65 protein-coding genes and 1 tRNA gene (2 of these 66 cut by a window edge) are annotated in these 55059 nt (G+C 54.1%); 31 read left to right on the top strand and 35 right to left on the bottom strand.

Features of this window, described 5'->3' with window-relative positions:
• Together petA and RGQ30_RS01820 are read right to left on the bottom strand one after the other, a co-directional pair.
• On the bottom strand, nucleotides 1–551 hold the 5' portion of the coding sequence (gene petA, locus RGQ30_RS01825; protein WP_130558600.1) for a ubiquinol-cytochrome c reductase iron-sulfur subunit. It extends 55 nt beyond the left edge of the window; only the first 551 of its 606 coding nucleotides appear in the window; the start codon lies at nucleotides 549–551; the stop codon falls past the left edge of the window.
• Nucleotides 552–805: 254 nt separating this feature from the next.
• Nucleotides 806–1558, bottom strand: coding sequence for a Nif3-like dinuclear metal center hexameric protein (locus tag RGQ30_RS01820; RefSeq protein ID WP_130558749.1), 753 nt, complete (start codon nucleotides 1556–1558; stop codon nucleotides 806–808).
• A 31-nt stretch (nucleotides 1559–1589) separates the two neighbouring features.
• On the opposite strand from RGQ30_RS01820, the gene RGQ30_RS01815 reads away from it, so the two are divergent.
• Nucleotides 1590–2741, top strand: a complete 1152-nt coding sequence (locus RGQ30_RS01815; RefSeq protein ID WP_130558601.1) for a Do family serine endopeptidase — start codon at nucleotides 1590–1592, stop codon at nucleotides 2739–2741.
• Nucleotides 2742–2809: 68 nt separating this feature from the next.
• Here the strand turns inward: RGQ30_RS01815 and tatC are convergent, their stop codons facing one another.
• The 23 genes from tatC to RGQ30_RS01700 all read right to left on the bottom strand — a co-directional run bounded on the left by tatC (nucleotide 2810) and on the right by RGQ30_RS01700 (nucleotide 18529).
• The gene (tatC, locus tag RGQ30_RS01810) at nucleotides 2810–3547 is read right to left on the bottom strand and encodes a twin-arginine translocase subunit TatC (RefSeq protein ID WP_130558602.1); all 738 of its coding nucleotides are present in this window, start codon (nucleotides 3545–3547) and stop codon (nucleotides 2810–2812) included.
• A gap of 19 nt (nucleotides 3548–3566) precedes the next feature.
• Nucleotides 3567–3992 (bottom strand): Sec-independent protein translocase protein TatB, encoded by a 426-nt coding sequence (gene tatB, locus RGQ30_RS01805; RefSeq protein WP_130558603.1) that lies wholly within the window; start codon nucleotides 3990–3992, stop codon nucleotides 3567–3569.
• Nucleotides 3993–4016: 24 nt separating this feature from the next.
• Nucleotides 4017–4253, bottom strand: a complete 237-nt coding sequence (gene tatA, locus RGQ30_RS01800) for a Sec-independent protein translocase subunit TatA (protein ID WP_130558604.1) — start codon at nucleotides 4251–4253, stop codon at nucleotides 4017–4019.
• A gap of 32 nt (nucleotides 4254–4285) precedes the next feature.
• Entirely contained in the window at nucleotides 4286–4633 is a 348-nt protein-coding gene (locus RGQ30_RS01795) for a histidine triad nucleotide-binding protein (protein ID WP_130558605.1), read from the bottom strand.
• Nucleotides 4634–4654: 21 nt separating this feature from the next.
• Entirely contained in the window at nucleotides 4655–4993 is a 339-nt protein-coding gene (locus RGQ30_RS01790) for a phosphoribosyl-ATP diphosphatase (protein WP_130558606.1), read from the bottom strand.
• 14 nt (nucleotides 4994–5007) lie between these two features.
• Nucleotides 5008–5433, bottom strand: coding sequence for a phosphoribosyl-AMP cyclohydrolase (gene hisI, locus RGQ30_RS01785; protein ID WP_130558607.1), 426 nt, complete (start codon nucleotides 5431–5433; stop codon nucleotides 5008–5010).
• Nucleotides 5434–5455: 22 nt separating this feature from the next.
• Nucleotides 5456–6220 (bottom strand): imidazole glycerol phosphate synthase subunit HisF, encoded by a 765-nt coding sequence (gene hisF / locus RGQ30_RS01780; protein ID WP_130558608.1) that lies wholly within the window; start codon nucleotides 6218–6220, stop codon nucleotides 5456–5458.
• Complete coding sequence (hisA, locus tag RGQ30_RS01775) at nucleotides 6220–6969, bottom strand: 1-(5-phosphoribosyl)-5-[(5-phosphoribosylamino)methylideneamino]imidazole-4-carboxamide isomerase (protein WP_130558609.1); 750 nt, start codon at nucleotides 6967–6969, stop codon at nucleotides 6220–6222. Before hisA ends, hisF begins: the two co-directional genes overlap by 1 nt.
• Before the next feature lie 52 nt (nucleotides 6970–7021).
• Nucleotides 7022–7654, bottom strand: coding sequence for an imidazole glycerol phosphate synthase subunit HisH (gene hisH / locus RGQ30_RS01770; protein ID WP_130558610.1), 633 nt, complete (start codon nucleotides 7652–7654; stop codon nucleotides 7022–7024).
• The gene (gene hisB / locus RGQ30_RS01765; RefSeq protein ID WP_130558611.1) at nucleotides 7651–8238 is read right to left on the bottom strand and encodes an imidazoleglycerol-phosphate dehydratase HisB; all 588 of its coding nucleotides are present in this window, start codon (nucleotides 8236–8238) and stop codon (nucleotides 7651–7653) included. Before hisB ends, hisH begins: the two co-directional genes overlap by 4 nt.
• Before the next feature lie 13 nt (nucleotides 8239–8251).
• Nucleotides 8252–9352, bottom strand: coding sequence for a histidinol-phosphate transaminase (hisC, locus tag RGQ30_RS01760; RefSeq protein ID WP_130558612.1), 1101 nt, complete (start codon nucleotides 9350–9352; stop codon nucleotides 8252–8254).
• A 7-nt stretch (nucleotides 9353–9359) separates the two neighbouring features.
• Nucleotides 9360–10682, bottom strand: coding sequence for a histidinol dehydrogenase (hisD, locus tag RGQ30_RS01755; protein WP_130558613.1), 1323 nt, complete (start codon nucleotides 10680–10682; stop codon nucleotides 9360–9362).
• Between the two features lie 44 nt (nucleotides 10683–10726).
• Nucleotides 10727–11380, bottom strand: coding sequence for an ATP phosphoribosyltransferase (hisG, locus tag RGQ30_RS01750; protein ID WP_130558614.1), 654 nt, complete (start codon nucleotides 11378–11380; stop codon nucleotides 10727–10729).
• A gap of 6 nt (nucleotides 11381–11386) precedes the next feature.
• Nucleotides 11387–12643: a UDP-N-acetylglucosamine 1-carboxyvinyltransferase gene (gene murA / locus RGQ30_RS01745; protein WP_130558615.1), complete on the bottom strand. Its 1257-nt coding sequence runs from the start codon at nucleotides 12641–12643 to the stop codon at nucleotides 11387–11389.
• Nucleotides 12644–12658: 15 nt separating this feature from the next.
• Nucleotides 12659–12901: a BolA family protein gene (locus RGQ30_RS01740; protein ID WP_420915153.1), complete on the bottom strand. Its 243-nt coding sequence runs from the start codon at nucleotides 12899–12901 to the stop codon at nucleotides 12659–12661.
• Nucleotides 12902–12934: 33 nt separating this feature from the next.
• Nucleotides 12935–13690 (bottom strand): ABC transporter permease, encoded by a 756-nt coding sequence (locus RGQ30_RS01735; protein ID WP_130558617.1) that lies wholly within the window; start codon nucleotides 13688–13690, stop codon nucleotides 12935–12937.
• Nucleotides 13687–14598, bottom strand: a complete 912-nt coding sequence (locus tag RGQ30_RS01730; protein ID WP_130558618.1) for an ABC transporter ATP-binding protein — start codon at nucleotides 14596–14598, stop codon at nucleotides 13687–13689. The genes RGQ30_RS01735 and RGQ30_RS01730 overlap by 4 nt, the downstream gene beginning before the upstream one ends.
• A gap of 33 nt (nucleotides 14599–14631) precedes the next feature.
• Entirely contained in the window at nucleotides 14632–14883 is a 252-nt protein-coding gene (locus tag RGQ30_RS01725) for an STAS domain-containing protein (protein ID WP_130558619.1), read from the bottom strand.
• A gap of 1 nt (nucleotide 14884) precedes the next feature.
• Nucleotides 14885–15508: an MlaC/ttg2D family ABC transporter substrate-binding protein gene (locus RGQ30_RS01720; RefSeq protein ID WP_130558620.1), complete on the bottom strand. Its 624-nt coding sequence runs from the start codon at nucleotides 15506–15508 to the stop codon at nucleotides 14885–14887.
• A 71-nt stretch (nucleotides 15509–15579) separates the two neighbouring features.
• Nucleotides 15580–16458: an MlaA family lipoprotein gene (locus RGQ30_RS01715; protein ID WP_130558621.1), complete on the bottom strand. Its 879-nt coding sequence runs from the start codon at nucleotides 16456–16458 to the stop codon at nucleotides 15580–15582.
• Between the two features lie 14 nt (nucleotides 16459–16472).
• The gene (mlaD, locus tag RGQ30_RS01710; protein WP_130558622.1) at nucleotides 16473–16946 is read right to left on the bottom strand and encodes an outer membrane lipid asymmetry maintenance protein MlaD; all 474 of its coding nucleotides are present in this window, start codon (nucleotides 16944–16946) and stop codon (nucleotides 16473–16475) included.
• Between the two features lie 12 nt (nucleotides 16947–16958).
• Nucleotides 16959–17744: a lipid asymmetry maintenance ABC transporter permease subunit MlaE gene (mlaE, locus tag RGQ30_RS01705; RefSeq protein ID WP_130558623.1), complete on the bottom strand. Its 786-nt coding sequence runs from the start codon at nucleotides 17742–17744 to the stop codon at nucleotides 16959–16961.
• Nucleotides 17741–18529 (bottom strand): ABC transporter ATP-binding protein, encoded by a 789-nt coding sequence (locus tag RGQ30_RS01700; RefSeq protein WP_130558624.1) that lies wholly within the window; start codon nucleotides 18527–18529, stop codon nucleotides 17741–17743. The genes mlaE and RGQ30_RS01700 overlap by 4 nt, the downstream gene beginning before the upstream one ends.
• Nucleotides 18530–18724: 195 nt before the next feature.
• On the opposite strand from RGQ30_RS01700, the gene RGQ30_RS01695 reads away from it, so the two are divergent.
• Genes RGQ30_RS01695 through RGQ30_RS01660 form a run of 8 tightly spaced genes read left to right on the top strand, consistent with a single transcriptional unit; the run spans nucleotide 18725 to nucleotide 26693 of the window.
• On the top strand, nucleotides 18725–20719 hold the full coding sequence (locus RGQ30_RS01695; RefSeq protein ID WP_130558625.1) for a hypothetical protein: 1995 nt from the start codon (nucleotides 18725–18727) through the stop codon (nucleotides 20717–20719).
• A complete protein-coding gene (locus tag RGQ30_RS01690) occupies nucleotides 20716–21669 on the top strand; it encodes a GspE/PulE family protein (RefSeq protein WP_130558626.1) in 954 nt (317 codons plus the stop codon). The genes RGQ30_RS01695 and RGQ30_RS01690 overlap by 4 nt, the downstream gene beginning before the upstream one ends.
• Nucleotides 21666–22703 (top strand): type II secretion system F family protein, encoded by a 1038-nt coding sequence (locus RGQ30_RS01685; protein ID WP_130558627.1) that lies wholly within the window; start codon nucleotides 21666–21668, stop codon nucleotides 22701–22703. The genes RGQ30_RS01690 and RGQ30_RS01685 overlap by 4 nt, the downstream gene beginning before the upstream one ends.
• Nucleotides 22700–23581, top strand: coding sequence for a hypothetical protein (locus RGQ30_RS01680; protein WP_130558628.1), 882 nt, complete (start codon nucleotides 22700–22702; stop codon nucleotides 23579–23581). The genes RGQ30_RS01685 and RGQ30_RS01680 overlap by 4 nt, the downstream gene beginning before the upstream one ends.
• Complete coding sequence (locus tag RGQ30_RS01675; RefSeq protein WP_130558629.1) at nucleotides 23578–24153, top strand: hypothetical protein; 576 nt, start codon at nucleotides 23578–23580, stop codon at nucleotides 24151–24153. Before RGQ30_RS01680 ends, RGQ30_RS01675 begins: the two co-directional genes overlap by 4 nt.
• A complete protein-coding gene (locus tag RGQ30_RS01670; RefSeq protein WP_130558630.1) occupies nucleotides 24150–25289 on the top strand; it encodes a hypothetical protein in 1140 nt (379 codons plus the stop codon). Before RGQ30_RS01675 ends, RGQ30_RS01670 begins: the two co-directional genes overlap by 4 nt.
• The gene (locus tag RGQ30_RS01665; RefSeq protein ID WP_298219351.1) at nucleotides 25286–26053 is read left to right on the top strand and encodes a type II secretion system protein; all 768 of its coding nucleotides are present in this window, start codon (nucleotides 25286–25288) and stop codon (nucleotides 26051–26053) included. Before RGQ30_RS01670 ends, RGQ30_RS01665 begins: the two co-directional genes overlap by 4 nt.
• Nucleotide 26054: 1 nt before the next feature.
• A complete protein-coding gene (locus RGQ30_RS01660; RefSeq protein ID WP_298219354.1) occupies nucleotides 26055–26693 on the top strand; it encodes a type II secretion system protein in 639 nt (212 codons plus the stop codon).
• A 37-nt stretch (nucleotides 26694–26730) separates the two neighbouring features.
• On the opposite strand, the gene RGQ30_RS01655 is transcribed toward RGQ30_RS01660, so the two are convergent.
• On the bottom strand, nucleotides 26731–28731 hold the full coding sequence (locus RGQ30_RS01655; RefSeq protein WP_130558633.1) for a monovalent cation:proton antiporter family protein: 2001 nt from the start codon (nucleotides 28729–28731) through the stop codon (nucleotides 26731–26733).
• Nucleotides 28732–28835: 104 nt separating this feature from the next.
• Here RGQ30_RS01655 and RGQ30_RS01650 point away from each other — a divergent pair, with 104 nt between their 5' ends.
• The 10 genes from RGQ30_RS01650 to rapZ all read left to right on the top strand — a co-directional run bounded on the left by RGQ30_RS01650 (nucleotide 28836) and on the right by rapZ (nucleotide 36607).
• Complete coding sequence (locus RGQ30_RS01650; protein WP_130558634.1) at nucleotides 28836–29828, top strand: KpsF/GutQ family sugar-phosphate isomerase; 993 nt, start codon at nucleotides 28836–28838, stop codon at nucleotides 29826–29828.
• Nucleotides 29828–30367: a KdsC family phosphatase gene (locus RGQ30_RS01645; protein WP_130558635.1), complete on the top strand. Its 540-nt coding sequence runs from the start codon at nucleotides 29828–29830 to the stop codon at nucleotides 30365–30367. The genes RGQ30_RS01650 and RGQ30_RS01645 overlap by 1 nt, the downstream gene beginning before the upstream one ends.
• Entirely contained in the window at nucleotides 30364–30951 is a 588-nt protein-coding gene (gene lptC / locus RGQ30_RS01640; protein ID WP_298219359.1) for an LPS export ABC transporter periplasmic protein LptC, read from the top strand. The genes RGQ30_RS01645 and lptC overlap by 4 nt, the downstream gene beginning before the upstream one ends.
• Nucleotides 30948–31496, top strand: coding sequence for a lipopolysaccharide transport periplasmic protein LptA (gene lptA, locus RGQ30_RS01635; RefSeq protein ID WP_130558637.1), 549 nt, complete (start codon nucleotides 30948–30950; stop codon nucleotides 31494–31496). Before lptC ends, lptA begins: the two co-directional genes overlap by 4 nt.
• Nucleotides 31493–32272 carry an LPS export ABC transporter ATP-binding protein gene (gene lptB, locus RGQ30_RS01630; protein WP_420915152.1) on the top strand — a complete coding sequence of 260 codons (780 nt, stop codon included), beginning with the start codon at nucleotides 31493–31495 and terminating at the stop codon, nucleotides 32270–32272. The genes lptA and lptB overlap by 4 nt, the downstream gene beginning before the upstream one ends.
• A 12-nt stretch (nucleotides 32273–32284) precedes the next feature.
• The gene (locus tag RGQ30_RS01625; RefSeq protein ID WP_130558638.1) at nucleotides 32285–33805 is read left to right on the top strand and encodes an RNA polymerase factor sigma-54; all 1521 of its coding nucleotides are present in this window, start codon (nucleotides 32285–32287) and stop codon (nucleotides 33803–33805) included.
• Between the two features lie 41 nt (nucleotides 33806–33846).
• Complete coding sequence (gene hpf, locus RGQ30_RS01620) at nucleotides 33847–34176, top strand: ribosome hibernation-promoting factor, HPF/YfiA family (RefSeq protein ID WP_130558639.1); 330 nt, start codon at nucleotides 33847–33849, stop codon at nucleotides 34174–34176.
• A 110-nt stretch (nucleotides 34177–34286) separates the two neighbouring features.
• The gene (locus tag RGQ30_RS01615; protein ID WP_040512070.1) at nucleotides 34287–34757 is read left to right on the top strand and encodes a PTS sugar transporter subunit IIA; all 471 of its coding nucleotides are present in this window, start codon (nucleotides 34287–34289) and stop codon (nucleotides 34755–34757) included.
• Nucleotides 34758–34761: 4 nt separating this feature from the next.
• A complete protein-coding gene (hprK, locus tag RGQ30_RS01610) occupies nucleotides 34762–35745 on the top strand; it encodes an HPr(Ser) kinase/phosphatase (protein ID WP_130558640.1) in 984 nt (327 codons plus the stop codon).
• On the top strand, nucleotides 35738–36607 hold the full coding sequence (gene rapZ, locus RGQ30_RS01605; RefSeq protein ID WP_338284657.1) for an RNase adapter RapZ: 870 nt from the start codon (nucleotides 35738–35740) through the stop codon (nucleotides 36605–36607). Before hprK ends, rapZ begins: the two co-directional genes overlap by 8 nt.
• Here rapZ and mutY read toward each other — a convergent pair.
• Together mutY and mutM are read right to left on the bottom strand one after the other, a co-directional pair.
• Nucleotides 36563–37732, bottom strand: coding sequence for an A/G-specific adenine glycosylase (gene mutY, locus RGQ30_RS01600; RefSeq protein ID WP_338284656.1), 1170 nt, complete (start codon nucleotides 37730–37732; stop codon nucleotides 36563–36565). The two genes, rapZ and mutY, sit on opposite strands and share 45 nt — an antisense overlap.
• Nucleotides 37729–38547, bottom strand: coding sequence for a bifunctional DNA-formamidopyrimidine glycosylase/DNA-(apurinic or apyrimidinic site) lyase (gene mutM / locus RGQ30_RS01595; RefSeq protein ID WP_130558642.1), 819 nt, complete (start codon nucleotides 38545–38547; stop codon nucleotides 37729–37731). Before mutM ends, mutY begins: the two co-directional genes overlap by 4 nt.
• A 109-nt stretch (nucleotides 38548–38656) precedes the next feature.
• Here mutM and RGQ30_RS01590 point away from each other — a divergent pair, with 109 nt between their 5' ends.
• From RGQ30_RS01590 to RGQ30_RS01560, 7 genes are all read left to right on the top strand, one after another.
• The gene (locus tag RGQ30_RS01590) at nucleotides 38657–40402 is read left to right on the top strand and encodes a tetratricopeptide repeat protein (protein ID WP_338284655.1); all 1746 of its coding nucleotides are present in this window, start codon (nucleotides 38657–38659) and stop codon (nucleotides 40400–40402) included.
• Between the two features lie 4 nt (nucleotides 40403–40406).
• Nucleotides 40407–40973 carry a hypothetical protein gene (locus RGQ30_RS01585; protein ID WP_298219376.1) on the top strand — a complete coding sequence of 189 codons (567 nt, stop codon included), beginning with the start codon at nucleotides 40407–40409 and terminating at the stop codon, nucleotides 40971–40973.
• A gap of 4 nt (nucleotides 40974–40977) precedes the next feature.
• Entirely contained in the window at nucleotides 40978–41886 is a 909-nt protein-coding gene (gene ispE, locus RGQ30_RS01580) for a 4-(cytidine 5'-diphospho)-2-C-methyl-D-erythritol kinase (protein WP_338284653.1), read from the top strand.
• 15 nt (nucleotides 41887–41901) lie between these two features.
• A tRNA-Gln gene (locus RGQ30_RS01575) sits at nucleotides 41902–41978 on the top strand.
• A 73-nt stretch (nucleotides 41979–42051) separates the two neighbouring features.
• Nucleotides 42052–43005 carry a ribose-phosphate diphosphokinase gene (locus RGQ30_RS01570; RefSeq protein WP_105027407.1) on the top strand — a complete coding sequence of 318 codons (954 nt, stop codon included), beginning with the start codon at nucleotides 42052–42054 and terminating at the stop codon, nucleotides 43003–43005.
• Between the two features lie 100 nt (nucleotides 43006–43105).
• Nucleotides 43106–43693, top strand: a complete 588-nt coding sequence (locus RGQ30_RS01565; protein ID WP_130558646.1) for a 50S ribosomal protein L25/general stress protein Ctc — start codon at nucleotides 43106–43108, stop codon at nucleotides 43691–43693.
• 99 nt (nucleotides 43694–43792) lie between these two features.
• The gene (locus RGQ30_RS01560; protein ID WP_130558647.1) at nucleotides 43793–44440 is read left to right on the top strand and encodes an exopolysaccharide biosynthesis protein; all 648 of its coding nucleotides are present in this window, start codon (nucleotides 43793–43795) and stop codon (nucleotides 44438–44440) included.
• Nucleotides 44441–44442: 2 nt separating this feature from the next.
• Here RGQ30_RS01560 and RGQ30_RS01555 read toward each other — a convergent pair whose 3' ends face one another.
• Nucleotides 44443–44907: an Lrp/AsnC family transcriptional regulator gene (locus tag RGQ30_RS01555; protein WP_130558648.1), complete on the bottom strand. Its 465-nt coding sequence runs from the start codon at nucleotides 44905–44907 to the stop codon at nucleotides 44443–44445.
• A gap of 173 nt (nucleotides 44908–45080) precedes the next feature.
• Here RGQ30_RS01555 and leuA point away from each other — a divergent pair, with 173 nt between their 5' ends.
• Nucleotides 45081–46757, top strand: a complete 1677-nt coding sequence (leuA, locus tag RGQ30_RS01550; protein ID WP_130558752.1) for a 2-isopropylmalate synthase — start codon at nucleotides 45081–45083, stop codon at nucleotides 46755–46757.
• On the opposite strand, the gene RGQ30_RS01545 is transcribed toward leuA, so the two are convergent.
• The gene (locus tag RGQ30_RS01545) at nucleotides 46758–47195 is read right to left on the bottom strand and encodes a hypothetical protein (protein ID WP_338284651.1); all 438 of its coding nucleotides are present in this window, start codon (nucleotides 47193–47195) and stop codon (nucleotides 46758–46760) included.
• Between the two features lie 353 nt (nucleotides 47196–47548).
• Between RGQ30_RS01545 and pth the strand changes: the two genes are divergently transcribed.
• The 4 genes from pth to RGQ30_RS01525 all read left to right on the top strand — a co-directional run bounded on the left by pth (nucleotide 47549) and on the right by RGQ30_RS01525 (nucleotide 51872).
• On the top strand, nucleotides 47549–48160 hold the full coding sequence (pth, locus tag RGQ30_RS01540; RefSeq protein WP_130558650.1) for an aminoacyl-tRNA hydrolase: 612 nt from the start codon (nucleotides 47549–47551) through the stop codon (nucleotides 48158–48160).
• A gap of 8 nt (nucleotides 48161–48168) precedes the next feature.
• Entirely contained in the window at nucleotides 48169–49314 is a 1146-nt protein-coding gene (locus tag RGQ30_RS01535; RefSeq protein WP_298219389.1) for a patatin-like phospholipase family protein, read from the top strand.
• 46 nt (nucleotides 49315–49360) lie between these two features.
• Nucleotides 49361–50452, top strand: coding sequence for a redox-regulated ATPase YchF (gene ychF / locus RGQ30_RS01530; protein WP_130558652.1), 1092 nt, complete (start codon nucleotides 49361–49363; stop codon nucleotides 50450–50452).
• Between the two features lie 148 nt (nucleotides 50453–50600).
• Nucleotides 50601–51872 carry an AsmA family protein gene (locus RGQ30_RS01525; RefSeq protein WP_130558653.1) on the top strand — a complete coding sequence of 424 codons (1272 nt, stop codon included), beginning with the start codon at nucleotides 50601–50603 and terminating at the stop codon, nucleotides 51870–51872.
• Here RGQ30_RS01525 and RGQ30_RS01520 read toward each other — a convergent pair.
• The 5 genes in view from RGQ30_RS01520 to RGQ30_RS01500 are tightly spaced (at most 54 nt apart) and all read right to left on the bottom strand, a layout consistent with a single transcriptional unit that may run on beyond the window.
• Nucleotides 51812–52126 (bottom strand): YfhL family 4Fe-4S dicluster ferredoxin, encoded by a 315-nt coding sequence (locus RGQ30_RS01520; protein ID WP_130558654.1) that lies wholly within the window; start codon nucleotides 52124–52126, stop codon nucleotides 51812–51814. The genes RGQ30_RS01525 and RGQ30_RS01520 overlap by 61 nt on opposite strands.
• Before the next feature lie 9 nt (nucleotides 52127–52135).
• Nucleotides 52136–52639: a pantetheine-phosphate adenylyltransferase gene (gene coaD, locus RGQ30_RS01515; RefSeq protein ID WP_130558655.1), complete on the bottom strand. Its 504-nt coding sequence runs from the start codon at nucleotides 52637–52639 to the stop codon at nucleotides 52136–52138.
• Between the two features lie 54 nt (nucleotides 52640–52693).
• Complete coding sequence (gene rsmD, locus RGQ30_RS01510) at nucleotides 52694–53299, bottom strand: 16S rRNA (guanine(966)-N(2))-methyltransferase RsmD (RefSeq protein WP_338284648.1); 606 nt, start codon at nucleotides 53297–53299, stop codon at nucleotides 52694–52696.
• On the bottom strand, nucleotides 53292–54641 hold the full coding sequence (locus RGQ30_RS01505; protein WP_130558656.1) for a M16 family metallopeptidase: 1350 nt from the start codon (nucleotides 54639–54641) through the stop codon (nucleotides 53292–53294). The genes rsmD and RGQ30_RS01505 overlap by 8 nt, the downstream gene beginning before the upstream one ends.
• 51 nt (nucleotides 54642–54692) lie before the next feature.
• A protein-coding gene (locus RGQ30_RS01500) for a M16 family metallopeptidase (RefSeq protein ID WP_130558657.1) crosses the window boundary here: on the bottom strand, nucleotides 54693–55059 show its end. 1037 nt of this gene lie beyond the right edge of the window; 367 of the gene's 1404 nt are visible here — the last part of the coding sequence; the start codon falls outside the window, past its right edge; its stop codon occupies nucleotides 54693–54695.

Raw genomic sequence — 55059 nt, 5'->3', positions numbered from 1 at the left:
TGGGGTGGCACTTCCAGGTTGTCCGGTGCCGGCTTGCCTGCATACACACGACCAGCAAGGTCAAATGTGGAACCGTGGCACGGGCAGAAAAAACCGCCTTGCCAGTCGTTGGGCAAACTGGGCTGTGGGCCTGGTTCAAATCGGGCTGAAGGTGAGCAACCGAGGTGAGAGCAGATTCCGACTGCAACCAGGTATTCTGGCTTGATCGAACGGTGCGGGTTGCGGGCATATTCTGGAGTCAATGCATCGGGACTGCGTTCTGAATTCGGGTCAGCCAGCTGGCTGTCCAGTTTCGGCAGGGCTTGGACCATGGCGTCATCACGGCGAACAACCCAAACAGGCTTGCCGCGCCACTCAACGGTTTTCATGTCACCAGGCTGCATGCCGGAAATGTCCAGCTCTACAGGCGCACCGGCGGCTTTTGCGCGCTCGGAGGGTGCCATGGAAGTCAGAAATGCACCGCCTGTTGCCGCTGCAGCCACACCGCCTGCTGCTCCGCAGGCGATCATCCAGACGCGACGTTCTTTGTCTACAGGTTGATTATTGCTCATCAAAATAACCCCGAAAGTAAAATCCAGCTAACCTAGAATCCGCCTTTGAGCGCGCCTTTGAACCCGCATTTCTGTTCAAAAGCCAGACTTGTACACGTCCATCGTGTTAGAAATCGGCGAAGCTTGGCCAAAGTAGTGATCCATGCAACCGAAGATTGTACCCCAGCCAGGTTCCAACAAGAAACAGTTTTAAAGCGATTTTCCAAGAAATGGCGGTTGAACAAGTCGATTTAACCCGATACATTCAAAAACATCTAAACCGCCACGAACAAATCTTGAAATACAACTTCAATCCCATAACGCTGCGCCACCCATTCGCCAAGCGCTTTGACCCCACAGCGCTCGGTGGCGTGGTGCCCCGCGCCCAGCAGACTCACACCGCATTCGCGAGCCACGTGCACTGCAGGCTCTGACAGTTCTCCCGTCAAATAAAGGTCAGCCCCCGCCAAAGCAGCCTGCTCCACATAACCGGGGGCCCCACCCGTACACCAGGCCACAGTACGAACCAGGCGCTGTGGGTCGTCCGCCCCCTCCACCTGCACCCGATGGCCCAGCGTTGAAACAACGACTTCAACAATTTCGTGCAACTTTTGAGGTGAATGCAGAACGCCAAAATGAATCAAACCCTTGTCACCCAACACCCGGTCGCTTGGCCAGCCCAGCATTTTGCCCAATTGTGCGTTATTGCCCAACTCCGGGTGCTTGTCCAAGGGCAAATGATAGGCAAACACATTCAGATCATGGCCAAGTGCCGCCTGCAATCGTGCTTTGCGAAATCCGGTTACGACCTGTGGATCACCTTTCCACATCAAGCCATGGTGAACCAGCACAGCATCTGCATCGAGCTCGATGGCAAGATCAATCAAGCCTTTGGATGCGGTCACCCCCGTCAACACCCGCCGAATCTGGGGCCTGCCTTCCAACTGCAAGCCATTTGGGCAATAATCTTGCATGCGAGCCTGATCCAGCAACTCCCGCAAATCATGTTCAAGTACATTCCGATCCACTGAACTCAACGGCGCACCCTTTGCATTTGATATGTTGAAAAAACTCTGGCTGACCTTTTCTCAGGCCCTTGCAGTGCTGCTTGCATTGTATTTCATCACCGAAGTGCTTCGCCCGAACTGGGTTCCGGACTGGCTGCAAAAACCGGCACATGAAGTAGCGCAACCTGAAGGCGTGGCCGGTTACCGGTTGGCTGTGGACAAGGCCATGCCTGCTGTTGTGAACATTTTCACCAGCAAACGCATTTCGGAAACCCCCAAACATCCCTTCTTTGAAGACCCGGAAATCCGCAAGTTTTTTGGCGATGAACTCGATGAATCACAGGACAGCGAGGAACAGGCATCAAGTCTTGGCTCAGGGGTGATCGTGAGCAGCGATGGCTTGATTGTCACCAACCAGCACGTGGTTGAAGCAGCCGATGACATTGAAGTGGGCTTGAATGACGGGCGCACCACCAAGGCTGAACTGGTGGGCACCGACCCGGAAACAGATCTTGCCGTGTTGCGCATCAAGCTGAGCGACCTACCCAACCTGAAGTTCGCAGCCGAAGACACCGTCAAGGTGGGCGATGTGGTGTTGGCCATGGGCAACCCTTTTGGTGTTGGGCAAACCGTCACCATGGGCATTGTGAGCGCCTTGGGCCGCAATCACGTGGGAATTAACACCTTCGAGAATTTCATCCAGACCGACGCAGCCATCAACCCCGGCAACTCAGGCGGCGCGCTGGTAGACACTGCTGGCAACCTGCTGGGCATCAACACGGCCATTTACAGCCGCTCCGGTGGATCATTGGGCATCGGCTTTGCCATTCCCGCCCCAACCGTTCAGAACGTGTTGAACCAGATTGTGCGAAACGGTACAGTCACCCGCGGATACATCGGCGTTGAACAGCAAAACATTACGGCTGAGTTGGCGACTGCCTTTGATTTGCCACAGAAAGATGGCGTAATCGTTGCAGGGATTGTAAAGGATGGGCCTGCAGACAAAGCCGGTCTGAAGGTGGGCGACATTTTGTTGAAACTGGACAACAAGAAGATCAGCGACACGACCCAGATGCTGAACCAGATCGCGGCTTATTCACCCGGCGAGAAAAAGGCCATTGAGTTACTTCGAGAGGGCAAACCACAAACATTGACCATCGAAATCGGTGTGCGACCCAAACCGGGTGCCTTTATCAACCGCTAGTTTTGTAAGCGGCAAGGTCTTGTTAGCTGAAACTTCCGCGCAATACCTTGCCCATCAAAAGGCCAGATTTATTCAAGAATTTGCTGGCGTTGTTTGCCGATCAACTTGGCAAACAAAATACCCACTTCGTAAAGAATACAAATGGGAATGGCCAGGAAAAGTTGCGACATGACATCGGGCGGCGTCACGATCGCCGCAATGACAAACGCAGCAACAATCACATAACCCCGAATTTCCACCAGTTTCTCAATGCTGATTACACCGAGGTAAACCAATACAACAACAATGATGGGTACTTCGAAGGTCATGCCAAACGCCAGAAACATGGTCAACACGAAGCTCATGTAGGCCTCAATGTCTGGCGCAGGCGTAATGCTTTCGGGTGCAAAGTCGTTGATGAAGGCAAACACCTGACCAAACACGATGAAGTGGCAAAAGGCAATACCAATCAGGAAAAGCACTGTGCTTGAAAAAATAATGGGCAAGGCCATCTTCTTTTCATGCTGATACAAGCCCGGGGCGATAAATGACCAAGCCTGGTACAAAGTAAAAGGCAAGGAAAGAACGAATGCAACCATGGCCGTCAATTTGATAGGGACCATGAAGGGAGTGATCACCCCGGTGGCAATCATTTTCGTGCCTTCGGGCAAGGCACTTTGAATAGGCTGGGCAAGAAGGTCAAAAATGACCGCCGGAGAGGGGTAAATCATCAAACCAATAAACACCACGGCGAATGCGATCACGGCCCGAATCAATCGGTCCCGAAGCTCAACCAGATGGCTGACAAAATTTTCCTGCTGACTCATAACCCTTCCTGCACCTTGCTTATTTGGCCTCTGCCGTAGGGCCGGGCCCTGCGGGCACTGTGGGCACTGTGGGCGCTTGTTGTTCTGGTCCGATATTTGCACCCGCAGCAGGCGCTACTACCGGGGGCTTGCTGCCTTCAAGGTCCGCAATGTCGTCCTCGATCGCTTTGACCGATTTGTTCATGTCGAACTCGGCATCGCGCAAGGTGGTTTGCACATCACCTTCCACCTTGGTAGCAGCCGCCTGCATTTCCGCTTGCAACTTTCGCAACTCGTCGATTTCCATTTCCCGATTGATTTCAGACTTCACGTCACTGACGTAACGCTGCGCCTTGCCCAGCAAGTGCCCAACCGTCTTGGCCACCTTTGGCAGTTTTTCGGGACCTATCACCACCAGTGCGATCACCGCGATGATAAGCATTTCTGAAAATGCGATGTCGAACATGCTGTGTGCCGCGTAAAGGGAAAATTAGCTGGAAGATTTCTCTTTGGCTTCCACATCAATGGTGTCGGATTTCTTGGCATTGCCATCGGCCAGTTTGGCCGTGTTTTGCTCGGCGTCGGCACCACCTTCTTTCATGCCATCCTTGAAACCCTTCACCGCACCGCCCAGGTCAGACCCGATGTTGCGCAGTTTCTTGGTGCCAAACACCAACATCACGATAACCAGCACGATAACCCAGTGCCAAATGCTAAATGAACCCATGACTAACTCCTTGAATGTTTGTTTGCCGCTGTTTACTTGCTGAGCATCAAGCCCAGGGGCTTGTCTCCGCCAAGAATGTGCACATGAACATGATACACCTCCTGACAACCCACCCTTCCTGTGTTGACGATGGTTCTAAACCCATCGTGGCAACCTTCCTGCTTTGCCAACTTGCCGGCAATTGCCATTATTTTTCCCAATACGGGTATGTCTTGCTCCGTGGCATCGGCCAGGGTGGGAATGTGCTTTTTCGGAATAATCAGAAAGTGCACAGGCGCAGCCGGGTTGATGTCGTGGAATGCGAGGATATCCTCGTCTTCATATACTTTTCTGCTAGGGATTTCCCCAGCGACGATTTTGCAGAATATGCAATCGCTCATCTCATCACCCCTTTTTGTGTCTTATTTTTCCCGGTTTGCTTTCTCAACCAGGCCTGACAAACCCATGCGCCGATCCAGCTCGGCCAGCACATCGCGGGCCTGCAAACCATGCCAGCCCAGCAGTACCAGGCTGTGAAACCACAAATCGGCAGTTTCAGCGACCACCTTGGCTGGATCCTGGTCTTTGGAGGCCATGACAAGCTCACAGGACTCTTCGCCGATTTTCTTCAAAATTGCATCCTGCCCCTTGTGGTGCAGTTTGGCCACGTACGACTGCTGCGGATCGGCTTGTTTGCGCTCATGCAAAACTTGCGTCAAACGCTCGAGCAAGTCCCCGGACTCTTTTTCAAGGTCAGCCATGTTCTCGTAATCCTCTATTTTTTGCCGTACATGTCGGAAGGGTCTTTCAGCACTGGGTCTTTCGCAACCCATTTAGGGCTTTCGCCCGCTGCGTCTTCCAGCGCATAGTAAAAACAGCTTTCACGGCCGGTGTGGCAAGCGATACCACCCACCTGCTCCACCATCAGGATCAGCACATCGCCATCGCAGTCCAGGCGAACTTCCTTGACCTTTTGCTGATTGCCCGATTCTTCGCCCTTGTGCCACAGCTTACCGCGCGAACGTGAAAAATACGTTGCAAAACCCGTCTTGGCTGTAATTTGAAGTGCTTCCTGATTCATCCAGGCCACCATCAATACGCGCTGAGTCAGGTGGTCTTGTGCCACTACGCTTACAAGGCCCCTGTCATCGAAACAGACGCTGTCCAGCCAATTGCCGGTGATCACCACATCCTTGCTCATGCCTCAGGAAACCCCTTTCGCCTTACACACGGACCGTGATGCCCGCTTTGGCCATGTGGGCCTTGGCTTGTTGCACAGTGTATTCGCCGTAGTGAAAAATACTAGCAGCCAGCACGGCGCTGGCCTTGCCCTTGATCACCCCGTCAACCAAGTGGTCCAGATTGCCAACCCCGCCGCTGGCAATCACGGGAATGCTGACCGCATCGGACACAGCCCGAGTCAGCTCCAGGTTAAAACCGATTTTGGTGCCATCGCGATCCATGCTGGTCAACAGCAATTCACCAGCACCCAGGGACTGCATCTTGCGAGCCCATTCCACAGCATCAAGCCCAGTGGGTTTGCGACCACCGTGGGTGTATACCTCCCAGCCCGGCTCGCCATTGGACTTGGCTTTGGCATCAATGGCCACCACGATGCACTGCGACCCATACTTGGTCGACGCCTCGCCCACCAGTTCAGGATTGGTCACCGCCGAGGTGTTGATGCTGATTTTGTCTGCGCCGGCGTTCAGCAACCTGCGCACATCTTCCACCTTGCGCACACCGCCCCCCACAGTCAAGGGGATGAACACCTGGCTGGCCACGGCTTCAATCACGTGCAAGATCAGGTCACGGTCGTCGGAAGACGCGGTGATGTCCAGAAAGGTCAATTCATCGGCGCCCTGCTCGTCGTAACGGCGGGCAATTTCGACAGGATCGCCGGCATCGCGCAGCTCAACGAAATTGACACCTTTGACCACCCGGCCTGCGGTCACATCCAGGCAGGGAATAATGCGGCTTGCCAGCATTAGTAGGATTTTCCGTTAAGCTCGTCTGCCAGTGCCTGGCCCTTCGCGAAGTCGAGTGTACCTTCGTAAATGGAGCGACCACAAATGGCACCCATGACGCCTTCGTGTTCCACGCCGCACAGCAGCTTCACGTCGTCCAGGTTGGTAATGCCCCCCGAAGCGATCACAGGAATGGTCAACGCATTTGCCAGGCGAACCGTGGCTTCAATATTGACACCGCCCAACATGCCGTCGCGGCCAATGTCGGTGTAAATAATCGCTTCAACGCCATAACCTTCGTATTTCTTGGCCAGGTCAACCACGTCATGGCCGGAAATCTTGCTCCAGCCGTCGGTAGCCACTTTGCCCTCTTTGGCGTCCAGCCCCACGATAATTTGGCCAGGGAAAGCGCCGCACGCGTCGTGCAGGAAACCAGGGTTTTTCACGGCTGCCGTGCCAATGATCACGTAGCTCAGACCATCGTCCAGGTAACGTTCAATGGTGTCCAGGTCACGAATACCGCCACCCAACTGCACGGGAATTGCACCGCCGACCGCATCGAGAATGTCGATGATGACGCCCTCGTTCACGGGCTTGCCCGCAATCGCGCCATTCAGGTCGACCAGGTGCAAGCGGCGCGCGCCACTTTCAACCCATTTCATGGCCATTTCGACCGGGTCTGCCGAGAAAATGGTGGCATCGTCCATATTGCCTTGTTTCAGGCGAACACACTGACCGTCTTTCAGGTCGATTGCTGGAATGAGTAACATGAGACTGTGTTGTTAACTATTCAAGTGAGTGAAAAAAGTTTGGTTAAAAACCTCAGGGGTTCCATCTTAGAAAATTGGAATACAGCTTAAGGCCGTCGTCCGCACTTTTCTCAGGATGAAACTGTGTTGCAAAGATGTTATCCCTTGCGATGGCGCAGGTAAAGCGGACACCATAGTCTGTCTCACCAGCCACGTGCTCCGGGTTGACCGGATTGGCATGGTAACTGTGGACAAAATAGAACCAGGAATTGTCTTCAATGCCCGCCCAGAGGGGATGTTTGACACACTGCCGAACCTGATTCCAACCCATGTGGGGAACCTTCAAGCCGCACTCCACGGTCAGGCGGGGGTCGAATCTGACCACATCGCCGGGAAACAGGGACAGGCATTCTGCGGGGCCTTCGGCGCTGCGCTCCATCATCATCTGTTCGCCCACGCAAACCCCAAACAAGGGTTTGTTTTCAGCAGCCCTGTACACAGCCTCCATGAGGCCTGATTCCCGCAATGCTTTCATACAGTCTGGCATGGCGCCCTGACCGGGTAGCACCACGCGGCTGGCGCGATCAATCACGGCAGGGTCGTCGGTGATACGGATTTCCTGATTTTCCAGTTTGACATGCTGCAAGGCTTGGGCCACCGAACGCAGGTTACCCATGCCGTAGTCAACAACGGCAACAAGACTCACAAAGCACCCTTGGTACTGGGAATGGCACCCTGCTGACGTTCATCAATGGCAACTGCCATGCGCAAGGCGCGACCGAAAGCCTTGAACACGGTTTCACACTGGTGATGTGAATTCACGCCTTTCAGGTTGTCGATGTGAAGTGTGCACAGCGCGTGGTTGACGAAGCCCTGAAAAAATTCAAACACCAGGTCCACGTCAAACGAGCCAATACTGGCGCGCGTGAAAGGAATGTCCTGGTGCAAGCCAGGGCGACCGGAAAGATCAATCACGACGCGTGACAGGGCTTCATCCAGTGGCACATAGCTGTGACCGTAACGCACAATCCCTTTCTTGTCGCCCAGGGCTTTGGTGAATGCCATGCCCAAGGTAATGCCCGTGTCTTCCACGGTGTGGTGTGCGTCAATGTGCAGGTCGCCTTTGGCGACAATGTGCAAATCGAAGAGGCCATGCCGGGAAATTTGCTCCAGCATGTGGTCCAGAAATGGCACACCGGTGTCAAGATGACGTTCACCCGAACCATCCAGGTTGATTTTGACGGTGATCTGGGTTTCCAGTGTATTGCGGGTAACTTCTGCGGTTCTCATGTTTTTCTGAAAGTTATGCGGCCTTGCTGGCCACTTCATCAATGGATTGTTGCACAGCCTTTAAAAACTGCTGGTTCTCTGTTTCGGTGCTCACTGTCACGCGCAGGCAATTTTGCAGCAAGGGGTGACCCTTGCCGACATATTTCACCAAGATACCCTTGTTTTTAAGGGCTTCAAAGACCTCAAGGGCGTCTGGCATGCGGAAAAGCACGAAATTGGCGTAAGAATCGAACACTTCGACGTCACCATTGGGTGTTCTCAGAGTTTTCAAGGCTGCGGTCAGCACACTGCGCTGATCACGCAGCAGTTTGGCCTGTGCGTTAAACGCATCGAAGTGCTCCAATGCAAACTGAACAGCAATGCGAGTGAGTACGTTCACGTTGTAAGGCGGGCGCACTTTGTCGATTTGCTCCACCCAGGCCGGGCTGGCCACGGCATAGCCGAGACGAGCGCCTGCAAGCCCCAGTTTGGAGAAGGTGCGCAGCACCAATACATTTGAAAACTCAAGCACGCGGGCCATGAACGAGGCGTCGGCAAATGCTTCGTAGGCTTCATCGACCACGACAAGCCCGGGGGTTGCCTCAATAATCTGGACAATTTCCGCTTCGCGCAGCGCCACGCCGGTCGGGTTATTGGGATAAGCCAGGAAAACCACTTTGGGCTGGTTGGCGGAAATGGCTTTCAACATGGCGGGCATGTTCAGCGAGAAGTCGGGATTCAGGTCCACCCCCACAAAGCGTGCATGGCTCCACTGGCTGTACACCGCGTACATCACGAAAGTGGGCACAGGCGACATGACCACGTCACCAGGCATGCAACAGGCGCGAATAATCAGGTCAATCAGCTCATCAGACCCGTTGCCGAACAGCACATGGGCCGCCTTGGGGATGGCTGTGCAGGCACGCAGTGCAGTTTCCAGCTCAAGTGCTTTGGGCGCCGGGTAGCGATTCAGCTCCGCCGCCTTGAGCGCCTGGGCCAGCTCATCGAGCAAGGCCGCGGGCATGCCCTGCGGATTTTCCATGGCATCGAGCTTCAACATGCCTGCGGAAGGGGCCACCACGTAGGCTTGGGTGGCTTGCACGTCAGCTCGGATTGTTTTTTGCAATAGGCTCATGGCGTACTCAATCCGCTTTCTTGAATTTTGGACCTACCCGGTACTCTGCGGAGCGCGCGTGGGCAGGCAAGCCTTCACCGTAAGCCAGCTCGGCAGCCACTTCACCCAGGGTACTTGCGCCTTCGCGACTTGCAAAAATAATGCTGCTGCGCTTCTGGAAGTCATAAACACCCAGTGGAGAGCTGAATCGCGCTGTACCGGCTGTGGGCAACACGTGGTTTGGCCCGGCACAATAATCGCCCAGCGATTCGCTGCTGTAGGGGCCCATGAAAATGGCACCGGCGTGGCGCAATTTGCCCACCCAGGCATCAGGGTCCTGAACGCTCAGTTCCAGGTGTTCGGGGGCAATCTGGTTACTCAGCTCACAGGCCTCGTCCATGTCTTTCACCTGAATCAGCGCACCGCGGTTTTTCAGGGAAGTGGCAATCACCGTTGCACGGGGCATGCTGTCCATCAGTCGTTTAATGCTGGCCTGTACCTGGTCCAAAAATTCCTTGCTGGGGCTCAACAGAATGGACTGGGCCATTTCGTCATGCTCGGCCTGGCTGAACAGGTCCATGGCGATCCAGTCGGGGTTGGTTGTGCCATCGCAAATGACAAGAATTTCAGAGGGGCCGGCGATCATGTCAATGCCCACGGCACCAAACACACGGCGCTTGGCTTCGGCCACATAGGCATTGCCAGGGCCCACGATTTTGTCCACGCGGGGTACGGTTTGCGTGCCATACGCCAAGGCGGCCACGGCCTGCGCACCACCAATGGTGAACACGCGGTCAACGCCCGCAAGGTGCGCGGCGGCAAGCACCATCTGGTTTTTCACGCCACTGGGCGTGGGCACCACCATGATGACCTCCTTCACACCCGCGACCTTGGCGGGCACTGCATTCATCAGTACCGACGACGGGTAAGCCGCTTTGCCACCAGGCACGTAGAGGCCGGCACGATCAAGCGGTGTAACTCGTTGGCCCAAACGGGTGCCATCGGCCTCGGTGAATTCCCAGCTTTCGGCAACCTGGCGCTCGTGAAAAGCACGCACGCGTTGCGCAGCCACTTTCAAGGCGGCTTTTTGATCGGGGTCCAGCGTATCGAATGCGTGCTTCAGCTCATCCTGACCAATTTCAAGATCAGCTGCGCTGTTCGCTTTGACACGGTCAAACTTTTCAGTGAATTCCAAAAGGGCTTCATCGCCACGCTTACGCACGGCATGAATGATGTCAGCCACCGCGCCTTCCACATGGGGATCGCGTTGTTCTTCATAGGCGAGCAATGCGCGGAACTGCTCGGCAAAGTTGGCATCCAGAGTAGACAATCGACGAATTTGGGAAGACATTTTTTACTACCTTTAAAATTTCAAGCAGCTGCTCAGGTTTCTGCTCAGTTTTCTACCGTTTCACCCGCAACAGCTTGGGTAAATACATCCAAAATAGGCTGCAAAGCCTCGTACTTCATTTTCAATGCGGCCTGATTCACCACCAATCGGGAAGAAATTTCGCAAATTTCCTCGACTTCAACCAGTTTGTTGGCACGCAGGGTAGAACCGGTGCTGACCAGGTCAACAATGGCGTCGGCCAGACCCACCAAGGGGGCCAGTTCCATGGAACCGTACAGCTTGATCAAGTCCACGTGAACACCGCGGTTGGCGAAGTGTTCGCGTGCGCTGTTCACGTACTTGGTGGCGATACGCAAGCGGGCGCCCTGCTTCACTGCGCTGGCATAGTCGAACCCTTCCGGGGCAGCGACACACAGGCGGCACTTTGCAATGGCAAGGTCCAGCGGCTGGTACAGGCCAACGCCCGAATGCTCAATCAGCACGTCTTTACCCGCCACGCCCAAATCGGCAGCACCGTGCTGTACATAGGTGGGCACGTCGGTGGCCCGCACAATGATGATCTGCACATCGGCACGGTTGGTACCAATGATCAGCTTGCGCGACTTTTCAGGGTCTTCTGAAGGCACAATGCCCGCCTTTTCAAGCAGGGGCAATGTTTCTTCAAAGATGCGTCCTTTGGACAGAGCCAATGTAATCATTCGGTTTTACTCACTGATTCGCTTCACATCTGCGCCCAATTTGCGCAGCTTCTCTTCCATTTTGTCATACCCGCGATCCAGGTGATAAATCCGGTCAATGCGGGTTTCATCGGCAGCAGCCAGTGCGGTAATGACCAGGCCAGCTGAGGCGCGCAGGTCGGTGGCCATCACCGTGGCGCCGTCAAGCCGCTCAACGCCCTTGATCACAGCCGTGTGGCCTTCAATTTCGATGTTTGCGCCTAGGCGCACCATTTCCTGCACATGCATGAAACGGTTCTCGAAAATGGTCTCGTTGACAATCGCGGTGCCGTCGGCCACGCAATTGACAGCCATCAACTGAGCCTGCATATCGGTTGCAAAACCCGGGAATGGCGCGGTGCGTGCACCCACCGCTTTGGGGCGCCCCTGCATGCTGGCATGAATCCGGGTGCCTTCCACATCGATCTTCAGGCCCGCAGTGCGCAGCTTTTCCAGCGTGGCGTCCATGCTGTCAGCATCGGCATTATTGAGCACAATTTGACCACCGCAAGCCGCCACGGCACACAGGAAAGTGCCTGCTTCAATGCGATCCGGCATGACCTGGTATTCACAGCCATTCAGTTTTTCAACACCGTGTACCGTGATGGTGTCGGTGCCGATCCCTTCGATCTGGGCACCCATTTTCACCAGCATATTGGCCAGGTCCACCACCTCGGGTTCGCGGGCGGCATTTTCAATAATGGTGGTGCCATCAGCCAGGGCGGCAGCCATCATCAGGTTTTCGGTGCCGGTGACAGTGACCATGTCGGTCACAATGCGTGCACCCTTCAGCCGTTTTGCCTTGGCGTGGATATAACCTTTTTCGATCGTGATTTCCGCACCCATGGCCTGAAGGCCCTTGATGTGCTGGTCTACAGGGCGCTGGCCGATGGCACAACCACCCGGCAAGCTCACGCTGGCTTCGCCAAAACGGGCCAGCAAGGGGCCAAGCACCAAAATGCTGGCGCGCATGGTTTTGACCAGGTCGTAACTGGCTACAGGTTCGGAAATTTCCTCGGCGCGCAAAGCCAACTGGTTTTCACCGTGCCAGAAACACTGAACACCCATGGAACCCAAGAGGCGCAAACAGGTATTGATGTCGCGCAAGCGCGGCACGTTGGTGACCATCACGGGCTCTGCTGTCAGCAAACTGGCACATAAAATTGGCAAGGCCGCATTTTTCGCGCCAGACACAGACACTTCACCGTGAAGCGGCTTTCCACCACGAATCAAAAAAGAATCCATTGAAGGGCAGTCCTTTTACGCTTGTTGTTGCGCCCACTCGGCGGGCGTCAGAGTTTTCATCGACAAGGCGTGAATTTCCGCACGCATTCTGTCACCCAGTACTGCATAGACTTTTTGATGCCGCTGAATGGCCCGCAAGCCCTCGAAGGCGCTGGCCACAATGACTGCCTCGAAATGCTGGCCGTCGCCTGACACTGTCAGGTGTTCACATTCCAGACCTTCTGCAATATAGCCGCGAACGGTTTCAGGCAACAACATGATTTTTCCTATCCTTTTGATTCAACAGCACTATTATCCCCTCAATTTGTAACCCGACGTGACCATTCGCATACCAATGGCAGTCAATACAGCCCATGCGGCCACGCCGATACCCAAACTGAACCACGGGCTGACATCACTCACCCCAAAGAAGCCATACCGGAAACCATCAATCAGGTAAAAGAAAGGGTTAAAGTGCGACACGGTTTGCCACACGACGGGTAATGAATGGATGGAATAAAACACACCTGACAAAAAAGTGGCTGGCATGATGATGAAATTCTGAAACGCAGCCAACTGGTCGAACTTTTCAGCCCAAATGCCGGCGATGACACCCATGGTACCCAGCAAAGCCGAACCCACCAGGGCGTGAACCAGAATCCACATCGGGTTGTGCACGTGCAAACCCACAAAAGCCACAGTGACCAGCAAAACCCCAGCACCCACTGCAATGCCTCGGGCCATGGAAGCCAGCACGTAGGCTGAGAAAAACTCGGCATGGGACAGGGGTGGTAACAGCACAAACACCAGATTTCCTGTGATTTTCGACTGGATGAGACTGGAAGATGAATTGGCAAACGCATTTTGCAGCACCGACATCATGACCAACCCAGGCACGAGGAATGCCGCATAACTGACACCAGGGTAAGGTTCCACCTTGCCGTCGAGCACGTGCGAGAAAATCATCAAGTACAGCAGCGCAGTCACCACGGGTGCCAGCACCGTCTGGAAGCTCACCTTCCAGAAACGCAGGATTTCTTTCTTGAACAGGGTTTGCCAGCCAGTCATTTCGCAGCCCCGCCACTCATCAACTGCACAAACACCTCTTCAAGGTCGGGCTTTTCAATGCTGCACTCCAGCACATCCAGGTGTTCAAGTCGGCATTGCGCCAAAATTTGCTCAATTTCAGCCGGACCATTCAAAGCCAGGGTGTACCGGCCATCCAGCGGATTCGCCTTCAGGGCGCGCGACTGCAAACTGACTGGCAACACGCCGTTCAATTGCAGGTTCAGGGTTTGACTGGCGTGTTTCTTCAACAGATTCGGGGTGGTATCCACAGTCAACACCTTCCCGTTTTTAAGCATGGCAATGCGATTACACAGTGTTTCCGCTTCTTCGAGGTAGTGTGTGGTCAGCAAAATTGTGTGGCCCTTTTCGTTCAACCCTTTGACAAACTTCCACAGGGTTTGGCGCAACTCGACATCCACGCCAGCGGTGGGCTCATCCAGCACTATCACGGGCGGTTTGTGAACCAGCGCCTGCGCCACCATGACCCGTCGCTTCATGCCGCCCGACAGCGTTCGCATATTGCTGTCGGCCTTGTCCATCAGGCTGAGCGAAGTCAAAAGCTCATCGATCCAGTCGTCATTCTTTTTAAGACCGAAGTACCCGGACTGAAAGCGCAAGGTTTCACGCACGGAGAAAAAAGGATCAAACACCAATTCCTGCGGAACAATTCCAATGCTGCGGCGCGCATCGCGAAACTGGTTGACCACGTCAAAACCCATGACCTTGGCCGTGCCTGAAGAGGCCCGGCTTAAACCGGCAATGATGTTGATGAGCGTGGTTTTGCCCGCGCCATTTGGGCCAAGCAAAGCAAAGAACTCCCCTTCCTCGATGGTCAGGGAGACTTCATTCAAGGAACGGAATTCACCGAAATATTTGGATACCGAGCCAAGCTCTAGGGCAAACGACATGACTTCGAGCGCCCAAGGGGCGCGCGCCAGGTTTTATGAGAAGAGAGATTGTACTCCGTAGGCGGCAATCAAACTGTCCAACTGCGCGGGACGATGCTGCAGTTCAAGGGATTTGTCTGATTTAAGCACTCGCCTGGCAGCCAGAATTACAGCAAGAACGGTCGAGTCCACGTGAGTGACCCTCGAAAAGTCGATCACGTGGTCACCCTTGGAAAAGGCCTTGGTGACCTCGGCAATGACCTGGTCGCCATTGCGCACCGTGATGTGATCGACTGTGAGTTGCATATCAGCCCTTGGAATTCAGTGTTTTCAGGGTCTGGATCAAACCATCAACACCCGAACTGGCCAGCACCGCGCCAAACTGCGCCTTGTAGGAATCAACCAACCACAGGCCCAAAACGCTCAGGTCATAGATTTGCCACTTGCCGTCTTTCTTTTCAACCCGGTATGCAAGGTCGATCGGGGGCGCGCCCTTTTGAATGACTCGGCTGTTCACGATCACATCTGTGTCTTCAGGACGCGCACGCAGGCGATCCACTTGCAGGGTTTGATCACCCACCTGGGACAAGGCACCAGAATAAGTCTTGACCAACAGGGTACGAAATTCCTTGGTGATCTGTTCACGCTGCTCGGGTGTGGCCTCGCGCCAGGGGCGGCCCACCACCAACTGGGTCATTTTTCGAAAGTTGACATTCGGCATGACCTTCTGGTCAATCAAGGCGTCAAGCTTGCGGGGGTCAGACACCAATTCCTGCTTTCTGGACTTGATTTCAGCCAGAACTTCATTGCTGAATTTCTCAACAAACTCGTTGGCTGGCACTTCCTGAGCCAAAGCGGGCTGAGCCATCGCACTGACACCCAGGGCGGCAATTGCGATCCATTGAAATAGTCGGTTTACTGCAATATTCATGATTTTTCCAAAAAATGTCATTAACCACATCAAAAACGCAAGACCCACTTGCTGTGTTGACGTGCTGAAAATCAGTTAGCCAAGCCCAAACCTTCTCGGGCACGGTCACTTTGCTGAAGGTCTCCCGGCAACAAAGTGGAAACTTCATCGTTTGCTGGCGCAGTTTGTACCAAGGCCGCCTTGAAGGGCGGAAAAGCTTCGGGCACTGTACTTGTGCTGCTCGACTCTTCCTCGAAATCCTTGTAGCCCTGATCCTCGGGATCGGGAGCGCCATCACGAATCAGACTGGCACGCCGCTTAAGATAGGCATCGCGAACAAAGGCATACTGGTCCAGCGCAACCCGCTCAACCAAATCCGTGGCAGGCAGCAATCGGGCGCGCGTGTTCACTACGTTCACAACAAATAGGCTGTTGCGAACCCGCACATCGTCATAATGATAAAGCGGGTCCAAAGGAGCATCCACCACGCGCGCCGGTGCGTCACGCAATGTGCTTGGGCCGAGCAAAGGCAACACCAGGTAAGGACCTGACCCAACGCCCCAAACACCCAGCGTTTGACCGAAATCCTCGTCGTTTTTCTGAAAACCCAGCTCAGTTGCCACATCGGCCAAACCAACAATACCAATGGTGGTATTCAAGGCGAAACGGGTAATATCACTTCCCGCGGCCTTGGGTTTTCCCTGCAACAGGTTGTTGACTGCAACACTGATGTCGTCCAGGTTGGAGAAAAAATTGCCAATGACTGTTTTAACCTCGGGCGGCGTGACCTTGTCATACCCTTGCGCCAGGGGCTTAACCACCGCCTTGTCGACCACCTGGTTAAAACCATCCACGGTTCGGTTGAACCCTTCCAACGGATCGGATTCCGAGGGGGCCCGCATGCTCGTGCATGCGGAGGCCAGGCTTGCTATACCCACCAGCAAACACAATCTTCGAATAGAAACTACCATGTGTATCCCCTTCATCACTTTTCGGAATCGCCTTCCGAGGCTTTACTGAACAGGAACTGGCTGATCAGGTTTTCAAGTACAACGGCCGATTGGGTTCGGGCAAACTTCTCACCACCCGCCAGGTTTTCCAGATCGCCGCCAGCTTCAATGCCAACATACTGCTCGCCGAGCAACCCTGAAGTCAGGATTCTAGCGGAAGAGTCTTTGGGAAACTCGAAGCCCTCTTCCAAATCCAGTGATACCACGGCACGGAAGGTGACTGGATCCAGCTTGATATTGGCCACACGGCCCACGGTGACACCCGCACTTTTTACCGGCGCACGGGGTTTCAAACCACCGATGTTGTCAAACTCGGCAGTGACCCGATATTGGTCACCAGCGGTGAATGAACTCAAATTGCCCGCTTTCAAGGCCAGGAAGACCAAAGCCAGTGCGCCCAGCAAAACAAACAGACCGACCCAAAAATCCACAGCTGCGTTCTTTTTCATACCATTAATCCGTTAAATACTGAACATCAGTGCTGTAAGCACAAAATCGAGACCCAAAATCGTGAGGGAGGAAATCACAACAGTTCGGGTGGTTGCACGCGACACGCCTTCGGGCGTGGGTTGGCAGGAATAGCCCTGAAACAGGGCGATTGAACTGACCGCAAAACCAAACACAACACTTTTGATGACGCCATTGAGAATGTCGTCGCGCACATCAACCCCTGCCTGCATTTGTGACCAAAACGCACCCGAGTCAACGCCGATGAGCAATACGCCAACGACATAACCACCGAAAATTCCCACCGCGCTAAACAGCGCTGCAAGCAAGGGCATGGATACAAGCCCGGCAACCCAGCGCGGTGAAACAATGCGCGCCTTGGGGTCCACCGCCATCATTTCCATCGCGGTCAGCTGTTCGCCAGCTTTCATCAAGCCAATTTCAGCGGTCAGAGACGTACCGGCTCGCCCGGCAAACAGGAGTGCCGACACCACGGGACCCAGCTCGCGGACCAGGGACAAGGCCACCAAGAGGCCCAGCGCCTGCTCTGCGCCATACCGGTTCAAGGTGTAGTAGCCCTGCAAACCCAGCACGAAGCCAACAAACAGACCAGACACCACGATGATGACGAGCGAATAGTTCCCGATGAAGTGGATCTGATCCACCACCAATCGCGGCCTGAGCAATGCCTTGGGCAACAACAGCAGCAATGCACCCACGAACCGGGCGAAAATCCCCAGACCGGTGACGGTGTTGATGACACCCGCACCGAGGCGGGAAATCAGGATGGCGGGGTTCATGCAAAATCCTTCTGCAGATCTGTTGCCGGGTAATGAAACTTCACGGGACCTTCCGGCAAGCCCTTTATGAACTGCTGCACGTAAGGATCCTGATTGGCCTCAACCTCCGCTGGTGAACCTTGTGCCAACACCCGGCCGTTGGCGATCACAATCACATGGTCGCTGATCGCAAATGACTCGTGAATATCGTGTGTCACCACTACCGACGTGGCACCCAAGGCGTCGTTCAAGGTACGAATCAGATTGGCGGTGATGCCCAGGGAAATCGGGTCCAGTCCGGCAAAGGGTTCATCGTAAAAAATAAGCTCGGGGTCCAGGGCAATTGCACGGGCCAAAGCCACACGGCGGCTCATGCCACCTGAAATTTCGGAAGGAAACAGGGCGCTTGCACCGCGCAGCCCCACTGCGTGAAGCTTCAACAAGACCAAATCCCGAATCGCCGATTCCGGCAGATTGGTGTGTTCACGAAGGGGAAATGCCACATTGTCAAAAACAGACAAGTCGGTGAACAAGGCTCCGAACTGGAACAAGACACCAATTCGCTTGCGAAAGGCATACAGCTGCTGGGTGTTGGCCGCAACCACATCCTGCCCCAACACGCTAACGTCACCTTTGTTCACGGGATATTGCCCGCACATCAACCTGAGCAGGGTGGTTTTACCCGACCCGGAACCGCCCATGACAGACACAACCTTGCCCTTCGGAATATCCAAAGAAATGTTTTCGAGGATCAGGCGGTCACCGTAGCCAAAATCCACGTTTTTCAGTTGAGCAACAATGCCCATGGAAGGTCCCCAGATGGCGATTTCAAATTAATTTGCATTGTACCTCGAAGCACAAGGCGGATTCAGGAAGCGTTGGTATTCCACACATGCCCCCCAATAGTGATGGGGGCTCCCCCAACCTACATGACCAAGAAGCGTGGATTTGGTTTCATGGAAGTAAGATCCGCTGCAATTCGACTCCAATAACTGGATACCGTGCCTGATCCGCTTAAACCTTTGCTGCGTGTTAACTGCCTAGCCTATGTAATACCCGTGGCCCTGCTGTTTGGATGCGCCGCACCGCCCATGGTTGATGACCAGGCAGTCAAATCCCCGGAAACCCTCGCGGCCACCGTGACCACGCAGGGCTTAAGCGCCATGTTCTGGGCAGACAAAATACGGCACACCCGAAACCTTTGGCCGGCAAACATGGCCACATTCAGCTTTCGGCTGGAAAACATTCCGGCAAGCCAAATACTGGAACTGATTTCCACCGAGGTCAATCTGGGCTATGAAATGGATAGCTGCGGTGAGGCACGGGTCAGCCTGGTGGGGCGAAACATGCCCTTGCAGCAGATCATCGAAAGTCTGGAACAGCAGGCCGGCGCGAGCATCCGGTTTGAAGGAAACCAGCTGATCATGCGTTGCGAAACAGACCAACTGCGGGTGTACACCCTGGACTACCTGTCCATTGCCCGGCAAATGAATGACTCCTCGAGCCTGAGCTCCGCAATTGCAGGCAATCCGCGCGAACTGCAAAACCGACAGGAAACGGGCAATCGATCAGAGTTGATGCTGAACAATGCACAGCAGCATGACCTGTGGGAAAACATGGCACTGCAAATCGAGCAAATCATTCAAGCACAGATCAAACCCGTCGAGTTTTCAACCCGCGAGCGCGTGGTGGACGAAGAAGAAGATCGAGCCTATGCAAGTACTCGAGCGCCCAGAACCCGGCGAGCCGACCCGAATTTGAGAAGTGCGACACAGGTTTCCTCAGAGCGGCGCGACATCACGACAACACGTAAGGAAACTCGATCGGGGCGAGTGATTGTTAACCCGGAGTCCGGCACCATCTCGGTGATTGCCAAACCTGGCCAGCATCGCCGTGTGCTTCAGTGGCTTGAGCAGGTACAGCGGCGAGTGGACCGTCAAATCGTGATTGAGGCAGTCATCACCGAGATATCGCTTAACGACCGATATGAGCGCGGCATTGACTGGAACGTGCTGCGTCAAAACGGAATCACTGCTGGCCTGGCTGTGCAGGGTTTGAACCTGGTGAACCCGGCGGTTACTTTTTCGGCACTGCGCAACACCGCCAGCACCGATGCGAATGTGGTGCTGCGCTTGCTGGAGGAGTTTGGACAGACATCCGTTCTTTCATCACCGAGGGTGGTCACCATGAACCAACAGGCGGCGGTGCTGAAGGTGATCGACAACCGGGTGTATTTCACCACCGACGTTCAAACCAGTGCGCCGACCCAAAACAGCCCGGCCTTTTCAACATTCACCACGCAGGTGCAAACCGTACCGGTCGGTTTTCTGATGACGGTGACACCGCAAATTGCAGACAACAACGCCATTCAACTGCGGGTTCGACCCACGCTAAGCCGGATCGTGGGTTTTGTTCAAGACCCCAACCCGGCATTGCAGCAACTCAACATCATCAGCCGTGTGCCGGAGGTTCAAACCCGGGAACTGGAATCAATCCTTCGGTTGAAAAGCGGCGAGATGGCATTGCTGGGCGGCCTGCGACAAAAGGAAAACAGCACACTTGAGCGGGGTTTGCCGGGTACTCCCGAGTTGCTTGATACGTTAACCCAAAGCGCAACCCGGTCCGGCAATCACATCGAACTGGTGATTCTGTTGAAGGCCACTGTGCTGGAAAGTGCGACATCCACACCCCAGGATGGTTCTCTTAAATCGAACAATGCGGCCAGTACAGACCAGTTGAACAACGCACTTTCAACAGGTCTGGGGCTGTATCAATCCGGCCAACACAGGGAACTCAAAGCATTGCTTGAGTTGCTTCAATCGCGCTTTCCAGAAAGCCCTGAAACCCATTACAACATGGCGCTTTTTGCAAACTGGCAAGGAAAACCAGAGCAAGCCATTGCCCAGTTGAACAAGGCCGAAGCATTGTGCATTCAGTTGAACTGTGATCTGCCCTTGCTGGCCGTTCGCGCTTTCATTCAGGCGAGTTTGCCATGATCGATTTTTTGCGATCGACAGAATCAACCGTTCGACATGCCTTGCACCTCAACGCATCGGACATTCACATCACCCCCACTCCATCGGGATTCCTGATTCGCTTGCGTATCAACGGGGTATTGGGAGAAGCAATAGAAGTTGAGCCCGAACCCGGCCGCGCCTTGATTCAGGCCTTCAAGGCCGAGGGGAAAATGAACATTGCGGAAACCCGCCGCCCTCAGGATGCAAGGCTGAGCAAGCAAGGCACCGAAATGCGGTTGGCCACCCACCCCACACTGCATGGCGAAAACCTGGTGATTCGACTGCTGAACACCCACGGCAAAAAGCAGTTGAATGAATTGGGCCTGAGTCCACAGGTATTGGAGTTGGTAGAGGACATGCTTGCACACGAATATGGCCTGGTGCTGGTAGCAGGTGCCACGGGCAGCGGAAAAACAACCAGCCTTCATGCCATGCTCAACAGCCTGGGCTCGAGAGCGGGGCGAATTGCAACGCTTGAAGACCCGGTTGAAATCATCAACCCCCATGCCGTTCAAACAGACTTGTCCCGGCTACCACACCTTGATTTTGCATCCGGCTTGCGTTCGCTGATGCGTCAAGACCCCGACACCATTCTGGTCGGTGAAATACGGGATGAAGAAACAGCCGAGTTGACACTGAATGCCGCGCTGACCGGGCACCGCGTGTTTGCATCCATTCACGCACCCGACTGTCTGGGCGCGCTTTGTCGCCTGATGGAACTCAATGTTCGAATAGGCAGCCTGTTGAACTGCCTCAACGGGGTTATCACCTTGCGACTACGGGCGACAGAACAAGCTGTTGGCCGACAACTTCGGGCCGAGGTCATGAATGTGAAAAGAATGGATCGCAAAGCCGTGCTGCAGTCCAAAGGGTTGGATGAGTTGGCTGAACTTTGCACGCCACTGGCCTTCGTGGCTTTTCCATCATGAATAACAGACGATATAGGATCAAACCCCAAACCTGGCAGGCCTGGATGGGTCAATGGGCTGAATTGCTCGAGTCGGGCTTGCCTGTGCTGGATTCGCTTGAACTCAGCGGAGAACTCCAGAACGGCAACCGCCAGGGTCGACTGCTGGTTGATCGCTTGCAGCGAACCCGGCAGTTTCTTCAGTCGGGGCAAAATCTGCAAACAGCATTTCGCGCCTCATTCGGTGCGCTTCCTACACCGCTGGAGGTGGCCTTCATGTGCGGCCAAGCCAGTGGTGACCTGGGCGCTGCCTTGAACGAGCAACTTCAACGATGGCGCACTACAAGGGAAGCAAACATCGCACTGGCCAAAAGCCTGATTTATCCCGGTGTCGTGCTGGCACTCGCCTTGGCTTGCTGGGTATTCCTGCACCAGGTCAGTAGCCCACACTTGACCATGACAAAAGCCAGCCTGGGTGGAGAATTCAAATGGTCTGAAGGCCTGCTGCTGGTCGGCGCAGCGATGATGACCATTGCTCTCGTGTTGCGGATGCACCAGCGAAACACGGGATCGGGCAAGCAGTTTTTCATTCCCCACAAACCCAGACTGGCCTCTGATTTCTACCACATGATTGGCTGTGAACTCCAGTCAGGATTGGACCTGATGCATTGCCTGCGGCACCGGAGTTTTCCTCAAATTGCCGGTTTGAGGCTTGGTTCTTTTAGTCCACAAGCCCACATGTTGAAAGAACTGAATCAACTGGCAAGCGAGGTTCAGCGTCATTTGCGACAAGGTCAGGGATTGGGCCAGGCCATGCAACAGGCTCAAGCGCCCCTATTCCTGATTCGTCAATGCCAGTTGGCCGAACAAACCGGCAATTTGGCGCACTGCTTTTTTCTGGCCGCCAAAGTGTACGAAATGCGAGCAAAAGCAGCGCAGGAAAGGTTGCAAAACGTCCTGCCACCGCTCGCACTGGCCTTGTCAGCAACAACACTCGCAATGGCCTACCAATTCACTCTTGCCCCGTTGTACAGCAACCTGACAGGGCTCGCATGAAACACATCAATCCCCTCGCGGATATCTGGGTTATTGATCAAGGCAAGGCCTGGCTGCTTCGCCAGGACCCATCCAACTCAACTTCCTGGCAAAAAGAAATGGGCATTTCGATTGAGGAATTCATGGGCAGCGCAATTGCCTTGGCCAGCTTTACCCACTCCGACACCCTGGTGTTTTACAACCTGCAATCAGGCAAAGCCACCACTGATAAAACCACCGTTTCAGAAGCAACTGAACAATTTTGGGTGGGCATCAAGCAAGACCCGCTGCGTTTGCTGCTGAAACGCGCAGGTCATGAGCAACATGAAATCAAAACCCTTCAATCCATGGGAAAAAAGACCCAGGTAATCAGTTGCGCAGACCCGGCCCTGTTTGAAAGGGCAACGCCGATGATGCTAATCAACCCCAATGAGCAAAAGCATCTTGAACATTGGCTCGCTGCCCGCAAGGAAGGTCATGGCCAACAAAGGAGCTACCTGGGCTTGCTCGCAAACCTGTGGATCAAGCCACAAGCGGCTTACCAAAACCTGCGCCTGGTGGCCGTGTGCTGCACATTGTTCAGCCTGGCGGTTGCACACCATGTGAACGAATTCAAAACTGACAGGCAACTGAACCACTTTGCACACGATGTCCAAGAAGCCTTGAAGAACAGTCAGGAAACTTCCGAGAACATAACTTGGGCTGAATGGGGCATTCAGCTTGGCAAGTTCGGCAAAGACAAACGGGCCAATTTGAATGCTGTAAACATTCAATGGAATGAGGAAGGCCATGTGCATACGCAGGCCATCCTGAACCGGGAGAGAAAACGGGTACCCAAAGGCTGCACACTGGAAACGCCCCGCCGCGCAAGCTGCTCCACCAAAGGGCTTTCACGATGAAACCCAGTGAGTTCGGCGTGCTGCGGCTGATTGGCTTTTCAAGAATTGCCCGCCCGGTATTGGATTGTGCCTTGCTGGTCATGTGTCTGCTTGGCTACGTCCTGATTCAGGATCACACCCAAAAAAATCAGGTGAACACTCCGGCAGAACAGCGGCTGGGGAAAATTCTCGCTCAGCAAGCCAGTCAAGGCCAATCCTCTTTGGTCATGGCATCAATCGATCAACAATTCGAGTCAGAGCCTGAAATGTGGGCCGGTTTGCAAGGCTGGCTTGCAGAAAACGCTCAACAATCAGGCCAATGCAGCTTCAGCGTGCTACCGACCAACCCGCCTTACCGCATGCAGTGCACAGGGGCCCAACAAAAAGGGCAAAAAACTTTTGCAACTCAAGCAAACCTTGCAGTTCCTGTCGTCTTGGTGACAAGTGTGGTCAGCGGGACGGTTAAACCCGTCAAAACGGAGAACAGCCTGCCATCCAGAAAACAGGAAGCAAGCTTCCGTGTTCAAGGCTGGGTAGACACTCACCAAGGCCGCAAACATTTTGATCCCAAATCCGGACGCTGGACTCAATGAGCTACCACAGGAAAGGCTACAGCCTGCTGGTTGTCATGGTGCTCCTGGCCTTGGGGGGATTTGGCCTGCAACAGCTGGCTAAAAACGGCCATTTTGCCCACCTGATGCTACTGGAACAAAAAGTTCGACAGAATCAAATTCTTGATGAAACCAAGGCCAGCCTGTTAGGTTTTGCTGGCAGTCAAGGCATCCACAGCCAAAGCCACCTGGGACACCTGCCATGCCCTGCCGACCTGCCAGACCAAGCTCCCAAAACAACTTGCCTGAACAAGCCTTGGGGCTACCTCCCCGCCCGCAGCAGCTTCAGCATCAACTACCTGAACTTGGGCTTGAATGCCCGACACAACGAAGGTGAAACTTCCGCGCAACACCATTGGCATTACGCAGTGTCGGCTCAACTGCTGCAAGCCAACGCACTGGGCTGGAGTCGTTGGGTGGACTACACCCAACCCAGTATCCAGGTGCGCATAAAAACGGAAAACAACCGGATACACAGCGGCATTGCGGCCGTGGTTGCTACAAAAATTGAACCCATTGATGCGCATCAATACGAAATCTCTGGCCCTCACTTGCTGATTTCAGTGCGGGAACTTCAGCATCAAATGACCGAGGTTCAGAAGCATCAAATCCGGGACACGGTGACCTCGTGGGGGCAGATTTCGGCATCGACGGGTCAGACAATTGCACCCAATGAAAACCTGACTCCAAATGCAGGGTCAATCAACAACCTCAAACCAGTCGATTCAAATTGCAGTTGCCGTTGCACAAGGACCCGCTGTACCTGTCAATGTGATCAAAACGCTCAATGGATTTCATCAGGCCCGTGTGTCGGCAGCAACCCCGGCTGCCTGGAACATTCGACACACACCGAATGCAGCAGCAGTTTAGAAGTAGCCTGCGTCATGGGTGGGCCAAGCCAGTTGAAAAGCCACTGGCCCGTAAGCCGCTTTGAACCGGTTGCTGCAGCCAACAAATCGTGCAGACCGGTGAGCCGTCATGAATGCCCGCTCACCACGGACAGCACACCCTGCATTTGCGACTTTTCTTGGCCCGACAACGTGAAAGAAGACCTGGCGAAATTTCAGGTCAATGTTGGACCCGATTCCAGGCTTACAGTCAGGCATGTTCAACCATGAAACCGCTTGCATGCCCTTCGTTCAACCAATGTCGGCTTCAAGGCTTCATGCTGATTGAAATTGCCTTGGTGATCATGCTGGTGGCAGTCATTCTTGGGCCGATTTTGCACTTGATTGGGGGTCAAAGAAGCAAGTCTGACGTCCTCAAACAACTTGAACACCGACAAAAAATAACAGAAGCGGTTGAAGGGTTTGTGCTGGCAACAGGGAGACTGCCCTGCCCAGCCATTGATAAAAACGGCACAGAATCCCGAAGCACAGAGGCTTGTCTGCAACGTGAAGGCTGGCTTCCCAGCGCTACGTTGCACACAGGGGGCTTGCCTACCCCTTGGCGAATTGCAGTGGCCACACTGGATCAAGCTGGGGAGCCTGCTGAAAACGCCTTGCTGACTGGCAAGCCATTCGAGCAACTCAGCCCACAACAACTTTCTGAAATCATTTTTGCTCCAATTACTGCCAACCATGGCTTGGGCACCGGCCCACTGCCAGCCATACACCTGTGCGAACAAATCGCCGGGCAAAACTTGCCGGCGAATACAAGCCCAGGCTGCGGAACCCACACCCTGATCAGCCCCAGCGCCGTGTGGGTGGCTTATCCGGTTGTAGCTGACATGGAAAGCAACATCAACCTCAACCGGTTTCAACAGTTTTTTATCAACCCGGTCGACCCCCTGTCCAATCCGGTCTGGATTTCATATGAACGTATGAACTGGCTCTGGATGAAACGCGGCTCACTCGACAACCCACCACCTCAGGAGAATTGAATTGAAAACAACCCCAAACCGGCAAACTGGCTTTTCCCTGCTTGAACTGGCCATTGCACTTGCCGTGTTGGCAATACTTGCTGGCGGCGTGCTGAAAGGTCGTGAATTGCTCAACAGCGCAAAGGTGCAGGCCACCATCACTGACATTGCCAACATTGAAACAGCACTGTCTGCTTTTGAGGCACGCTATTCTGCCCTGCCCGGGGACTTTGTTGCAGCCAGCGCCGCCAACTTGGGTACAAGTGCGGGCGACGGCAATGGACTGATTGAAGATGCTGAGGCCTGCGCTGTTTTCACTCACCTTCAACTTGCCGGCTTTTTGCAGGGTGAATTCACAGCGGGCGGTAACGCTGGCAACTGCACGCCAGCAAGCAATCTGGAGAACCAGTTCAGCGGCCGCTACCAGTTGGCCAACGTCTTTGAGGGACCCGGTACGCGCGAAAACGCCATGACCTTGTTGCTCGGTGATCAGATCCCAGTCAGCCAGTTGGCCGAAATTGACCGGAAACTCGACGATGGCAACCCACTACGCGGCAATGTTCAAGTGCTAACAGATGATGAGGCGCTTTGTGCCACTGAAGAAGGCAATTGGAACGAGACACAAGGCGGAGTGTGCGCCGCACTTTATGTACTTCGATAGGTCACTATGACTGGCCGTTGGTTCTCAAAACCACGCCTCAACGGCCAGCAGACTTTCGGCCTAGAATAATGGCCTCGGCCAGGCTCAAGGAATCTGGCTGCCCCTTCAACACCAGGATGTCGCCCGATTCCAGTTGTGTGTCGGGCGAGGGGTCACCCCCGCGGATACCGCGCCTGCGAATGGCGCTGACCTCAATATCCAGATCCAGAATGCCCAGCTCCGCCAGGCTTTTCCCAACACCACTGGCCCCTGGCTCCACAAATACAGAGTGCAACCGAACCCACTGGTTCTCAGGTGTATCGGCTTCGTCATCGACCCCCCGAAACACGCCCCGAAACATCTGGTAGCGCGACTCACGAATGGCGCGAATCTGCTTGACCACACGCGAAACCGGTACGCCCAGCAACATCAAAGCTTGAGACCCCAGCATCAAGCTGCCTTCAAGAATTTCAGGTACCACCTCGGTGGCCCCCGCAGCTATCAGCTTTTCAAGATCACTTTCGTCGTAAGTGCGAACCACGACCGGTACATTTGGCGCCAACGCTCGTACGGCAATCAACACCTTTTCAGCCGATTTGAACTCGGCAAAAGTGACCACCACGCAAGAGGCGCGAAGCAAACCTGCAGCAACTAGTGTTTCGCGTTTGGCTGCATCGCCAAAAACCACGGAATCACCGGCAGCAGTGGCCTCTCGAATTCGGTCAGGGTCCAGGTCAAGTGCCACATAATCCAGGTCTTCACGATTCAAAAGCCGTGCCAAGTGTTGTCCGCTGCGTCCGAACCCGCAAATCAACACATGCTTGGTGCTGGAAAGACTTTTCTGGGCGATCTGATGAAGCTCAAGCGATTTTTGCAACCATTCCTGGCTTGAAAATCGCAACACGATTCGATCGGCATGTTGAATCATGAAAGGCGCAGCCAACATGGACAGCACCATGCTCGCCGTGATGGTCTGCAACCACGGGTCTGGCACCAAGCCGAACCCTGCCGAACCCGTATTGGCCAGCAGCACAAAACCGAATTCGCCAGCCTGCGCCAGGTAAATCCCCGTGCGCATGGCTGTCCCTGTGTTGGCACCAAACACCCGGGCCAAGGCAGCAATCAGAATCAGTTTGGCCAGCACAGGCAGCACCGCCAGGCCAATGACCCAGTACCAGTTGTCAATGACCGCCTGAGGATTCAACAGCATGCCGGTTGTGACGAAAAACAGCCCCAACAGGACATCCCTGAAGGGTTTGATGTCTTCTTCCACTTGGTGTTTGTACTGGGTCTCGGCAATCAAGATACCAGCCACGAAAGCCCCCAAGGCCAGGGAAAGCTCAGCCAATTCGGTGAGCCAGGCCAAACCCAGCGTAATCAACAACACATTGAGTACAAAAAGCTCTTGTGACTTGCTTCTGGCTACAAAGGTCATCCACCAGTTCATCATGCGTTGGCCGAACACCAGCATCAAACCCAACACCAATGCGGCCTTGACCATGGCCAGGCTCAGCGTCAACGTGAGGTTACCGGCATCCTGCCCCAATGCAGGAATAATGATGAGCAAGGGCACCACCGCCAAATCCTGAAACAACAGAATGCCCATGATTTGACGCCCATGTGGGGAATCAAGCTCAAGGCGTTCCGACAGCAGTTTGCTGACAATTGCCGTTGATGACATGGCAGCAGCCCCAGCCAACACAAACGCCGTGCTGAATGGCACGTCAAAGAAATAACTTGCCAGCAAACCTAAACCCATCACACCCAGCATGGTCAAGCTGACCTGGGCAAGGCCAAGTCCAAAAACAACCCTGCGCATGGCATGCAACTTGGGCAGGCTGAACTCCAGGCCAATTGAAAACATCAGAAACACCACACCGAATTCAGCCAAGTGCCTGGTTTCAGCGGTGTCGGGAACGATACCCAGCGAATAAGGCCCAATCAGTGTGCCCGCAAACAGGTAGCCCAGCATGGCAGGCAATTTCCAGTGGCGGAAAAGCGAGACCGCCAAGACGGCGACCAGCATGAGTATCAGTGAAAGCTCTAGGGCGTTAGGCACGTTTAATGCTTAGGAAGTGAAGAGAATTGGCACGCGCTTTGCTATACTGCCCTGAAAACAGCACAGTCTCAAGCAACTTTTATCCAAGTTTATCAGGGGCCTCAATGTCAAAACCGCCGTCGAAACTCGACAATCCAGATTTTCTGGCCTTGGCCAGAGAAGCCTTGGCCATCGAAGCACAGGCTGTATTGGCCATGTCGGACAGGCTGAACTCCCAATTCAGCGACGCCGTAAAAGCCATATTGAATTGCACTGGTCGGGTCATTCTGGTTGGTGTGGGCAAATCGGGATTGATTGCCAAGAAAATCGCAGCCACATTGGCTAGCACAGGAACCCCGTCCTTTTTCATTCACGCCACAGAAGCCTCACATGGCGATTTGGGCATGATCACCGCTGATGACATCGTGATCGCCCTTTCAAATTCAGGCAACACAGAAGAATTGGTTGCCGTACTGCCCGCCATTGCACGACGTGGCGCAAAGATTGTGGCCATGACCGGCAAGCTTGACTCAGCCCTCGCCAGGCAAGCCGACGTGGTTCTGGATTGCTGTGTTGAAAAGGAAGCATGTCCGCTGAACCTTGCACCCACAGCCAGCACAACGGTCGCTTTGGCTCTGGGCGACGCATTGGCTGTTGTGGTACTGAAAGCCCGCGGTTTCAGCGAAGAAGACTTCGCACTGTCCCACCCCGGCGGCAGCCTGGGTCGCAAGTTGCTGACTCACGTCAGCGATGTGATGCGCAAGGGCGAGCGCATTCCCAAGGTTGCTCCCTCGGCCAGCATTTCGAATGCAATCCTGGAAATTACAAAAAAGGGGCTGGGCATGACTGCAGTGGTCTCGCCCGACGACAAATTGCTCGGCGTGTTCACCGATGGTGATTTGCGTCGGTTGATTGAGCAGGGCCTTGACCTTCGCGGGCTATTGGTCAGCGAAGTCATGAACACCGCACCGCGGTGTATTTCCGCCGACAAACTGGCAGTAGAGGCTGTTCGCATGATGGAAGTGAACCATGTCAGCCAAGTGGTGGTGGTGGATGAAAACCGGCAAATTGTCGGTGCACTGAACTTTCATGACCTGTTTGAAGCCAAGGTGGTTTGATGAATCCTGAATACGAGAACAGACCTACAGCCGAACTGGCTGCTGCCAAGATCAGGCTGATGGGTTTCGATGTCGATGGCACGCTAACCGATGGCGGGCTTTATTTTGGCAATGAAGGGGAGGTCATGAAACGCTTTAGCGTGTTCGATGGCCAAGGCTTGCGGCTGCTCATGGACCATGGCATCAAAGTGATCTGGATCACCGCACGTTCCAGCAGCATCGTCGAAAAACGGGCCAAAGACCTCGGAATTTATCAACTGGTTCAAGGCTGCAAAACCAAATTGCAGGCCTATGACGACATTCGTCAGTCTCTTGGTCTTGACTGGCAGGAATGCGGATTTTTTGGTGACGACTGGCCCGACTACCCTGTGCTTCAGCAGGTTGCACTGGCAGCGACCACGCCCCATTCACCGGAACCCATGAAAAAGACGGCCAACTGGATCAACAACCGGCCGCCTGGTGATGGCGCCGCGCGCGAACTGTGTGATTTCATTCTGGCCAACCAGCCCGAATACCGCAACCCTTGGGAATGCCGGTGAAACCTGTTAGTGCTTTCTTTAATCTGATTTCGCAGTTCATTCCGCTGCTGCTGACGTTCGTGCTCGCAGCGGCTTCGTACTGGTTTGCAATACAGTCCGAGTTAAGCCTGTTCAGTGCCCGCGGCAAGGCCGACCCCACAGTCAGCGACTACTACCTGCGCAATTTTTCAGTGCAAAGCCACGACCTGGCAGAAAACAAATACTCCATTATCCGCAGCAAATCCGCAGAACACATTCCGCAGGGCAACGTCTGGAATTTAACCAAACCCGAGCTTGAACAGTTTGAGCCCAACAAGGTCATGGTGAAAAGCACAGCCAGCAAAGGCGCCTACCTGCTGGACACTGACGAGGTTTTTTTGCGCGAAGACGTCATTGTCAACAGCCGCAACGATGGCTTGATGACAGTGATGAAATCCGAGGAAATCCGGATCGACAACATCGCCAATGAAATTTCAACTGACAAAAAGGTGCTGGTGACCCGACCCGGCCAGAAGTTTGAAGCGCAAGGGGCGACACTCAACAACGACACGGGCGAATTGAAAGCGCAAGGGTCAATCAAGTTTCGCATAGAGGCACAACGATGAAACGCACATACTGGACACCCACCTTGGTGCTTACCAGCTTGCTGGCATTCAGCCAAGCAGGCCATGGACTGGAAGCCGACAGGCTTCAAGCAACAACGATTGACGCCAACCAGATGACTTACAACGAAAAGTCCAACGTCACCGTGTTCACTGGCAATGTGTTGCTGACCCGGGGTAGCCTGGTCATTCGCGGAGAAAAGCTAACGTTGACTGAAACAGCCGATGGCAATCAACTGGCCAAGGTTGAAGGATCCCCAGCCCGGTTCAAACAACAGCGGGACTCCCAAGTCAAAAGCGACGTGCTGCTCATCAGTGGCACCGGCGAGATGATTGAGTTTGACGGCAACAAATCCGTTGTCACCCTGACCGGCAAGGCCAGCATCGAAAAGAGTGCCAATGGTCAACTAACAGAATCCATTTCAGGCAGCAAAATCACCTACGAACAAAACACTGAGTTTTTGAATGTGGTGGGCGCGCCAAACAGCGCGGGCAAAACACGGGTTCAAGCAGTGATCAAACCCAAGACACAAGGACAGGCGCAGTGAGCAACCCCGTCAAGCAAACCACCAACACGACGCCAGCTCAAACTCTGACCGGGCAAGGTCGGCTTCAAGCGCACAGCCTTCGCAAAGCTTACCGAAGCAAACGCGTAATCGAAGACGTATCCCTGCACGTGGACACGGGAGAGGTGGTGGGTCTACTTGGCCCCAACGGCGCAGGTAAAACCACCTGTTTTTACATGATTGTGGGGCTGGTCAGCGCCGACGAAGGAAACATCTGCCTGGAAGGCCAGGACATCACCCTCAAACCCATCCATGAGCGGTCGCGTGCCGGGCTGTCCTACCTGCCCCAGGAAGCCTCGGTATTCAGGAAGTTGACGGTCGAGGAAAATATTCGGGCCGTGCTCGAAATCAACCCGCCCACGGACAAAACGATCGATCAGGCGGTTGAAGACCTGTTGAATGACTTGCAGATCACGCACATCCGAACTTCAGTCGCTGCATCTCTTTCTGGAGGCGAACGCCGCCGCCTGGAAATTGCGCGGGCCTTGGGCAGCCAGCCCCGCTTCATTCTGCTGGATGAGCCGTTCGCGGGTGTGGACCCAATCGCAGTGCTTGAGATTCAGCGCATCGTCGCGTTTTTGAAGTCTAAGGGTATCGGTGTGCTGATCACTGACCACAACGTGCGTGAAACGCTGGGCATTTGCGACCGCGCTTACATCATCAGCGCGGGCCGGGTATTGGCCTCGGGCAGCCCGGAGCAGATTGTAAAAAATGACGATGTACGCCGTGTATATCTTGGCGAACACTTCCGGATGTAAAGCTGAATCAACATGAAACAATCACTTCAGCTTAAAGTTTCCCAAAACCTCACGCTAACCCCTCAGCTACAGCAGTCCATTCGCCTGTTACAACTGTCCACGCTTGAATTGCAGCAGGAAATCCAGCAGGCCCTTGCCGAAAACCCGCTGCTAGAACTGGCAGATGAAGAAGCGATGGAAGGCGAACGCACACTGAGCCTGGACAGCAGCAATGGTGAACTGCACGAACCCAAAGGCGACAGCTTTGAGGCTGAACCCGACCCCCGTAAAGCGCCTGAACCCGTCAGCGACCAACAGGCTGAACAGGACAACCAGGGCGAAGAAATTGTTCAGCGTGAAACCATTGACTCGATTGAGGACAATTGGGAAGGCGATTGGCGCGACAACAGCGGCGCCAACGCCGACGGCGATGAGGAAAAGCCAGGCCTGCAGCTTGCTGCGCCTGACAGCAGCCTGCACCAACATCTGATCGACCAGTTGCGCCTGACGCAAGCCAGTGAACGGGACAAAAACCTCGTGCTGTGGCTGATCGACTACCTGAGTGACGACGGCTACCTCACCGTTGAATTGGAAGACCTTTGGGAAACCCTGCAAGACGAACCCGACCTGGAGTTTGAAGAACTCAGCGCGGCCCTGAGCCTGCTGCAAAGCTTTGACCCACCTGGTGTGGGCGCACGCAATGCTTCCGAATGCCTGCTGTTGCAACTGGCCCAAAGGTCCGACATCACCTGCCAGCCCTCACTACTCGGCAACTGCCAGGCCATTATCCGCGACCACCTTGGACTGCTCGCCCAACGCGACTTCACCAAGTTGAAAAAAGCACTCAACGTGGACGAAGACGTGCTGAAGGTTTGCCACCAGATCATTCGTTCACTTGAACCATTTCCTGGCGCGCGCTTTCGCCGAATTGACGACGACCATGTAGTTCCCGACGTAATTGTCAAGAAACTTAGCGGCCAATGGCATGTGCAATTGAACCCGGATGTCATGCCAAAAATCCGAATCAATGAAATGTATGCCTCTATTTTGCGCTCTCATCGAGGGCAAAGTGCGCAACTCAGCGCCCAACTTCAAGAGGCCCGCTGGCTATTAAAAAACGTTCAGCAGCGATTTGACACTATTTTACGAGTCAGCCAGGCCATCGTTGAAAGGCAGATTGGCTACTTCAACCATGGTGAAATTGCCATGCAGCCCTTGGTTTTGCGAGAAATTGCAGACCTTCTCGGTCTTCATGAATCGACTGTGTCAAGGGTTACCACGCAAAAATATATGTTGACGCCCTATGGGTTGGTTGAGCTAAAGTATTTCTTCGGGAGTCATGTTTCCACCGACTCGGGTGGGCAGGCTTCCAGCACGGCCATCCGTGCGCTCATCAAGCAACTGATTTCTGCGGAGGACGCCAAGCAGCCGATATCTGACAGCCAAATCGCCGAACTACTCGGTCAACAGGGCATCGTGGTCGCAAGACGCACGGTCGCTAAATACCGGGAATCACTGAAAATACCCCCGGTGAACATGCGAAAGTCGCTTTAAAAACTAAAGCTTCCCCCGCAGCAACGAAAGGAGATACCTTTATGAACTTGAACATCAATGGTCATCATCTGGAAGTTACCCCAGCAATTCGAAATTACGTAATTGAAAAACTGGATCGGGTGAAAAGGCATTTTGACCATGTGATTGACGCATCGGTGACCATTTCAGTGGTCAAGCTGGTTCAGAAGGCCGATGTCACGCTGCATGTACGCGGCAAAGACATCCATGCAGAAGCAAGCCATGAAAACCTCTATGCGGCAATTGACGCGCTGGCCGACAAACTGGATCGCCAGGTCCTTCGCCACAAAGACAAAGTGACCAATCACAATCACACCCCCATGAAACACCAAGTGGTTGAAGAAGCTGAATAAACCACTGTAATTTCAGGGAAATTCAAAAGGCGGACAACAATCCGCCTTTTCCGTTTTTATGGCGTATAATCGGCCCCACCATTAGAAGCGGGTATCAGGAATCAACAGCGATGAACTTGATCGCAAATCTACTGCCACCATCCAACATTTTGTTGGACACACAGGTCACCAGCAAAAAGCGCGTCTTCGAGCAAGCCGGACTGGTCTTTGAGAACAACCAGGGTATCGCAAGGTCCAAGGTGTTCGACAGCCTCTTCGCGCGAGAACGTCTGGGTTCCACTGGCCTTGGCCAGCAAGTGGCTGTGCCGCACGGCCGCATCAAGGGTCTGCGCGAACCTATCGCATCCCTTGTTCGCGTTCAAGACCCCATCCCTTTCGATGCACCTGATGGCCAGCCTGTCAAACTACTCATGTTTTTGCTGGTGCCTGAAAGCGCAAACCAGCATCATCTGGATATACTGTCTGAATTGGCTCAAATGCTGTCTGACAAAGACTTCCGGGAAAAGCTCATGACCGAGTCTGATCCGGGTGCCACACACCAGCTGATCGCCAACTGGGAGCCCTACCAACCCGCGAGCTAAGCCTGTGAAGCAACTGAAAGAACTGATCGAAGCCAACCGCAACAAACTCAAACTTGACTGGCTTGCCGGCTTGAACGGTGGTGAGCGCCACCTCGACCTTCAGTGCTTTGCTTCCTCTGACTTGGTGGGTCACCTCAACACCATTCACCCGGGTCGCATCCAGGTATTTGGTCGTCAGGAAATTGAATACTTCGCACGCATCAGCGATGCCCGCAAACAAAACCAGATCGACAAACTGGTTGAGGGCGAACCGCCCGCCATTATCGTGGCTGAGTCTTTCCAGCCGCACAGCCTGCTCAAGGAAGCCTGCGACAAGGCCAACATCCCGCTGCTGGCCACCCCCTTGTCGGCCGCTGAAATCATCGACTTCTTGCGCGTTTATATCAACAAATGGCTCGCACCCTCCACCATGATGCACGGCGTGTTCATGGACGTGCTGGGCATGGGCGTACTCATTTGTGGTGAATCGGGACTGGGCAAAAGCGAATTGGGCCTGGAACTGATTTCACGCGGCCACGGCCTGGTGGCTGACGACGTGGTGGAATTTTCACGCGTGGCCCCCAACTACATTGAAGGGCGCTGCCCGGAACTGATTCGCAACCTGATGGAAGTTCGGGGCGTTGGTCTGCTGGACATCAAGGCAATTTTTGGTGAAACAGCCGTTCGCAGAAAAATGCGCCTGAAACTGATTGTGCACCTGGTGCGCAAAGCCTCGCTGGAATTGCACCAGGAACGTCTGGTCACCGAGCAGCAATATCAGGAAGTGCTGGGTCTGCCCATTCGCAAAGCGATCTTGCCCGTGGCGGCTGGCCGTAACCTGGCCGTATTGCTGGAGGCGGCAGTGCGAAACAGCATTCTGCAAATGCGGGGTATCAACACCCTGGACGAGTTCATGATTCGCCAGCAAAAAGCGATGCTCAGTGAATTGGGCGGTATCGAATACCTGCCAGTTGGCTCGGACACCGACCTGGATCTGGGACATGACTGACATGAAAGTGGTGCTGGTCACCGGGCTGTCAGGCTCTGGAAAGTCGGTTGCCATTCGCGCCCTTGAAGATGCGCATTTCTATTGTGTCGACAACCTGCCCCCCTCATTCATTCCTCAGGTGGTTGAACGCCTGTCTACCGAAGGGATTACGCAGTTGGCCATTGCAGCCGATGCGCGCACGGGGCGCGACATCATCGACCTGCCGCAAATCATTCAAACCCTGAAAGCCCGGGGTACCGATGTGCGCATCCTGTTTCTGGACGCAGACAACGACACCTTGATTACCCGTTATTCTGAAAGCCGGCGCCGCCACCCCATGAGTGCACGCTTGGGCGAACAAGCCACGGTACAGGAATGCGTGGATGCAGAACGTGAAGCCTTGGAGCCCTTGCGCGCCATATCCAGCTGTATCGACACCTCTGCCTTGCTGCCCAATGTGTTAAGGCGCTGGGTACTGGAAACAGTTGAAGGCGATTCAGCCAAACTGACACTGGTCTTTGAGACGTTTGGATTCAAAAAGGGACTACCCAGCGATGCAGACCTGGTGTTCGATGTGCGCTGCCTGTCCAACCCCTACTACGACAAGAATCTTCGCCCTTTGAGTGGCAAAGACATTGAAGTGCAACTGTACATTCAGGCTGACGAGCGCAGCGATGCCCTGATCGACGACATTGAAAGCTACCTGAGAAAATGGCTGCCCTCCTACCTGAACGAGCAGCGCAGTTATGTCACCGTGGCGATTGGTTGCACGGGCGGCCAGCATCGGTCTGTTTACGTGGCTGAAACTTTGGCCAAACGATTTACAACAAAACCCCTTTCAGAAATCGAGAGTATCCTGTTGCGCCATCGAACTTTGGGGTGATTCATTCAAACGCCCAGCCTGTTCCAGCAACTTGTGCACAATTCTGGGAACTGGTTTTTCAGAAAGTTGATGAAACGCCGCATGGAAACCAGATCGTTTCAAAGCCAGCACCTTGAAATGCATTTTCCTATGGGTTAACTCATGCACCAGCCAAGACTGACCTTGCAGACGTTGCAACTGTTCCTCAATCTCCTCCCGGGCATCGCTTAAGCCCCAACGGCTCAAGATCTGATCAAACTCGGGCAACAAGGCGGCGGGTTGATGTTCCTCGTCACACGGCACGCAGGGTGGAGTCCACAACCCTTGCCACACGCCTTTGTCAGGTTGAATGTCCAGCAGCAAAGCCCTCGTTTCATCCTGAACAAGCAGGCTGATGAAATACAACTCTGGCCGTTCTTTTTTCGGTTTCGGCGTCGGCAACTGGTTAACCTGCCCTTTGCTCAATGCCACACAGCTTTCGTTCAAGGGGCACTGCCGACAATCGGGGTTGCGCGGTGTACAACGCGTGGCACCCAAGTCCATCAAAGCCTGGTTGTATTGGCCAGGGTTGGCTCGGGGCACATTGGTTTCTGCAATCAACCACAACTGCTTTTTAACTGCACTTTGCTCGGGATACCCCTCCACCCCGTAATAGCGGCAGAACACCCGTTTGACATTGCCATCCAGAATTGGGGCCTGCACGCCATACGCCAGCGACGCAATGGCACCCGCCGTGGATCGACCAATACCGGGCAGACTTTCCAGATCAGCCACATCACGCGGAAAAACGCCACCAAAACGCTCAACCACTTGCTGGGCACACGCATGCAAGTTGCGCGCACGCGTGTAATAACCCAGCCCTGCCCACAACTGCATCACGTCCTGCTGCGAAGCGGCGGCCAAATCACTCACCTTGGGGCAAGCATTCAGCAATTTTTCGTAGTAGGTCAGTACAGTCGTCACCTGTGTTTGCTGCAGCATGATCTCGCTCAGCCAAACCTTGTAGGCATCACCGGTGTGTTGCCAGGGAAGGGTTTGGCGGCCATGCCGGGTTTGCCAGTTCACCAACACTGCTGCAAACTGCTCACCCTTCATCGGGTGCGATGCTGGACTCAATCTCAATGCCGGGCTTGATAGAGACTTCATCGCTGACAATTCGCACAATAGAATGTGCTGCGCTGATTCATGACCCGTCGCTTCACCAACGCACCACATCGTTTGCACGGTTGCCCTTCGCGGCCATAGACATCGCAGTGCAGCTGGAAGTGCCCCAATTCACCATCAATGGCCTGAAAGTTACGCAGGGTGGAACCGCCTCGTTCAATGGCCTCGCCCAGTACAGCCACGATGGCACCGTGTAATTCCACCGCGTTGTTTCGGCTTAGTCGACCTGCTGCTTTGCCCGGTCGTATGGCGCTGCGAAACAGGGCTTCACAGGCATAAATGTTGCCCACACCCACCACAGCAAAGCCACTGAGCAGCAGCGCCTTGATGGACACTTTCTTGCCACGTGTTGCAGCAAAAAAGGATTCAGGGGTAAAAGAATCGCTAAATGGCTCCGGGCCCAGTTTTGAAAACCTGACAAAACCCTGCTCCCAACCCGCCTCTTTTTTCACGTACTCCACACTGCCAAACCGCCGGGGGTCGTTGTATCTCAACACCTTCTCGCCAAACTTCCATTCAATGTGGTCGTGCTTGTCCCAAGGCGTTTGTGCATCCACAATTTTCATGGAACCCGACATGCCCAAATGCACCACAAGCACATGCTCACCGAAATCCATCAGCATGTACTTGGACCGCCGCTCCACGCCCATCAAAACCTGTTGTACACACTGCTGCACCTCACAGGAGACAGGCCAACGCAAACGCGGCTGACGCACCGTGCACAACAACAACCGCTGCCCGGAAAAGTGCTGGGCAACGCCTCTTTTGGTGATTTCTACCTCGGGTAATTCAGGCATAGACTAAAGCGCGCACGCGCATCTGTTAATGTGATAAAAATGAATTTGGATTCACCAGCATTTCTTCGGGTTCAACAGTATGACTTGTTTTAAATCGGCTACCTCAGGCTTGGCGATATTACTCCTCAGCGGTGTTGTTGCGGGGTGCGCCACTGTGCCAGCAGAATTGCCCGCCGATCAGTCCAAGGTCTCGGTTGACCAACAAACCTATGAGGCCCGAGTTGCAAAAATGGTGCAGCAAGATCCTTTGTTTGCCCTGTTGACCGCTGAAATCGCCAGCCAGCGAGGGGACATCTATTCTGCCACGCTGGCCTACACGGAAGCAGCCAAACAACAACGCAATCCGGAACTGGCCAAACGGGCGGTTGAAATCAGCCTGGCTGAAGGCCAGCTGGAATTGGCGCTGACTGCTGCCAAGGTATGGGCTGAACTTTCACCACAAGACAAACAGGCCACTCAATCATTGCTGCTACTGCAACTGGGTACCAACCAGATTGACGAAGCGCTTCCGGCGCTAAAGGCCTATCTGGACGAAGTAAAAAAAGCTCAGGAAAGCAATCCGGGCCTGGCGGGTACGTCGGTTGAGAAAGTAGCACTTGACCTGCTCATGCGTATTCCAGACAAACCAAAAGCCTACCGCACGGCATTGGAACTGTTTGGCAACGACCCCACCGATGCTGAAGCCCAAACACTCCTGGCACAAATTGCCCACGCCTCTGAACTGCACGCGCAAGCCGTGGGTCACATGGAGAATGTGGTTCAGAAATTGCCGCAAGAACGATTCTATGTACTGATGGCCCAGTTCATGGAAAAAAGGGACAACAATCCCGAAGCCGCCATGGCCTTGATCGACAAGAAGGCGCAGGAGAATCCGAACTGGTTCAGCGCCCGGTTGTACCTGGCCCGCAACCACACCCAATTGCAGCAATGGCCGCAAGCCCGTAGCCGCTTTGCCGAAATGATTGCCCTTCAACCCGACAACCTGCCACTGTATTCCAGCCAGGGTTTTGTGCTAACCCAATTGAAAGATTACGAGGGTGCGCAGAAGCATTTCCGCACTTACCTGGATAAAACTCCCCCGGCAGACCGGCAAAATGAAGTGCTCATCCATGCCACGCTTTCTGACATGGCGCTTGAACGCAAAGACTTCGCTGCCGCCTTGAAATGGCTGGACAACACGCCGAACGCAGCAGATGAACTGGATATCCAACTGAAGAAGTCTGTGGTGTTTGACAAGCAAGGCGATGCCGCAGCGGCCAAGCGCGTGCTGAACCAGTTCAAACCCAAGAATGAGGACGAATCAGTTCGACTGACACTGGCAAAATCACAGCGGGCAGAGGCCGAAAAAGCCCCCGCCGAGGCAGCCAGTGAATTGGACAATGCCCTGCAAACCTACCCCGATCAGCCCGACTTGCTGTATGAGCGGGCCATGGTGGCTGAACGGCAAGATGACCTTCCCGGTGTGGAACAGTACCTTCGCCGCCTTATCGCCGTGCGCCCAGACAACCCACATGGCTACAACGCCTTGGGTTACACCTGGGCAGAGAACAACGTGCGCCTTGCCGAGGCACTGGAGCTGATCCAGAAGGCAGTTGAACTGGCCCCAAATGACCCCTTCATACTTGATTCGCTGGGATGGGTGCATTACAGGCTGGGCAACATGGGCAGCGCGGAAAGCACGCTGCGCAAGGCTTACACGCTGCGCCAGGATGAAGAAATCGGCCTGCATTTTCTGGAAGTACTCATCAAGTCGGGCAAAAAAGATGAAGCACGTCAACTCGGCACGACCTTGGCCGTTCGTTACCCTGACAGCACGTCTTTGAAAAAACTGATTCAGCAGCTTGAAGGAATTTAAATTGATGTTGGTGCACTTCCGCCTGCCCTTTGCAGTATTGCTCAGCCTTGTTTTGGGTGCATGCAGCACACCCGGCAAAGGCACGATCACGGAAGTGGATTGCAAATCGGTGCAATCGAGTTGCCACCATGGCCGGTTTGGACTTATCTGGAAAGTGGCGCAAGCCGATGGCAAGGTGGAGGCAGAATCCATTTCGGGTACCTATGAATGGCGCTCCGGCCGCACCGGGCCCAGTCAGGCACCTGAAATCGCTTACCTTGAAGTCAGCTCCACCCTGGGCCCATCCCTGGGCAGTGCCAAACGCCTGGGTAATTTTTACGAAGTTCGCGCGGCCGATGGCCGGGTGTATCTGGCCCAAGACTGGCAGAGCCTGTTCGACCTGATGTTCCCCGTTGAATTGCCTGCTGAAGCCTTGGTTCAGTGGATGGAAAACCCCAACCCGGATGTATTGCCAGCCCTGCCCAATAACTGGGCTTGGGAAAATCAGAACGGGCGCTACCGGGTGGTATTCGTTGAAAACAACACGTCTGGCCGGATCGACCTGATTCCCCAAGGCAGCCTGGGCAAGTAGTATTGTGATCACCACCTGCCTTTCTGCGTTTTCACCCGCAAAAATCAATCTGTTCCTGCACGTTACCGGTCGACGCGACGACGGCTATCACCTGCTTCAAAGTATTTTCTGCCCGATCACATTGGGTGACTTGGTTAAGATTGAAATTACCGAGAGTGAGGGGTCTGAAAACAACATTCGGCGACAGGGTGACCTGACTCACATTCCTGAGCAGCAAGACTTGACCGTTCGAGCCTGCCAGGCCTTTTATCAGGAAGCCAGGCTACCAAGGTTTTTTGACAACCTGATTCAGGTCAACAAAACAATACCGGAGCAGGCAGGCCTGGGCGGAGGCAGCAGCAATGCCGCAACCGTTCTGCGATTACTTCAGGAATACCATGGCAACCCGGTAAGTTCTACCAGGCTTGCGGATATTGCCTTGTTACTGGGCGCTGACGTACCGTTTTTTTTACAGGACAAAAGCGCATTTGTTGAAGGCATCGGCGAAACAATTACGCCATTTCCCGGCATTTCAGGCCACTTGATTGTGTACAAACCACCACTTTCTTGCCCGACACCCAAAATTTTTAGCGATCCGCAATTGACACGCAACTCAAGTGACGTCAAAATAGCGGTCTTCGATTCGGCCCGCCGAATGAATAGTGAGTTGATGGTCTTTTTGAAAGACAACACACGGAATGCTTTGCAAACTGTTGTGTCAGCCAACCACCCAGACTGGAAATATCAACTTGATGTTTTTTCAGCCTGCGTTGAAAGGTTCAACCCGCTGTTGATTCGAATGTCAGGTTCCGGTTCTGCCATGTTTGCTGTGTTTGCCAGCCCAAACGAATCCAGCAAAGCAGTAGCGGCAGTTGCTGATGCACCTGAATTACAGGCAGGCCAGTGGTTTGAATGCAAGATCAAACCACACTGAATCGAAAAAAGTTTTAGGGGAGTCGCCAAGTTGGTTAAGGCACCGGATTTTGATTCCGGCATTCGAAGGTTCGAATCCTTCCTCCTCTGCCAATACCAAAGGGCCAGCCACAGGTTGGCCCTTTTTTTATTTCGCCAACGCACACGTCAAGCCCTGGGGTAAACAATGGCAACCGACAGCAGTCTAATGATCTTCACCGGCAATGCGAACCCTGCTTTGGCAGAGTCAGTGGCCAAGCAACTGAACATTCCATTGGGCAAAGCAACGGTGGGCCGTTTCTCTGACGGTGAAGTGATGGTCGAGATCAATGAAAACGTTCGCGGCAAAGACGTGTTCGTGCTGCAGTCCACCTGTGCTCCCACCAACGACAACCTGATGGAAATGATGGTCATGATCGACGCGCTCAAGCGCGCATCAGCTGGCCGCATTACTGCAGCAATTCCCTACTTTGGTTATGCCCGTCAGGACCGCCGCGTGCGCTCCTCCCGCGTGGCCATTACGGCGAAAGTTGTAGCCAACATGTTGCAGGTGGTGGGTGTTGACCGAGTGCTGACCATGGACTTGCACGCCGACCAAATCCAAGGTTTCTTCGACATCCCGGTTGACAACATCTATGCATCACCTGTGCTGCTGGGCGACGTCTGGAAACAGAATCTGGACAACCTGATGGTGGTGTCACCTGATGTGGGCGGCGTGGTTCGTGCCCGTGCACTGGCCAAACGCCTGAACTGTGACCTGGCCATTATCGACAAGCGTCGACCACGCGCCAATGTCGCCGAGGTGATGAACATTATTGGCGACGTGAAAGACCGCACCTGCGTCATCATGGACGACATGGTCGATACCGCCAATACACTGTGCAAAGCAGCTGCCGCCCTGAAGGCCAATGGCGCGAAAAAAGTGGTGGCGTACTGTACCCACCCCGTTCTGTCAGGTGGTGCCATTCAGCGTGTTGAAGAATCAGACCTGGATGAGTTGGTAGTGACCGACACCATTCCGTTGTCCGAGGAAGCAAATAACAGCAAGACCATTCGTGTGTTGAGCGTAGACGAACTGCTGGCCGAAACCATTCGCCGCATTGTCCGCTCCGATTCAGTCAGCTCGCTGTTCATCGATTAAGTTTGGCTCAAGCATTGAATTCGGGCTTTTTTGCGGTCGCCCTTAAGTGCCGCATAACTTGGTTTCACTGGTCGCGGTGAAGTCAAATTTGGAGAAACTCATGAAAGTAGTTGCAACATTCCGCACAGAGCAGGGTTCCGGAGCGAGCCGCCGCCTGCGTCGTGCTGGCCAGGTACCTGGCATCGTTTATGGCGCAAATCAGGAAGCTCAGGCTGTGTCAATTGAACACAACCCCCTGTGGCACGCCATTCAGAAAGAAAAATTCCACTCCAGCATTCTGGAACTGGAAATCGACGGCAAGGCACAACAGGTTTTGTTGCGTGACTTCCAGTCACACCCTTACAAGCCCCAGTTGCTGCACATCGACTTTCAGCGCATCGACGCCAACCAGAAGATCCACATGAATGTGCCATTGCACTATTCTGGTCATCTGGAAAGTCCAGCTGTCAAGCTGTACGCCGGTCTGGTGACCTTCGTGGCCAACCAGATTGAAATTGAATGTCTGCCAAAAGACCTGCCAGAATTCATCGCAGTTGATTGCAGCGTACTGGACGTAACCAAGCGCTCAATTCACGTGACGGACCTGCAATTGCCAGAAGGCGTTAGCATCCCCAACCACGGTCAGCAAGATGGTTCACTGGTTACAGTGAAGATCAAGGCTGGTGCTGCAAAGGGCGGCGACGAGTAAATTCGTCTGGTCCAAGCTGTGTTCAGGAAAGCCGCTGTACTTTGGTTCAGCGGCTTTTTTTATGGGCACAATGACAAATCATTAAAACGAGCAACGCCAATGCCTGATCTCAAACAAGACACCCAAACCAGCGAACGTACCCTCGGAGAGCAAATCAAGGTGGTGATTGATCAACTGCCTGTCGACACGGTGAGCCTTGGGGAAATTCTGGATCTGGTGGGCAGGGAAGGCATGTTGCTGCTGGTGGCTTTTCTGACTTTGGTGTTCATGGTGCCAGTGTCCATTCCTGGAGTCAGCACCATTTTCGGCGCGGCCATTTTGCTGATCGGTATCAGCAGAATGTTTGGGCGTACCCTGTGGCTGCCCAAGCGATTCAAGGAACGTGCCTTGCCCGCAGACAAACTGCGCGCCGCACTTCAAAAAGGTTTGGCGTGGATTCCCCGCCTGGAAAAGATCAGCAAACCGCACCGCATGTCCTCCATGGCCTGTGGGCCAGTCGTGAACCGCATCAACGATGCCGCATTGATTTTAGGTGCACTGCTGTTAATGGCACCTTTCGGATTCATCCCGTTCAGCAACACCGTGCCAGGGATCGCCCTGCTGTTTCTGGCCGTGGGCTTGATTCAACGCGATGGCGCAGCCGTGCTGCTGGGGCACTTGGCCAACCTGGCTTCAATTGTATATTTTGGGGTGCTGATTGGTGGTGGCGGTGTGTTGATTCAAAATCTGCTTCAAAAACAGGGCTAAGTTCAAACAGGTACCTGGGTTTTGTCGACCACCCGTCGCAACACGAAGCTGGTATGCACCCCAGTTACGCCCTTGATGCGGGTAATTCGGTTCAGCAGCAACTCCTGGTAACCATCCATGTCGGCCACAATCACCTTCAGCTGATAATCAGCCTGCTGGCCAGTAATCAGCAAACATTCCAGCACCTCAGGAATGGCGGACACAGCCGCCTCAAAGCTGGCGAATCGTTCGGGCGTGTGCTGGTCCATTGAAATGTAAATCAGGGCCATCAAACTGAAACCCAGTTTTTTCGCATCCACCAAGGCGCGGTAACCGGTGATCAAACCGGCCTCTTCAAGCACTTTCACTCGGCGCAAACAGGGTGAGGGGGAAAGGCCAATGGCATCGGCCAAGTCCTGGTTGCTCATTCGCCCATCGGCCTGCAACAGGGTCAGAATCGCCTTGTCATATCGATCTAATTGATGCATACGGATTTTTCTGCCTCGATAGCCAGGTAATTGGCAATTATCTGCCAAATCAATTATTTTTCAAAGCAAAAACGCAATCATCTGTCAGCTTAACAGGCATACACTGTTCTTCATCGACACACGTTTTACCCAGTAGTAATGAAGGCCCAAGGAGGCCCAGGAAGCAAATGAGCATGTTGAAGAACCCTGCCACCAAATACCGCCCCGCTTACAAAGTGGACCTGCCCGACAGAACATGGCCCAACAAGGCTATCGAGAATGCGCCAATCTGGTTAAGCACCGATTTGCGCGACGGCAACCAGGCGATATTTGAACCCATGAGCGTGGCCACCAAGCTGGACTTCTTCAAGGAATTGGTGCGCATCGGCTTCAAGGAAATCGAAGTGGGTTTTCCGGCAGCCTCGCAGATCGACTTTGATGTGGTGCGGCATTTGATTGAAAACGATCAGATTCCGGATGACGTCACCCCCATGGTCATGACTCAGGCTCGTGATGATCTTATCGAGCGAACAGTGGAATCGGTGATTGGCGCCAAAAGCGCCATCGTCCACATCTACAACTCCACCGCACCCGTGTGGAGAAATACGGTGTTCCGCATGACTGTACCCGAGGTCATCGACATGGTGAAAAAGCGCGTGCAGAAGGTCAAAGAACTGACTGACGCACACCCTGAAACCCAGTGGGTTTTACAGTACTCCCCCGAGTGTTTCAACATGACCGAACTGGATGTGGCCTTGCAGGCCTGCAACACGGCCATTGAGGCCTGGGAAGCGGGGCCAAACCGCAAGATCATCATCAACCTGCCCACCACCGTGGAATGGAGCACACCCAATGTTTTTGCCGATCAAATTGAATGGATGGACAGGCGGCTTGCGCGGCGCGAACATGTGGTGCTTTCCGTGCACCCGCACAACGACCGCGGCACCGGCGTGGCCACAGCAGAATTGGCGATGATGGCGGGCGCGCAGCGCGTGGAAGGCTGCCTTTTTGGCAACGGCGAACGCTGTGGCAACGTGGACATTGTGACCCTGGCCTTGAACATGTACACCCAGGGTGTGCACCCGAACCTTGACTTTTCCGACATCAATGCCGTGGCTCGCGTAGTTGAAAGTTGCACGCAGTTGCCCATTCACCCGCGCCACCCCTATGTGGGCGATCTGGTGTACACCGCGTTTTCGGGGTCGCACCAGGATGCAATCAAAAAGGGCTTTGACATTCAAAAACCCGACGCCATTTGGGAAGTGCCTTATTTGCCCATCGACCCGGTGGACGTGGGTCGCACTTACGACAGCGTGATTCGTGTCAACAGCCAATCGGGCAAGGGCGGTATTGCCTACATTCTTGAACGTGAACATGGTGTGGTCATGCCACGCCGCATGCAGGTCGAATTTTCAGGTGTGGTGCAAAAAGTCAGTGACAGCACGGCCGCTGAAATGACATCACCCGCCTTGTGGGCTTTGTTTGAACAAACCTATTTGCAAAATGATGAAAGCCAGCCCCGCTACATCAGCCACAAAGTGTTTGATGCCGAAGGCGGCCAGGGCATTGAAATCACCGTGCAGCAACACGGTGAAATTTCAAGGCTGGAAGGTGTCGGCAATGGGCCGCTGGACGCTGCTGTGCAAGCACTTGGCATACCGATGGACATTGTGGGTTTTGAAGAACGCAGCGTGGGCCAAGGCGCCAAATCAAAGGCCATGGCCATTATCGAGGTGAGCGTACCCAATATGCCGGGCAGCAAGTTCGGTGTTGGCTTTCACGACAACATCACCACAGCCAGTTTGATGGCGCTGGTGAGCGCTTGGAGAAGGGTTGACCAATCTGCACGAGTAAAAACCAATCAGATCTGATCAAGTGTAACCATGCTTCCAGGGTAAGGCTTTGAATTTCACCAGTGGTCCTTGTTCACCATTGGGAAATTTCAAAGCTCGACTCAAGTCCAGCTGATAACTCTCTTCTCTTGGAGATGGTCGATCCAGATCAAACTCGAGTTTGAACGAATAGTTGTGTTCGGAATCCTGAAGAACTCGAGTTGATTGCAAGTCCCTGTACCCCCACTTGCCATCCAGGTTGTTTACCTGACCATCTTCGTTCCATCTGGCATACTCCGAGACCTTGATTGGAGGGTGCGTCTGGCCGTTGACAATAAATCTGACTGCTGTCGCATCAAACGACACTTCAGGATTTACAGACTTCATTTCCACAAAAGCCACAAGCTTTTTACTGTCGTTTGCACCAATGAATTTATCGAATGGATCAATTGTGGTGGGCACAACAAACAACATCACGGTGTGATCGCGTGTTTGCAACTTGTTATTCAATTCGACTGAAAATCGAACATCCTGCCAACTCAAATTGTGTCTTGCTTGCATTCCGTGACCTTGCCTGGGTTGTAGATGATCCGCAGAATCAAGATAGGCCACACTTTCAACTCCAGCCCTAAAACCAGCACAACCTGCCATTCCAAAACACAGGGCCAACAAGCAAAAGGGACGAGCAAACAAGGAAATATTCAACATGACAGCCCCCACACAGGAAATTAAAAAATATTTTATCCAAAGCACGTATTACCCGATAGGTGGTTGATGGATTGATTTTCAGACAAAATACAGCCTTGTGAATCACAGGGCTGTTTTTCTTCATGTCCAGCAACAACCCCACCAACAACCCAATCAAGCTGATCGTCGGCTTGGGTAACCCCGGCCCGCAATATGCCGATACCCGTCACAACGCAGGCGTGTGGTATCTGGAAGCGCTCGCGCGCAAACACAATGTGTTTTTGCAAAGTGATAAACGGTTTTTCGGCGACATGGCCCGCATCAAGGTAGCCGGTGAAGACGTGTGGCTGCTGTTTCCCACCACCTTCATGAACCGATCAGGCCAGGCAGTGGGTACCTTAGCCAAGTTTTTCAAGATTGCACCACAAGAAATTCTGGTGGCGCACGATGAACTTGATTTGCTGCCAGGTCAGATCAAGATGAAAAAAGGCGGCGGGCACGCAGGGCACAATGGTTTGAAAGACATTCATGCACACATGGGCAGCAATGAATTCTGGCGGGCACGCATTGGGATTGGCCACCCGCGCAGCCTGAATTTGCAACAGGGCGTGGCCGACTTTGTTCTGCACCGCCCCAGCAGCGAACAGCAACAGTGGATTGATCGATCCATTGACGTGCTACTGAAGTACACCGAGCTGATTTTGAAGGGTCAGATTGGGCAGGCCACCACCCACATTCACACCGAGTGCACGTGAGCAAGAACATGAGCAGCCACATCAGCAGCATTCAGGTCATTCTGGGCGAACGTGCCAAGGCACACATTGCCAACAAGGGCTTGAGGCCAGAAGACATTTGTGCGATCCCGGCAGCGGCAGGCGGGCCAAAAGGCTTGATCTTGCAGGGGCTGGACCAATACCTGTTCAGCGACTGGTTGGGAGCGGAACATTTGCGCCAACGCGCAGCAAAAGGGATCAAGCCCTTGCAGTTGATTGGCGCCTCAATTGGTGCCTGGCGCATGGCAGCGGCGGCCAGTAGCAACCCGATAGCCAGTTTCAAACGCCTGGCCCAACAGTATGTAGAAGCACAGGACTACCGCAAAGGCGTGGACCGACATGAAATAAGCCGCGTGTGTGGCGCGATGGTGCAGGCCGTGGTGGCCGAAGAAGCGCAATGCATGGCGAAACCTGTGGGCAAAGAGCTGCTGGTGTGGGTCAATCGCGGCCTGACCCCGCTTTATCACGCAAAATCCCAAGCGCATTCGCATGCTCAGCACCAGCACGCCCGCATGCAGGGTTTTGCATCGGCAGTGCTGGCCAACAGCTTGAACCGCAACAGGCTTTCCAGCTATTTCGAGCGCTGGGTTTTTCAAAGTCCTGGCGCCCACACAGATTGGTTGAGGCAACCTTTTGACCGCATTCCCACCCGCATTGAAAACCTGGATTCACTGAACATTCACGACGCCTTGTTAGCCTCTGGCAGCATTCCCTTCGTGCTGAATCCGGTTCATAAAATTACCCAGGCCCTGGAAAACAACTCCACCGAAGTGAAGCATCACGAAGGGCCTTTTTGGGACGGTGGCCTGACCGACTACCACCTTGCCCTGCCCTACCACCGGCTGGACGGCTTGGTGCTTTATCCCCACTTTGCACCCACAGTGACACCGGGCTGGCTCGACAAATTTCTCAAGCTGCGCAAGGCCAAACCGGAATGGATGAGCAATGTGATCCTGGTGTGCCCTTCACCGCAGTTTGTAGCCAGCCTGCCAGCCAAAAAGATCCCAGATCGCAGCGACTTCAAGCGCTACAAATTCGATCACAGCGTGCGCATTCCCCTGTGGCAAAGCGCCATTCGGGAAAGCCATCGCATGGCCGACGATTTTCAGCAGTGGCTGAACGACGTCAATCGCTAGGCGCGGTACAATTCACCCCATCCAATTAAGCACTTAGCGAATTCTCATGACCCTCAAATGCGGCATCGTTGGCCTTCCCAACGTCGGTAAATCCACCCTGTTCAACGCGCTGACCAAAGCGGGCATTGCTGCAGAAAACTATCCCTTCTGTACCATTGAACCCAACGTGGGCATGGTGGAAGTGCCCGATGCGCGTTTGCAACAACTTGCAGACATCGTCAAGCCCGAACGGATTGTGCCCGCCACAGTTGAGTTCGTGGACATCGCGGGCCTGGTGGCCGGTGCCTCCAAGGGCGAAGGCCTGGGTAACCAGTTCCTGGCGCACATTCGGGAAACCGACGCCATTGTGAACGTGGTGCGTTGCTTTGAAGACGACAACGTGATCCACGTCAACGGCCGCGTCGACCCGCTTTCAGACATTGAAACCATTGAAACCGAACTGTGCCTGGCCGACATGGGCACGGTTGAAAAAGCCATCCACCGCCTGGCCAAGCAAGCCCGTGCCAACGACAAGGAAGCCGCCAAGGTGCTGGCCATTCTGCAGCGCTGCGAAGCCCAGTTGAACGAAGCCAAACCGGTGCGTGCCTTGGGTCTGGATCAAGAAGAGCTGTTTGCCATCAAAAGCTTTGGCCTGATTACTGCCAAACCCGCCATGTACGTAGCCAACGTGGCCGAAGATGGTTTTGAGAACAACCCTTTTGTTGAACGCCTTCAGGAATACGCAGCCAAGCAAAATGCGCCTGTGGTGGCCGTATGTGCCGCCATTGAAGCAGAAATTGCGGACCTGGACGATGCGGACAAAATGGAATTCCTGGCGGACATGGGCATGACAGAACCTGGTTTGAATCGCGTTATTCGCGCCGGCTTCAAACTGCTGGGCCTGCAAACCTACTTCACCGCGGGTGTGAAGGAAGTGCGCGCCTGGACCATCAAGATTGGTGACACAGGTCCCAAGGCAGCAGGCGTGATTCACACCGACTTTGAGCGTGGCTTCATTCGCGCCCAAACCATCGCCTTTGAAGACTACATTCAGTTCAAAGGCGAGAACGGCGCGAAAGAAGCGGGCAAGATGCGTGCTGAAGGCAAGGAATACGTCGTGAAAGACGGCGACGTGTTGAACTTCCTGTTCAACGTATAAAAAGCTTGGTTCAACCAGTGCGGCTGGTTTTTCCAGTTACTCCCGACAGCTCCCCCGCTAAAAACAAAGGCCCTTCGGGGCCTTGTTTTTTGGTACCCGTTTTTGTGTGCTAGGGTAAGCTCAGTTTCATTTTGCAGCACCCACCGCCATGTCCAAGTCTTCGAAAATCATCGCTGCCCTGCTTGTCTTGGGCTTTGCACTGGTCGTGTTCTCACATGGCGTGGTCGTCCCGCGCTTCCTCTGGGAACCCCGCCTTCAAAGCCTGAAGAACCAATACCCGGATCAACGCATTGACGTAAATCGCGTGGTGCTGGCCCTGTCGCTCAACCCGCAGTTGATCATCACTGAAATTGAAATCGACGACCCGGCACGGGGCGAAAATGTTCAACTGGCCCTGCTGCGGCTGGGAATGAATATGCCCTCATCCATTCAGCAAGGCCGCTTGCAAATCAACTCCATCGTATTGAAAGGGCTCGCCGTTCAATCTCAAAAGCAGGTGGACTGCCCCGGCTTTTCGCTTGATTGCATGCCTGTTTTACCTGTGGCCTTGGCGGCAAGGGCATGGCAAAGTACGCAGGTGGCCAACCCAGGTTTCTTTACACCTCAGCTGAATTTGCACAAGCTGGAAATTGAACAGGCCAATTTTGCTGTGTCGAACACGCAGGCCAACCAGGCGTTAAGCGGCAAAATTGAACAATTGAAATTTGAACTGGGTAATGAGGCTGCGGGCGGGCAATTCAGTCTTGGCTGGAGACTTGCCATAAAAACACCTGAAACAGACAACCAACTCTACATCGCGATGAGTGCAAAACCCGAAGGGTTGCAGAATGGTCAAGTACAACTGAGCCAGTTGAAACTGGACGTGGATGGCAAATGGGACGGCTTTCCCTGGACGGGCACTGCCGAGCAAGGCAAGTTGGTGGCCAGTATTGAACAAGCCAATGGTGGACAAGGCGCACCCTTCTTGAAGCTCTCCGGGGAAAACCTGCGCACTTACATTCGGCGCGATGACCTGCCGGAAACGCATCAGGCTGCATTTTCTGTCCAACAGTTTGAAGGCGGTTTGCCCTCACAAAACTGGATCATGAACAAGGCGGAATGGACCTACACCCATGAAGACGCGCAAGCCTGGACATTCAACATGGCCTATGACGCGTCAAACCGCTTCCTGACCATATCCCCGGAAACGATTGAAGGCAGCGAAGGCATACCGGCAGAACTGCAGACACGGGAATTGAATTGCATTGCCGATGGCAGACCAAGGTTTTTGAATGACACCTACTGGGCCTGGCAAGCTGGCTGGTTCAGGGTGTGGGATGAATTGCCCGCCGACACATTAAGCGTTTTGCTCTGTCCTGTTCAACACCCTTCAGCAGGCGGCGCCTTTGCAGCAACGGCAGCATCTGCATCAGGCAGATAAGGCGATTTATCCGGGTGCAACTTGAAAAACTTGCCCAGCAGTTGCTGCCGAGTGTCGGGGTGCGCTGGGTCTTTGGGGATGCATTCCACAGGGCAAACTACCACGCACTGGGGCTCATCGAAATGGCCCACGCACTCGGTGCATTTGCCCGGATCAATTTCGTAGATCTCTTCACCCATGCTGATTGCGCCGTTGGGGCACTCGGGCTCGCACACGTCGCAATTGATGCATTCATCGGTGATGATTAAAGCCATAAACCGCTTTTATTTGTTGACAACCTGTGGCGGGGTCAAGCCCAGCTTCTGGTTCAACCAGTGTTCAACCGAAGGAAACACAAACTTGCTGACATCGCCACCCAGTGAAGCAATTTCCCGCACGATGGTGCCGGAAATGAACTGGTACTGGTCAGACGGGGTCAGAAACATGGTTTCCACATCGGGCAGCAAATAGCGGTTCATGCCCGCCATCTGAAACTCGTATTCGAAATCGCTTACCGCACGCAGTCCGCGAATAATCACATTCGCGCCGTTATCGCGCACAAAGTCTTTCAACAAGCCACGAAAACCCTTCACCTCGACGTTGGGGTAATGGCTCAGCACCTCGCTGGCAATTTTCACACGCTCATCCATGGTGAAAAATGGCTTCTTGTTGGGGCTGTCGGCCACACCCACCACAAGCTTGTCAAAAATCTTCGCACCACGGCGAACCAAGTCTTCGTGGCCACGGGTCAACGGGTCAAATGTTCCGGGATAAACAGCAATGCGCATCGCTGAGCTCCATATCAAAGGTTTTGCGTGATTACTGCTCTATCCCGCTTTGTATCACAGAGCAGGCAGGGCGAACAAATGCGCATGCACTTGGCCTGCTTTTAAATGCCGCAATGCATCAAGTTTCTCAATGCCCAAGGCTTTGCACAGCGCTGCTTCGTCGTCGAACAGGTTTTCATGCCACTCGGCATAAACCAACCCACCTGGCTTCAACACCGCGGGCAACAAGGCCAAGGTGGATTGCATCAATTCACTTCGAAACGGTGGGTCCAGCGCCACCAGGTCAAAGCGTTTGCCCGCACCGGCCAAGCGTTTCACACAAGCCAGAACATCGGCAGCATCAATCTGGATCTGGGGTACAGGGCCTGTGTCGGACGGCCATTTTGACAACAGGTAAGCGCGGTTTTCCTGCAGTTGGGCAAGCACCTTGCGATGTTGTTCAACCAATACCACGCTGGCGGCACCCCGCGATGCCGCTTCGAACCCCAAGGCACCAGTGCCTGCATACAAATCAAGCACATCCATGCCAGTGCAATCTTGCCCAAGCCAGTTGAACACGGTTTCCCGAACACGGTCTGGCGTTGGCCTTAAACCCTCAACCTCGGCAATGGGCAATTGGTGCCTGCGCCAAGCACCACCCACAATTCTCAATTTACTCAAGCTTGCCGCCCACCACCACCGTGACCAGCTTGTCCGGGTTCACATGCTTGGCAAAAGCTTCACGCGCGCTTTGTACGGTCACCTTGTTGATTTCTGCTGTCCAGGTGTCCAGGTAGTTCAGTGGCATGTCGTGCAGGCCCATCATGGAGATGTTGCCGATCAACTTGCTGTTGCTGTCAATTCGCAGCGGAAAACCACCAATCAGATTTTGCTTGGCTGCATTCAACTCGGCTTGCGTAGGGCCTTTTTCAATGAATTCCAGCACGGTTTTTCGCATGATGCTGACTGCTTCGGCAGTGGACTCCTTCTTGGTTTGAACACCAGCCTGGAAGGGGCCTGCATCACCGGCCGGCATGAAATAGGAATACGCACTGTAGGCCAGGCCGCGTTTTTCGCGGATTTCGTCCATCAGGCGGGAAACAAAACCGCCACCACCCAGAATGTGATTGGCCACCAGCAAGTCAAAGTAATCGGGTGCACCGCGGCGCATGGCGGGCAACCCCATCACGATGTGGCTTTGCGCAGCAGGGTGATCAATTTGAATGGTTTGCCCTTTCATGGCTGCCTGCAAGGCCGGAAAATCGGCCCCACCCAAGGGGTTGCCTTCCAGTTCGCCTTTGGGCAAGCCGGCAGTCAGTTCATTGGCCAGTGTTTCAGCCTGCGCACGGGTAATGTTGCCCACCATGGAAACAACCGCCTTGTTGCCCAGGTAGCGTGTTTTGTAAAACTGCTGCACATCAGTCAGTGAAATAGCGTTCAAGCTGGTCTCGGACACATGCGTGCCATAAGGGTGATTCGGGTACAGGGCGCTGGCAAAGGCGCGGTCAGCCAGCGTGGCTGGCTTGGTCAGCGATTCTTTCAATGCAGCCACCGAGCGCGCATTTTCGCGGGCCAGAATGTCAGCGCTAAACACGGGCTTTTGCAGTACCGTTTTCATCAAGGCAAGCGCTTTTGAAAACTCGGGCTCGGAAGTGAGGGTGCGCAATTGCACACCGGCCGAATCGCTGCTGGCGCCACCTGAAAACTGGGCACCGGTGTCAGCAAAACCGTCCGCAATGTCGTTTTCAGAAAGGCCTTCAGCGCCGCGGCCTATCATGTCGCCCGTGGCACCAGCCAAGCCTTCCTTGCCTGCCGGGTCAGCCCGGCTACCAGCAGGAAAATCCACGCGCACATCCAACATGGGCAGGGCTTCGGCCCGCATGAACATGACTTTTGCACCGCTGGCTGCTGTCCAGCTTTCAATCGGCAAAGCGGCACTGGCCGGCGTGGCAAACACGGTGGCTGCGGTGGCACCAGCGGCAAACAGGCCGCGAATGAATACTTTGTTTTTACTACTCAACATGGTGAAGCATCCTTGGGAATATCATTCAATGGCGAGATCCAATGACTGGTTCTAGTGACTGAGGCCCTTCGGCGGCGCATTCTTCTTGTTCGGGTCAATCGGCAATGGGTACAGGGCGCCCACAGTCAGCTGATCGGGATCAAAAAACTTCTGCGCGGCGTACTGCACTTCCTGAGGAGTCACAGTTTTGATCTGTTCGATCATGCGGTCAATGTCACCCACTTCAAAACCAATGGTCACGTTCTGTCCAATTTCCACAGCCTGCCCATACACGGAATCGCGCTTGTACACCTGGCTGGCAATCAACTGGGCTTTCACCCGCGCCAGCTCGGCTTCACTAACACCCTCGTCGGCCACTTTCTTCACTTGCGCCAACAAGGCTTGTTCCAGATTCTCAACAGTTTGACCTGCTGCCGGT

The organism is Limnobacter thiooxidans (genome assembly GCF_036323495.1).
GTDB classification, from domain to species: domain Bacteria; phylum Pseudomonadota; class Gammaproteobacteria; order Burkholderiales; family Burkholderiaceae_B; genus Limnobacter; species Limnobacter thiooxidans.
Note: the sequence above shows the minus strand (reverse complement) of the source record. Positions and strands in the feature narration are given on the sequence as shown.

Coding starts and splice junctions, on each gene's coding strand:
- RGQ30_RS01815 (WP_130558601.1), top strand. CDS start 1,590: ATGTTGAAAAAACTCTGGCTGACCTTTTCTCAGGCCCTTGCAGTGCTG.
- tatC (WP_130558602.1), bottom strand. CDS start 3,547: ATGAGTCAGCAGGAAAATTTTGTCAGCCATCTGGTTGAGCTTCGGGAC.
- tatB (WP_130558603.1), bottom strand. CDS start 3,992: ATGTTCGACATCGCATTTTCAGAAATGCTTATCATCGCGGTGATCGCA.
- tatA (WP_130558604.1), bottom strand. CDS start 4,253: ATGGGTTCATTTAGCATTTGGCACTGGGTTATCGTGCTGGTTATCGTG.
- RGQ30_RS01795 (WP_130558605.1), bottom strand. CDS start 4,633: ATGAGCGATTGCATATTCTGCAAAATCGTCGCTGGGGAAATCCCTAGC.
- RGQ30_RS01790 (WP_130558606.1), bottom strand. CDS start 4,993: ATGGCTGACCTTGAAAAAGAGTCCGGGGACTTGCTCGAGCGTTTGACG.
- hisI (WP_130558607.1), bottom strand. CDS start 5,433: ATGAGCAAGGATGTGGTGATCACCGGCAATTGGCTGGACAGCGTCTGT.
- hisF (WP_130558608.1), bottom strand. CDS start 6,220: ATGCTGGCAAGCCGCATTATTCCCTGCCTGGATGTGACCGCAGGCCGG.
- hisA (WP_130558609.1), bottom strand. CDS start 6,969: ATGTTACTCATTCCAGCAATCGACCTGAAAGACGGTCAGTGTGTTCGC.
- hisB (WP_130558611.1), bottom strand. CDS start 8,238: ATGAGAACCGCAGAAGTTACCCGCAATACACTGGAAACCCAGATCACC.
- hisC (WP_130558612.1), bottom strand. CDS start 9,352: ATGAGCCTATTGCAAAAAACAATCCGAGCTGACGTGCAAGCCACCCAA.
- hisD (WP_130558613.1), bottom strand. CDS start 10,682: ATGTCTTCCCAAATTCGTCGATTGTCTACTCTGGATGCCAACTTTGCC.
- hisG (WP_130558614.1), bottom strand. CDS start 11,380: ATGATTACATTGGCTCTGTCCAAAGGACGCATCTTTGAAGAAACATTG.
- murA (WP_130558615.1), bottom strand. CDS start 12,643: ATGGATTCTTTTTTGATTCGTGGTGGAAAGCCGCTTCACGGTGAAGTG.
- RGQ30_RS01740 (WP_420915153.1), bottom strand. CDS start 12,901: ATGTTGTTGCCTGAAACCGTTCGCGGCTATATTGCAGAAGGTCTGGAA.
- RGQ30_RS01735 (WP_130558617.1), bottom strand. CDS start 13,690: ATGACTGGCTGGCAAACCCTGTTCAAGAAAGAAATCCTGCGTTTCTGG.
- RGQ30_RS01730 (WP_130558618.1), bottom strand. CDS start 14,598: ATGTCGTTTGCCCTAGAGCTTGGCTCGGTATCCAAATATTTCGGTGAA.
- RGQ30_RS01725 (WP_130558619.1), bottom strand. CDS start 14,883: ATGCAACTCACAGTCGATCACATCACGGTGCGCAATGGCGACCAGGTC.
- RGQ30_RS01720 (WP_130558620.1), bottom strand. CDS start 15,508: ATGAATATTGCAGTAAACCGACTATTTCAATGGATCGCAATTGCCGCC.
- RGQ30_RS01715 (WP_130558621.1), bottom strand. CDS start 16,458: ATGGTAGTTTCTATTCGAAGATTGTGTTTGCTGGTGGGTATAGCAAGC.
- mlaD (WP_130558622.1), bottom strand. CDS start 16,946: ATGAAAAAGAACGCAGCTGTGGATTTTTGGGTCGGTCTGTTTGTTTTG.
- mlaE (WP_130558623.1), bottom strand. CDS start 17,744: ATGAACCCCGCCATCCTGATTTCCCGCCTCGGTGCGGGTGTCATCAAC.
- RGQ30_RS01700 (WP_130558624.1), bottom strand. CDS start 18,529: ATGGGCATTGTTGCTCAACTGAAAAACGTGGATTTTGGCTACGGTGAC.
- RGQ30_RS01690 (WP_130558626.1), top strand. CDS start 20,716: ATGATCGATTTTTTGCGATCGACAGAATCAACCGTTCGACATGCCTTG.
- RGQ30_RS01685 (WP_130558627.1), top strand. CDS start 21,666: ATGAATAACAGACGATATAGGATCAAACCCCAAACCTGGCAGGCCTGG.
- RGQ30_RS01680 (WP_130558628.1), top strand. CDS start 22,700: ATGAAACACATCAATCCCCTCGCGGATATCTGGGTTATTGATCAAGGC.
- RGQ30_RS01675 (WP_130558629.1), top strand. CDS start 23,578: ATGAAACCCAGTGAGTTCGGCGTGCTGCGGCTGATTGGCTTTTCAAGA.
- RGQ30_RS01670 (WP_130558630.1), top strand. CDS start 24,150: ATGAGCTACCACAGGAAAGGCTACAGCCTGCTGGTTGTCATGGTGCTC.
- RGQ30_RS01665 (WP_298219351.1), top strand. CDS start 25,286: ATGAAACCGCTTGCATGCCCTTCGTTCAACCAATGTCGGCTTCAAGGC.
- RGQ30_RS01650 (WP_130558634.1), top strand. CDS start 28,836: ATGTCAAAACCGCCGTCGAAACTCGACAATCCAGATTTTCTGGCCTTG.
- RGQ30_RS01645 (WP_130558635.1), top strand. CDS start 29,828: ATGAATCCTGAATACGAGAACAGACCTACAGCCGAACTGGCTGCTGCC.
- lptA (WP_130558637.1), top strand. CDS start 30,948: ATGAAACGCACATACTGGACACCCACCTTGGTGCTTACCAGCTTGCTG.
- RGQ30_RS01625 (WP_130558638.1), top strand. CDS start 32,285: ATGAAACAATCACTTCAGCTTAAAGTTTCCCAAAACCTCACGCTAACC.
- hpf (WP_130558639.1), top strand. CDS start 33,847: ATGAACTTGAACATCAATGGTCATCATCTGGAAGTTACCCCAGCAATT.
- RGQ30_RS01615 (WP_040512070.1), top strand. CDS start 34,287: ATGAACTTGATCGCAAATCTACTGCCACCATCCAACATTTTGTTGGAC.
- rapZ (WP_338284657.1), top strand. CDS start 35,738: ATGACTGACATGAAAGTGGTGCTGGTCACCGGGCTGTCAGGCTCTGGA.
- mutY (WP_338284656.1), bottom strand. CDS start 37,732: ATGAAGTCTCTATCAAGCCCGGCATTGAGATTGAGTCCAGCATCGCAC.
- mutM (WP_130558642.1), bottom strand. CDS start 38,547: ATGCCTGAATTACCCGAGGTAGAAATCACCAAAAGAGGCGTTGCCCAG.
- RGQ30_RS01585 (WP_298219376.1), top strand. CDS start 40,407: ATGTTGGTGCACTTCCGCCTGCCCTTTGCAGTATTGCTCAGCCTTGTT.
- RGQ30_RS01570 (WP_105027407.1), top strand. CDS start 42,052: ATGGCAACCGACAGCAGTCTAATGATCTTCACCGGCAATGCGAACCCT.
- RGQ30_RS01565 (WP_130558646.1), top strand. CDS start 43,106: ATGAAAGTAGTTGCAACATTCCGCACAGAGCAGGGTTCCGGAGCGAGC.
- RGQ30_RS01560 (WP_130558647.1), top strand. CDS start 43,793: ATGCCTGATCTCAAACAAGACACCCAAACCAGCGAACGTACCCTCGGA.
- RGQ30_RS01555 (WP_130558648.1), bottom strand. CDS start 44,907: ATGCATCAATTAGATCGATATGACAAGGCGATTCTGACCCTGTTGCAG.
- leuA (WP_130558752.1), top strand. CDS start 45,081: ATGTTGAAGAACCCTGCCACCAAATACCGCCCCGCTTACAAAGTGGAC.
- pth (WP_130558650.1), top strand. CDS start 47,549: ATGTCCAGCAACAACCCCACCAACAACCCAATCAAGCTGATCGTCGGC.
- RGQ30_RS01535 (WP_298219389.1), top strand. CDS start 48,169: ATGAGCAGCCACATCAGCAGCATTCAGGTCATTCTGGGCGAACGTGCC.
- ychF (WP_130558652.1), top strand. CDS start 49,361: ATGACCCTCAAATGCGGCATCGTTGGCCTTCCCAACGTCGGTAAATCC.
- RGQ30_RS01525 (WP_130558653.1), top strand. CDS start 50,601: ATGTCCAAGTCTTCGAAAATCATCGCTGCCCTGCTTGTCTTGGGCTTT.
- RGQ30_RS01520 (WP_130558654.1), bottom strand. CDS start 52,126: ATGGCTTTAATCATCACCGATGAATGCATCAATTGCGACGTGTGCGAG.
- coaD (WP_130558655.1), bottom strand. CDS start 52,639: ATGCGCATTGCTGTTTATCCCGGAACATTTGACCCGTTGACCCGTGGC.
- RGQ30_RS01505 (WP_130558656.1), bottom strand. CDS start 54,641: ATGTTGAGTAGTAAAAACAAAGTATTCATTCGCGGCCTGTTTGCCGCT.